The sequence below is a fragment of the Bacillus sp. AFS041924 genome (assembly GCF_002577195.1).
In the GTDB taxonomy this organism is placed as follows: Bacteria; Bacillota; Bacilli; order Bacillales; family Bacillaceae_G; genus Gottfriedia.
Map to the genome: position 1 here is coordinate 1 of NZ_NULG01000104.1, position 49,859 is coordinate 49,859.

Below are 49,859 nucleotides of genomic sequence, written 5' to 3' on the forward strand. Positions count from 1 at the left end.
ACTTTATAGGGAACAATTCACGTAATCCAACTGCTTTTTTATATTTTTACTTCTTTTTATATGAATGAGTTCCATTAACATTTTTTTGCGCATTGCTAGAGAAAATAATAATAAAGTTATACCTATTCTTTATCTAGGAAATTTTTTAATGGCTTTTGAAGTACGTCCACAATGGCTGTTATGATACTTGTTGCTAAAATACCTATCAGACTTATCGATATAGGACCTGCTGCATCATCTCCTGTTATTTTAGAAATCACCTTTAAGCTTATTATCATTAACACAATGAAGAAAATGGCAGTAAAAGCACATTTTTTTATAACCTTTAAAGATTTAAGAGATAACTCCGAGAAAGCGTTGTTCTTTTCGATATAGGTTAATAGTTTATATACTTGATACAACGTAAAAGAAAATGTAATACAGATACCATAAGCACATACTAAAAGGGGATATAGCGAGTAATCCCCTCCTGGATGTGCTTTTATATCTTTAATGGTTAATACAGGCATCCAATAAAAACACAAAGTAAACACTGCAATTCCAACCAGAAAAATAATGACCTTCAAGAAAGTGGCAGAACCTCGTTTAACATTCATTTAAAACACCTCTCTTATAATGATAATACGACTTTAACGAATTATTTATTGTTTTACAATAAATATATATCTTTTTTTATTATATTATTATTGTTATTGAATATCTTTTAATTTTAAACCAAAATAAAAAGCATTTCTTATTACAAGGAAATGCTTTTACTTGAAATCATACTATCATCCAATCAAATACCTGGTATCGGAAAAAAAATCGCGGCAACGATTATCTCTGAAATTGGTGAAATTGATCGGTTTGATAATCCTAATAAACTTGTGGCTTTTACTGGTGTTGACCCGAGTGTCTTTGAATCTGGTAAATTCACAGCCAGTAGAATCCGAATTACAAAACGTGGTTCGAGTCGATTGAGACATGCGCTATTCATGGCTGTTCGGTGTGCAATACGTGAAAATCGTAAAAGTAAGACAACCTGCGAAATCATCCCAAGAAATAAACGAATGCGACAATTTTACGATAAAAAGCGCGAAGAAGGAAAACCATTTAGAGTAACAGGTATTGCTTGTGTAGACAAACTATTACATTGGATTTATGCCCTGTTAAAAAGCAAAACCACTTTCCAAGTTCTAGCTTAAAATCTGAACCAACTTCGATTTATCATAATTTTCCAATTTTGAATAAGTGGAGGATTATTTGGCATGTCAAAAATAGTATAACATGAGTCACAAAATTTTTTATTAAAAATTATTAACAAACTATTAGCTGGTTGAATAAGGAAAGGACCATCTAAATTAGTCACAAAAAATTCACATATAATTGTGAAAAACTTCACAAATTAAGCTATTTTCGATATATAATCAATTTGTATTCGTTTACAAATACACCAAGATAAGAGTAAAAAACAGCATTACTCATACTAGGAGGAATAACGATGCTTACTATTATTTTTACTGAAATCAAAAAAATGTGGTTTTACCTTTCATGTACATATGAAAGGTTAGAGGAGATTGATCGCCTTGAATCCAAGCACACTCGAGTGCGTTTTGATAAAGAAATTTATGAAATCATCCGTGTCCAATAATACCGGGTGAAAATTTATATTAGGAGTGCAACTATGAATGATTTAAAAATATAACTATTCGTTTAGAAAGAAATATTCAAGAGCATTATGAAAATAACAAATCTAATTATATATAAACTTCAAAAGTCTAACCCAAACGGTTAGGCTTTTTTCTACTTGTTTAAATATCCTGCCACTTTATTGAATAAAAAATCGACTAAATAGCGGCCTTGTTGTTCAACTAAAGCACTGCTTTAGTTGATTAAGAAATTCATTTAATCCGAAAATTCTTTGATCAAAACTTCTAATTCTTGAGCATCAAAAAAGTTCCCATCACTTAAAAACTTTTCGATTTCTATCGTACCATCAATCATAAATTCTATTTCCCAACGTTGTCCAGGTACTACTACTTCTACCATAATACTTTCATCTCTTGTTTTATTTAGTTGATAATAAATGCTCTTTGATTCTAATTCATTTAGGAACTCTATGAGCTCTTTAATTGTTTTCAAACAGTTTTTCACTTCCTTTTATTATAGAAATGCATCATTTAGTTTATTTGATATAAGTCTCTTATTCTCAACCATGTTCCAAACCAAAATGTTTTGGATTTCAACGGTTTTTCTAATTTTATGTTTCCATCATTTTTTTGGATAAATACTGTTTCATCTTCGACTTTAATTTTATCTCTAAAACTAAATACAATGTCATAACATTCTTTTTTATATTGACCTTCTCTTTCATCTGACCATTCTGCTTTTTCAATAGAAAATCTTCTTTTAATACTTTTCAACCTCCTATAATGCTTGTTCAACTACCATGGGAGTACGATATAAACTTCCATTCACTGTTGTGAATCTGAGGATTCATGGATGGCTAACGCATGAGTTGTTTAGTGAGGTTTCATTTTTTTTGTTTTGCATTAACATATCTGAAAATTAAAGCTACCCCCAGTCCAAAAGTTACACTTATTAATGAGATATAATTATTGTTTATTTTTCCTTCAAGAAAAGTAGAGAGCATTGAACTAACAAGAGCAACTAATGCTATTAAAAAAATAACGGATTTTTTCATTTTTCCATCCTCCTCATTTAATATATTTCTCCAAATAATATTCGAATCCCTATGTTTTTTGCATAAAAAACGACAATTTAATTTAACATATCCTATCTAATTGCTAACTTCCCTAGTAATTACCTTAATTATCCCTGATATTTCAAATCCGTTCTTTCCAGAATTGGTTATTGCAATTGAAGAAGTTGTTAAGTTAAGAGGGTTTGGCCTAATACTAGTTAATTCGAATAATGAGGATCTAAAATACCCTAAGTTTTGGAGTTTCAAAGCAAATATATCGATGTTTTTGTGTTGGCGTCAATTGAATTTAATGAAGAAATTCTAAAAAGCTTACAGAATTTAAAAATCCCATTTGTTAGAGTAGGCCATGCTGTCGATACACAAACAGCTAATTCAGTAGACGTGTTACATTAAAGAATAAAAGATTGGTGATCGAATACTCTCTTTACACTAATTTAGGTACTAGGTCACGATAAAATCTAGTATCCAACTCACTTTTGAATTTTCAGATATTTATGTAATATTGAATAAAATTAAATAAAAAGGTGATAAATATATGTGCAAAAATAATAAACCAATCATAACGATGAATAAATATTATGTAAAACCAGGTGATGAAATCGAATTTATGGCAAAAGAGGACAAACTTAACGAAATCAAGCAAAGTTTAGTAAAAGGAATCGTAACAAAAGTTCTTTCAAACTCTGTGATTGTAGATATGAGAAAAGATCGAAACCATCGAAATTATTACGAACATGATCACACTGTAATTAGCCATAAAAAGTATAAAATCTTAGCAAATTTATCAAAAAGATAAGCAAAAATAATTTCCTAGAAAATAGCCTTAACCCAATTTATGAGGGATAAGGCTATTTTGATTTTAGGTATTTATGCACTTAATGAATTGTTATATTAGTTAAAATTAAATATGAAAAACTACCTAAGTAACTTATTATTTATTCTTTATTTTCTTTTTCATATTTTCTTTTTAAAACAGACCTCTTAATATTACATGAAAGTCCTTTATAGCTAGTTTTATAAATCTATTCTGCTTCTGAGCTTTTTAAATGATCATCATTTTGATATTAATAGATAAAAAGAATTTATAATGCCGAAAATGGTTACAAAACAACAGGGTATGTAATAATTTTCATATCTCTGTAACAATAACTGCCAATTTTTAACAAACTCAGACTTTAGACCGTTTTGCTCATTCATTTGTTTTGTTAAAATAGAATTAGAAATTTAGAAAATATTGGAAATAAGGAGGACGAAATGAAAAAGGCAATTGTACAAATTAAGAACTTATCAAAGGAAATTAAAGGTAAGAAGATTGTTTCTGATTTAAGCTTTGATATTTTTGAGGGCGAAGTTTTTGGATTTTTAGGTCCAAATGGAGCTGGTAAGACAACGACAATCAGGATGATGGTTGGTTTGATGGGGATTACTGAAGGTGACGTTGTAATTGATGGGCATAGTATTAAGTCCAACTTTGAGGGTGCAATTAAGAATGTAGGAGCAATTGTAGAGAATCCAGAATTGTATAAATTTCTAAGTGGTTATGATAATTTACTGCAATATGCTCGAATGGATAAAAACGTAACAAAAGAGAAGATTGATGAAATTGTTGAGCTTGTAGGATTAACTGGGGCTATACGCCAAAAGGTTAAAACGTATTCACTAGGTATGAGACAGCGTCTTGGTCTTGCTCAATGTTTATTGCATGATCCGAAAGTTTTAATTCTCGATGAACCAACTAATGGGCTTGATCCAGCGGGAATTCGTGAAATGAGAGATCACCTACAGCTACTTACGAAGAAAAAAGGAATGGCTATCATCGTTTCGAGTCACTTATTATCAGAAATGGAAATGATGTGTGATCGAATTGGGATCATTCAACAAGGTAAGCTAGTAGATGTACAAACTGTTACAGAGCTTACAAGTGAAGAGGTACAAACGTATTCAATTGAAGTGAATAATAATGAAGCGGCACTTAAAGTGTTATCTACACATAATGCTCAGTTAATTGATGAAGAAATACATATTGAATTAACAAGGGAAGATGTACCGAATGTCATTGAGCTATTAGTAGAAAATCGCATTCGCGTATATGGATTTAAGGCAAATGCAAAAACATTGGAAGATCGTTTCTTAGAAATTACGAATGTTTAACTAATCTTTAGAAGTCTCATAAGCTAGTTGATTTTGAGAAATTCAAAAAGAAAGGAACTTAAATCATGTTAAAATTGATTCAAAATGAATGGATAAAGATTATTAAAAGACCAGGTACAATCGTGATGGTTGCACTTATTATTTTACTCGTGGGAGCTACAGGTACATTTGTAAAATATAATGAAAATAAAAAAGAGCAAAATATAGATCAGAATTGGAAGCAATCACTTCAAGTAGAAACAGCGGAATATAAAAAGGAATTAAAAGGTTTAAAGGATAAAAATGATATACAAAGACCGTTTTTAGAACGTTCAATTGCAATTAATGAGTACAGAATTGAACATAATATCTCACCAAATGAAAAAACGAATGTCTGGACTTTTATGGATGTTTCATCTAGTTTAATTATATTAGTTGGACTATTTACGATTATCGTTTCTGCAAATATTGTTTCGAGTGAATTCAATTGGGGAACGATTAAGTTATTATTAATTCGTCCATTTTCTAGAAAAAAAATAATTATGTCAAAATACATAACTAGTATTCTATTTGGTTTCGCACTTTTATTTACATTATTCGTTTTTTCGAATCTACTAGGTCTAGCACTATTTGGTACAGGTAGTGGAAACACTTCATACTTAGCATATGTTGATGGCCATGTTGAAGAGCAAAGCAGACTTCTTTATTCTGCAAAGCTTTACGTTATGAGTTTCATCCAAACGTTTATGCTTGCTTCGATGGCATTTATGGTTTCAACAGTTTTTAGAAACAATACAATTGCGATTGGTGTTTCGATTCTACTATTAACAGTTGGAAGTACGGTAACAGCTATTTTGGCTAATTTCTTTGACTGGACAAAATTTATCTTATTTGCCAACACAGATTTAATGCAGTATGTAAATGGAACTCCTCTAGTTGAAGGAATGACGATGACATTTTCGATCATTGTTTTAATCGTTTATTTTGTGATTTTCCTTGGATTATCAGTGGTTGTGTTTTCGAAGCGTGACGTAGCAGCATAAGTTATGCAAAGTACGCTTTCATTCATAAACAGATCTCTAAAAAGCCTTATTCTCAATGCAGAATAAGGCTTTTTTTATAGTATATAAAAATAATTTTTTTGTTCGTTTCTTTAGAATGATCCGTAATAGTATTAGTTGGTAAAAATTGAGAATTAGTATAAACTATACTACTTATTTTATGCGAAAAAAAGTTAACAAAACAAATAAATATTATGTTAAGATAATAAAAAGAAATAGTTTAGGTTGCGAATTTTATAAACGTTTTCTTTTTCTTTCTTATATAAAATCATTTATTAATTTTAAAAAGAAAGTCTTCTAAATATACACAGATAAAGGTAGGTGGGAGATGCTTATAAAAAACATATTTATTACTTATATGATCATTATTAGTTTCTTCTATCTGACATCTTCCATCTTGTGGGGAAAAATCAGCAATAGAATTGCAGTTAACTTGAAATCACAAGAAATCATTATTGGGATTATATTAAGCATACTTACGGTCATTCTTCTATATTTTCCAATAGTCACTGATAGTGGAGCTAATGTTCAAATAAAAATTCTTACTACAGTAATTGCAGCTGTTTTTTTTAGTAGTACAACCTTAATTACGATTAGTTTATGTAACGTTGTATGGTTTTATTTTATTATTGGCTTTAATAGTACGTTCTTAGTAGATTTTGCCTCGATTTTGTTTATTTTAGCAATAGGTTTTTGGATGATTCAAAAAAAATTGAATGAAAAAAAACGAATAGTAATACTGATTCCTTTGGCCGTTATTTTTAAAATATATGGATATTATGTACTTGATAAATGGATTTATCCTTCACACGGCGGTTTAATTGAAACCGAAATATTAATTCATACGATTATGTATTGGATATTAATTTTTATTCCAGCTTTATTATTAAGTTTTCAAATCGCTAATCAGACTAGGAATATTCAATCAAAATTAAAGAAATTGGAAAATATAGCGAATATCGATGGACTAACTGGTTTATATAATAGAAGATATTTTGATAAATATTTAATGCAGATTTCCTCTGAATCAATTCGTAGTTCAAAATCAATGTCATTATTAATGATTGATGTAGATTATTTTAAAAACTACAATGATTTTTATGGACATCCTCAAGGCGATGAATGCTTAAAAAAAATATCAATTATTTTACAGTCAGAAGTAAATAGTTCAGGGGTCTGTGCACGTTATGGTGGAGAAGAGTTTACGATTCTGTTACCAAATTCTACTCTTTTAGATTCAATAAATTTAGCAAATCGAATCATTAACAGTGTAAGAAAACTTGGCATTGAACATGCTCATTCCGATAAAAAAATTGTCACACTTAGTATTGGTGTCGCAGCTCAGATTGCTTCAACCGACGAAGATTATTACACCTTAATCAAGGAAGCTGATTTGGCTTTATATAAATCTAAGCACAATGGAAGAGACCAAGTGAGCTATTAAAAAACCATCTAAATCCTAATCATTTAGATGGTTTTTATTGTGCATTAAAACATTAAATCCATAAATGCTTCTTCTTTTAGTTGGGTTAAAATTTCAGTCGCTTTATCAAACTCAGATTTTTCTACACAATCAACAAGTGAATTATATAATGACAATGTATGAGGAATTTTATTTTTTCTTATGTTAAATACATTAGAAGAAGTAGCTTCTTCAGTAAATCTATTCCACAGATGATCAAGCATTTCGATGATGAGATTGTTTTGTGTAGTTTGTAAAAATGTTTTATAGAAATCAGTCAAAGCTCGATGATAATTGTAGGCGTCGTCTTGCATGTACGCTTTTTCCATTGAAGAGTTCATTTCTCTAAGTTGTTTTACATTAAATGGAGTATGCTTTCTCATGGATTTCTCCACACAAAATACAGCAAAGCACCATTGAATTTCAATCATATTAATTACTTCGTGCAATGTAAAATGTGTATATGTAACCGTCGTACCATGGAAGTTATTATGTGATAAGAAACCCTCAGATACAAGTCTTCCAAGCGCTCTTCTTATCGGTGTTCTGCTCATTTGTAATTCAAATACAAGTGCAGTTTCCTTCAAATGCATACCGGTTTGATACTCACCAGATAGGATTAAACTTTTTAATTTTTCATATGCAATTTGTTCTAATGTCTTCTCTTTTGCCATTTTATTCTCCTGCAAATAATATAATAGCCTTTTTATCAAATGGGTCGACTAACAGAATTCATTTATTAGTATAGTTTAAAAGTTAAATTGTTAAGCTTCAAAAGAAAATATTTATATTAAGATTAAGGTGGATATGATCGATTAATCAACTTATGAGTTACTGTGAAGCATAAAAAATGCATTACGGTAACTTTTTTTCATCTGGATTGTTGGTGCTAATTTTTTCCATTAAATTGAATAATTTGCAACCTCCTATCTAATCCTAAAATAAAAGTTAAATAGGGGAATAGTATGCGAACTAATTATGAAAGTACGAAGCAACGATCCGCCAATATTAGTTGGGTGGAAGAATTATCGAAATCAAATGATTTCATTTCATTTAAAACTTCTAGTGATGTAGAGAATCAAAGTTTATATAGTATTTATTTTTTCCGAACATTAATTAGATCTGAAATTATGCATGATCAAGTACTTCCGTATTTGACAAAAAATCTAACACTAGAAGAATTAATGTCACAGCTTCCTGTACAACAACTTACGATTACTTCGGATCGTTCCAAAATTATTAGTCAACTACTACAAGGTTATACGGCCATTCAATATGGTGATAATAAAACGGATTGTTTACTTGTAAATATTGCTAATAATGTTTCAAGAACAATTGGTCCTCCGATTATGGAATCGACTACTTTAGGTCCACAAGTTGGATTTGTAGAAGATATGGATGTAAATATAAATTTAATACGAAAAAAATTGCCACTTACTGATCTTCATGTGAAGGAAATGGTAGTGGGGGAGTTATCAAAGACAAATATTGCTGTTATTTTTTTAAAAGGATTTGCTGATGAGGACAATGTAAATACCATAACTCAACGGATTAACGATATCCAGTATGATCATATTCCAGATAGCTCTTTTGTTTCGAATATGATTGCGGATAACACTCATTCAATCTTTCCACAAACGATTCCGACTGAACGAATCGATCGTACAGTTGCAGGTTTAGTGGAAGGCAAAATTGTGGTTGTAGTAGATGGTTCTCCAAATGTACTTCTTGCGCCTGCTTTAATTGACGAAACATTTATTGCAATGGAAGATTATTATGTCAATTGGGTACTTGCTACATTTTTTCGTTTTCTTAGAATGTTCGGTTTTGCGCTTTCAATTTTCATAACGCCATTTTATGTTGCAATTTTGAGCTATCACTATGAGCTGATTCCACCACGTTTACTTGAATCATTAGTAACATCTAGATCATCTGTACCATTTCCCCCAATTATTGAGGTTTTATTTCTAGAAATTACGATCGAATTAGTTAAGGAAGCAGGTCTTCGTCTTCCTTCCAAAATTGGTCAAACACTTGGTATTGTCGGCGGTATTGTAATTGGTCAAGCCGTTGTTGAGGCTAAACTAACGAGTAATATTCTGCTAATTCTTGTCGGATTAGGTACGCTTGCTTCCTACACATCTGCAATTTATAAGTTTAATAATACAATCCGATTTATAAAGTTTCCTGTTGTATTAATGGCTCAGTTTATTGGATTATTGGGTATTTTTATGGGGTTAATCTTTTTAATGACTCATTTACTTCGATTAACATCATTGGGAAGACCGTATATTGGCTCATACCCGTTTAGGAAAACGACAATTAATGATTTGTGGATCAGATTACCATTTGCAATGCAGAAAAAAAGACCGACAAATTTAAGGCCAGTTAAATTATTTCGGTCAACAGACGATATAAAACGTCCTGGTCCACCAAGTGATTTTGATGAATAAAAAAGGGGAGAGTTAAAAATGGCTACATATAGAAGACAACAAGTTTCTCCTTATCTCCTGTTTTTTATAATTACAAGTTCTCAAATAGGAGTAGGCGTTTTAGGCTTTCAACGAATTATCGCTAAAAATGCGGGCTATGATGCATGGATTAGTGTAATAATTGCAGGTATTTTTATACACTTAATTGTATGGTTTATGTACAAATTGTTAACGAATGCGCAAGGGGATATCATTGATGCCCATAAGCAATTATTTGGAAAAATCATAGGTGCAACCTTTAGTTTAATCATTCTTGTCTATTATTTAATTGCAGCTATTTCTGTATTAAGATTATATATTGAAATTGTTCAAGTTTGGATGTTTCCAACACTACAAACGTGGTTGTTAGCTATAATCATTTTATTGCTATGCTATTACATTATTTCCGGTGGGTTTAGAGTAGTAGTAGGGATTGCTTTTTTATCTGGGATTTCTACAGCACTTCTTTATACTTTGCTATTTCATTTGCCACATAAATATATTCATATGGATAATGTTTTACCTATTTTTGATCATTCTTTTAAAGATTTATTAATGTCTGCAAAACAGACAATCTATACGATGGCAGGATTTGAAATTTTACTAATGGTCTTCCCATTTATTCGAAATGGAAATTCTTCTCAAAAATTTGCACAATGGGGCGTTGCTTTTTCAACTTTAATTTTTACTTTATCAGCTTTTACAACATTTTTGCTTTTAAGCGAAAAACAAATTGAACATGTCATTTGGTCAAGAATCTATATTGCTAAGTTAATTCAATTTCCATTTCTAGAAAGATTTGAATATATTTTAATTTCTAGTTTCATCATAAAGGTTATCTCAATTTTAACTTTACTATTATGGAGTACTAGCAGAGGACTTAAATTAATTTTTAAATGGAAACAAAAATATACATTAATATTAATTAGTCTGATTAGTCTGTTCGTCTGTCAATTACTTAAAACTCGCTATGAAATAAATATCTTTGCAGACTATACAAGTAGAATTTCCCTTTACATTTTCTATATTTATATACCGCTATTGTCAATCATTTTTATGTTTAAAAAGTCAGGGAAAGCGACATGAAAAAAATACTGCTAATTTTGATGATTTGTTTAGCCACTTTAATAAATGGGTGCGCACTAGTTCCAGCTACTGATGTAAATGAACTAAATCTTATTGAAGGGGCTGGATTCGACTTAATAAAACAAAACCAGCTTAAAGGAACAGCTTTTTTTCCTAAGTTTCGATCAGCTGGTCCTACTCAGTTTCAAGCAGTATCTGCAAATGGAGAAACAATTAAAAAAGTAAGAGAACGAATAGATAGACAAGTTCGATATCGTTTAATATCAGGACAGCTTCGTTTTGTTGGTTTCAATTTAGATTTAGCCAAAAAAGGAATCTATCCGATTATTGATACATTCAATCGTGACCCAGCAGTAGGGAATTTAATACAAATCGCGGTAGTCGACGGTGAAACTGCTGATTTGTTTGCTTTAAAACAGTATAAAAATGAGAATTTGGCGCTATATCTCTACGATCTACTAATACATAATTCAGAGACGGGACCATTGCCTTTTACTGATTTTGCAACGTTTGTCTATCAGTATTTTGAAGAAGGAAAGGATCCGTATTTACCCGTTCTAAAAATAGTTAATGACGAGATTAAAATAACTGGTATAGCACTATTTAAAGCTGACAAACTCATCACAATTATTCCTTGGAAATATGTGTTCATGATGAAAAGTCTGATTGAAGGTTATAAACAAGGATTACATCAGTTCAAACTGGATGGACAATATGTAGCAATTGATAATATAAATTCCAAAAGTGAATTCGATATAAAAATCAAAAAAGGGATTCCCGAATTTACAGTTAGATTGAAGATGAACGCCAGGATTCAAGAATATACTGGCAATAATCCAATTATGTTTCCAAAACATATTAAAGATTTAAATACAAAAATATCAAAGGAACTTGAAAAAAATGGTCAAGAGCTCCTAGCGCTTCTTCAGAAAAATAATCTAGATCCAATTGGATTAGGTTCAAAGTTAGAAGCACATCAAAGAGGTTTTGATGCGAAAAAATGGGAAAAACAGTATCCGAAAGCAAAAATAAAATTAAAGGTTGATTTAGACATACTTCATACTGGTATTGTTGAGTAATCTGGAAAAGGGTAGTGTCTAAGAGAAGGAAATAATCATTAGTAAAAAAACTAGTAAACATTTTGTTTTGCTAGTTTTTTGTTTATATAAAAATTCTTTAATGATAAATAAGAAGTTAGAATAATAATGTTAAAATAGGAAACATATTACATATTTAGAGGAGAGAAGTTCATATGAAACAGCAAAGCTTTGATAACTACGTCCGATATCATCCGCTTTTTCACTTTTTCGGAGCACCATTAGCTTTAATCACAATTATTGGTTCAATCGTTAACCTATGTTTTGCGATTAAAAACAGCGATCACGTTTGGCTAGCAATCTTTATTTTAGTCACTTCACTGTTATTAGTTATTTCGTTTTTCCTAACACGATTTTATTCCAATAAAGTACAAGATAGAGTGATTCGCATGGAAGAAAATTTCCGTCACTTTACATTAACAGGAAAACCACTAAATCCTAATACAACAATGGGGCAGATCATCGCATTACGATTTGCAAGTGATGAGGAATTTGTAGAGTTAAGTGAAAGAGCGGTAAATGAAGGAATGTCTTCAAAAGAGATAAAACAGAATATTAAAAATTGGCGTGCGGATGAGTATCGCGTTTAAGTGAGTTTGAAGGACTAACTTATGATAGTCCCTTTTTTTAATTCCAAATATCCGTCCCAAAAATAAAATGTACCCTAAAGAGAAGACTCTTTAGGGTACGTTTTACTTATTTAAATCGTTTATAGCCTAAGAAATGTTGGTTCCAATATGAGTTGTTAATTTTAGAAATAGTTACTCCTGAACTGCTACTTGCATGGATAAACTCATTGCTATTAATAACGATCCCCATATGAGACGGCCCATAAGTATATGTATCTTTAAAAACGATTAAATCTCCAGGTTGAACATTATTTACGGTTTGTAAATTAGAGTTATTATACCAATAACCCGCAACGTTGGTTCGAGGAAGTGACACTCCAAATTTTTTGAATACATATGAAATATATCCACTACAGTCAAATCCAGATGGAGTTGCTCCACCCCAAACATAAGGTACATCTAAAAACTTTTTTGAATAGGTGATTAAATCTTGTACATCAAAAGTTTGAGTGTTATTTGATTGGGAGCTATTTGTTTGAGAGTTTTTTGAATCTGTATCTTTTGCAACATAAGAAGCACTAATATAACCCGTTAACCCATTATATTTTACTTTGTACCAGCCATTTGTGCTTGAGATTACATTTAGTTTTTGGTTTTTATTAATAACACCTAAAATATGATAAGAAGTTCCAGCTCCAGATCTTAAGTTGACGTTACCAGTAGTAATGTAGTTACCCGAAGTTACTTCTTGATTAGTATTATTACTACTATTACTATTTGATTCAGTTCCTTTTCCAACATAAGTTGCGCTAATATAACCTGTTACCCCATTAAATTTTATCTTATACCAACCATTGGCGCTTGAGATTACATTAAGTTTTTGGTTTTTATTAACACTTCCTAAAATCTGATAAGAAGTTCCAGCCCCAGATCGAATGCGAACACCATTACCAGTAGAAACATAATTACCCGAACTAACCACTTGAGTTGTATTACTATTCGATTCGGTTAATTTTCCAACATAAGATGCACTAATATACCCTGTAGCCCCATTAAATTTTACTTTATACCAACCATTGGCGCTTGAAATTACATCTAGTTTTTGATTTTTATTAACACTACCTAAAATCTTATAAGAAGTTCCGGCTCCAGATCGAATGCGGACACCGTTACCAATTGAAATATATGTATTTGAAATTTTGCTAGTTTGCAATGGTTTTTTAGTATCAATAGAAGTTGTAGCTTCAATCGTATTTGGAGCTTGAATAGCTACAAATGTTGATGCAAGTCCTACTAATGCCATTGAGTTTATTGTTCTCTTTTTTTTGCGTCCTCCTTTCGAATTTAACTTAATTAATGTGTACGTTGACTTCGACTTCATTACTAAACCTTCCCTCTTACCAATACCTGAAATATAACATAGAAAAAACCCCTTACCTCATTCGTTAAGTAAAGGCAAATCTTAGATATAAATGAATTGGGTAATTAAATTATAAAGAATGTGAAATCACATTAAGTTTAAATTCTAACATAATTACCTATGTGACTTCACTCATTAAGGGTGAAATTATCAAAATTAAATAAGTTCACAATTTTGTGAAAATAAGAGATTCAAATTGTAGGAAACAGATTATTGCTTAAAATTAGGTCTAAATTTATAGGAATTTATTGGAAGGAGAGCTTTGTTGTTAAAGAGGGGGAATCCCGGCGCAGTTATGCTTTTGTAGTTGAATTTAAGAATCATTTCTGGTGAAAAAATAGTAGATTGCTATTCATTTTTTAACAGATTTGATCAAAATAAAAGCAAGTTTGCTAAATTTCCATTTGAATGTCTCTACTTTTATCCAATTATTAAGCTATAATGCATTTACCGGTATGGGTATTTCTTTATCTTATTTGCGATTCTGTGGGTTTTAATTGCAGTTCCACTGGTTTTAATTGCGATTCTCTAATTTTAATTGCAGTTCCGTCAATTTTATTTGCGATTTCCGAATTTTATTTGCACTACACAATTTAATTGCAGCTACTCCGCATTTATTTGATGAGATAGCCTTCTTATTTGCGTTTCTCATACTTTTATTTGTACTACACAATATAATTACAGCTATTCTGCATTTATTTGCGACAACATTACACCTAAAAACAAAAAAAGCAGGAAATCATCAAAAATTCCCTGCTCTAACCACTATCTAAATTTTAATAAATAACCACCGGCTCATACGTGCTAAGGTTATCATATACAGTCTTCATTATACTAGGAGGTGTATTAACACAACCACCTGACCCAGCAGTTAAAAAGGCATTACTTGACCAGTTCGTTCGCCAACTAGCATCGTGAAAACCTTGACCACTATTTGTGAATGGTGCCCAATAATTTACTTCAATTTCATATGACCCACTACCTACGTGAGAGCCCCTTAGTATTGATGGTGTTCGTTTATAAAGGATATACCATACTCCTTTTGATGTATCTTCACCAGTGATATGTTTACCTGTAACGACATTCGTAGTGACAACCAATTTGCCATTTTTGTAAAGCCATATACGTTGTTCTGAAATCGATACTTCAGCATATGTATCGCCAATGCCATTGTTTGAAGTCGTAGTATAACCATAACCTTCATTATTCCAGCCATGACCGAGAATATGAGTAGCTGAAATAGATTTATCTCCTGATTCAAAAGCGACCAGAACTTGTTTAGATTCTTTCTCCACATCTAATGCCCAGCCGTATCCTTGTCCTTTAACTGAAATGACTGAACCTGAATGGGTTTTAAATTTAAAATTTTTATCTAATGTAGAATGAGTATTATTTATTTCAGCAATTTTGTTTTTCATATCAACTGGGTCTATTGTAACCTTTAAATCTTTTGATACAGAAGCATTTTTAATTAATTTGCTCGCCTTTAAAGAATAAACTTTATCTTGGACCTTATAATTAACTGTGCGCCCTAGGAGTGCTTGCAGTTTTTTCTCTTCATTTTTCACAATTTTATTGTCTTCTTTGATCGGTTGAATGAAAACAGGCTTTAGACGAATTACACTAGTATATTTATGTTGTGAGTACTCTTTTAATAGACTAGTAACATCATATTGCTCACCGGCAATGCTTTTAGAGACAACGATTTTACCTTGTTCCAAACGAACCGTCGCATCTTGTGGTGCTTTTAAACCTTTATTAAGTGTGAGAAGCTTATCTTCTATTTGTTTGTTCATTGTATGAATTTGGTTTTCATCTAGTTTACTAGGCGTTAAAATATAATTTTTTTCTTTTGAAGAAGGAAAGAATGTACGTTGGCTTTTTAATATTTTTTTAATAGCCGGTAGATCATTTTCCGTAAAGCCCAGTTTTGTATCTTTTCCATCAAAGATTTGCTGTTTACCTACATATACTATGTTTTTAAGTTCTTTTGTTTTTAATTTTTCAAGTGCATTTTCAGCACTCAGCCCACTTATTTTTATGCCATTAATTTTGATTCGAGCGTTAAAGTGGCTTGCCTGATAATAAAAGGTTGCAGCAAGAGTGATTGCTATAATAAGGATGATCCCGGTCGTAATGATATGCCAAGATGAAAAACCTTTTGATGATCTTCTCCGTTGAATTGTTTTTTTTCCAATATTTAAAGTAGTTTCCAAAAAAAATTCCTCCCGTACCCTTTGTTCCATTTATTAATGCTACTGAGATTAAATGATAGTTTGTACTCGTAGATTACAATTATATTACATTATTTACTTATTTATTACTATTCTACCTTTTTTTTAAGTCGATTTCTGTCACTATTTGTTTTGAGGTGGAAATATTATCTAATTGTTTTTTCGTACGAGAGTTAATTAGAAACATAAATTCTATTTGGTAATATTATTTAATAGATAAATAAAAAGGATATTTTTGTAATATTTTGAATATTAATATTTGTACTATAAACAAAAAGGGGAGAGGAATAATGAGAAAAGTAAAACGTATAGGTAGCAAATTGTTGTTAAGTTCTGTACTTGCTATGCAAGTTTTTACGCTACCGGCATATGCCACGTCTACGGAAAATTCAACAGTAGTCAGGACTATTCCACAAATTGATAGTCTAGTAGCACAATTATCAAAAAGTTCAAACACAGTCGGTATGCATGCTGGAATTGCGGTGTATAATACGAGAACTGGGGAGCTGTTGGATCAGTACGACGCAGATAAAGCATTTGTTCCTGCATCTAACTTAAAACTGTTTGTTACAGCAGCGGGGCTAGATAAACTAAAGCCTGATTACCGCTTTAAAACTGAAGTGTACACTACTGGTCAAATTAACAAAAAAGGTGTGCTGCAAGGAGACATAATTGTTAAAGGATATGGTGATCCATCATTGTCAGAAGAAGATATGCGAAATATGGCAAAAGAACTTTCCAACAAGGGCATTACATCTATGACCGGAGATATTTTGGTAGATGATAGTTATTATGACGACGATCGACTTGGAGCAGGGTGGATGTGGGACGATGAATCATATGGATATAATGCCCAAATTAGCTCATTAGCTGTGCATGAAAATATGATAAGTCTTTCGATTACTCCAGATGGTTCTATAGGAGAAACACCTTCATTAGGGATGAATCCTATGACTGATTATGTAACCATACATAACAATGTGAAAATTGTTGAAGGCAGGAATAATAACATTGTAATTGATAGACCTCGTGGGACGAATACAATTGTTATTAGTGGTACGATTGGTAAACAATCATCGGCCTATAAGGAAGATGTAGCAATAGATGACCCTGCTCTTTTTGCAGGAAATGTTTGGAAGAGAGCTTTGAATGCAGAAGGAATTGACATAACAAAGAAAAAAGTAAAAGTAGAAAAGACAAAAAATATAACAGGTACTCCGGTTCTTGTACATAACTCAAAGCCTCTTAGTGAATTAATTGTTCAGTTAAATAAACAAAGTGACAATTTCTATGCGGAAATGCTTTTGAAAGAATTAGGTGTAGTTGCTAAAAATGAAGGTAGCTTTAATGCAGGAGCAGACGTTATTGAAGAATTTCTCAAAAAAGCAGAAATCGATACAAACTATAGGCAGGTTGATGGATCAGGATTATCACGTATGGATTTAATTTCACCAAAGCAAATGGCACAATTATTGAAATATGTGTCCCAACAAGAGTATAAGGACGTATTTGAACAGTCACTACCAATTGCAGGTGTTGATGGAACACTTAAATCACGGATGATTGGAACGAGTGCTGAAAAAAATGTACATGCCAAAACCGGTTCTATGAGCGGAGTAAATAGTTTATCTGGTTATGTTACAGATCAAAATGGTGACAAGCTTGCATTTTCAATTTTATTAAACGGTGTTCGTACATCAACATCAGCTACGGCTTTTCAGGATGCAGTTGCTGTTCTGTTGAGTCAATATCCAAATCAAACAGGTGAGGGTGTACAAACAATTGCTGATACATTTTTACTTTCTACACTTATCGACCCAATCTTGGATCAAGAAAATTTAAAAGGTGTAACGACTGGAATAGTTGTTGGTTCACTTGACCGTAAGAGTGGAGAAGAAGTGCTGTACCAACGAGATGCTGATGATTTACTAACACCAGCTTCGAATATGAAGCTTTTGACGGGAGCTACTGCACTAAGAGAACTCGGTCCAGACTATTCATTCAAAACGGAACTTTATTTAACAGCACCTCCAAATAAACATGGCAAAGTAGACGGGGATGTCATTATTAAAGGATATGGCGATCCAACACTACAGTCAGATGACCCTTCTGGCCAACAAAACGGTACAAAGATTGCAAAACTAGTAGAAGATTTAAAGAAAAGGGGAATTACTCAAATCACTGGTAATATTATTATTGATGAAAGCCAGTATGATTCGCAGCGTCTAGGAACTGGATGGGCATGGGATGATGAAACATATGGATATAATGCTCAATTAAGCGCACTATCAATTAATAGGAGTTCAGTTCTAGTAAACTATCAAACTAGTGAAGTTGGGAAACCAGTAGCCTTTAATTTGCAGCCTAAAACTGAGTATGTACAAATTCTAAATGAATCTAAAACAGTATCTTCAGATTCAAATAATACATTTACGATTGAAAGGGAACGAGGTAAGAACATAATTCACTTAAAAGGAGACCTACCTATAGGTGTAAAACCTGATAGTGAACAGATAGCTGTAGAAGAGCCCTCTTTGTATGCAGGCACGATTATTAAAGAAGAAATAGAAAAAGCGGGTATTAAACTTAATAAGCGAGCTGAGATAAAGACTGGTGTTGTAACAGATGGAAACGAGAAAATATCACAATTAAGCTCTCCGCCACTACGTGATATTCTTGGCTATATGACTAAAGAGAGTGATAATTTCTATGCCGAAATGCTTCTTAAGCGACTTGGGGCGGAGAAGAAAAGGGAAGGAAGTTCTTCTGCAGGTGCGCAAGTTGTAAAAGATAGCTTACTAAAGTTCGGTATTGATCCGACATATAGAATGGTAGATGGATCTGGTTTAAGTAGATATGATATGCTTTCTGCACGTCAAATCGGAACTTTACTTGCAGGTATAAGTAAAGAATCTTATTTTAATGTATTTTATCAATCTCTCCCGATCGCTGGGGTTGATGGTACATTGAAAAACCGAATGCGACAAACTCTTGCTGAAAATAATGTACATGCTAAAACAGGAACGCTTACTGGTGTGAGTGGATTTTCAGGCTATGTGACAACGAAGGATGGCGAACATCTGTATTTTGCTATTCTAATGAACGGTTATACATCATCTTCAAGCATCCTTACAGATGCACAAAATAAAATAGGTGCGGCACTAGCTGGAGTTTCATTTAAATAGGAACAAATCTAATTTTATATAATAATCAACAAAGTCGTCTCTAGTAAAATAGAGACGGCTTTGTTTGTGCGCTAAAATATGAAGAAATACTAACTACTAGAATAAAGAAATAAATAATATAAAAGAATTTAGATTTCTTTTTAAGGAGCTCATCATGTTTATAATAATAATTTTCTATCTATAAATGAAAAATAATAAAAGTGAATGGTAGTAAAATCATTATAAAATATGAATTTTATAAAGTCTGAGTCTATTATTTAACTATTCACTTTAGTATATTGATATATAAAATTTTATCACATAGTTTTGTTCTATAGCCTTTAAAAAGCTTTTTTACCAACACTAAGTTGAAAATAATAGTTTACTAATGTATTATTAATAATAATCAGAATATTCATTAAAAAAGAGGAGGGTTTTCATATGAGTAAACAAATTCCTGAAAAATGGTGGAGTCAGCTTAGGCTGCCAGCTATTGCTGCACCGATGTTTTTAGTGTCTGGACCTGAGTTAGTCGAGTCAGCATGTTTAAACGGAGTAATTGGTTCATTTCCAGCACCGAATGCTCGTCCGATTGAGGTTCTTGATCAATGGATGGGTCAATTAAATGATAATCTTGCTTTGGCACGCGCAAATGAACCAGAACGTAAAATTGCTCCTTGGGCAATGAATATGGTCGTTCATAGCTCTTATAGCAGATTGCAGGAAGAGCTTGAACTTTTGAAGAAACATAAGCCTGAGCTTGTTATTACTTCATTAGGTTCTCCTAAGGTAGTAGTTGATATCGTACATAGTTATGGTGGTCTAGTATTTTCAGATGTTAGTGATATTAAGTTTGCTAAAAAAGCAGCCGAGGCTGGTGTTGATGGACTAATTTTAGTTGCCTCAGGTGCTGGTGGTCATGCTGGGAATTTAAATGGATTTGCGTTTGTTGATAGTGTTCGTACGTTCTGGGACGGCATTATTGTGCTTGCAGGTGCTATTTCGACTGGTAAGAGTATTTTAGCTGCTCAAGCTGCAGGTGCTGATTTAGCGTATATGGGAACGCGCTTCATCGTTGCGAAAGAAAGCTTAGCAAATGATGAATATCGTCAAATGTTAGTTGATGCAACTCAAGATGATCTTATACTGACTGATGCATTTTCTGGCGTAAAAGCGAATATGTTAATTCCTAGCATTGTGAAGGCTGGACTTGACCCTCAAGAATTGAAAAAGAAAAAACAGGTCGATTTTGATGGAATGAAAAATGAATCGAATGCGAAGGCTTGGAAAGAAATTTGGTCTGCTGGACACGGAGTTGGTGCAATTACAAAAATAAGTTCGATTGCCGACATTATAAGTGAACTAGAGGAAGAGTATGCTCAAGCAGTAGAAAAACTTAATCGAAATGCTGATAAGTTAAAATCAACGGTTAATAAATAAAGAAAATATTGTAAGCGTTTTACTTACATGCCGTGAATCTATTGTTTATTTATAATTTTAAGATTATAATGATTTCATAGCGATGGAATCATAGTATGGAGATGTTATGATTCTATTAACTTAGTAAACAAAAAATGGATTGGTATGTTAGTACGATTTGCTAATAAACTATTCCACCATGAAGACATAAAGCCTAATGATAGGTATGTGTTTTCGTGGTGGATTTTTTTATACGTTAAAACGTAAAAATTGGCAGCATGGTGGGTATTCAAGGACGTTGCCAATTTGGAGAATTAAGTAAAAGTGCAACTACGCCTGGTGTCTACGCCAAAATACGCGGCTTGTCAGTCGGCGAGTTTTCTTTATGGAAAAAGGGGAGGAAAACCGTGGAAAATAACATGGTTACAGTCACAATCAATGGAAAAGAAACAATTGCCGAGCAAGGTTCAACGATCTTACAAATCATCAATAAAAATGAAATTAGTCATCCGCAAATTTGTTATGTTCCTGAAGTCGATCCGATTCAAACGTGCGACACTTGTATTGTAGAGATTAATGGAGAGCTTAAACGTTCATGTTCAACTGTAGCAATGAGCGGGATGAATATTCAATTGTCTTCGCCTCGAGCAAAGGAAGCTCAAACAGAAGCAATGGATCGCTTACTAGAAAATCATTTACTATATTGTACCGTTTGTGACAATAACAATGGGAATTGTAAGCTGCATAATACGGTTGAAGAAATGGGGATTGAGCATCAGAAGTATCCTTATAAACCAAAGGCTGCTTCTTGTGAAGTAGATTTGACACATCCATTTTATCGATATGATCCAAACCAATGTATTGCTTGTGGTCAGTGCGTAGAAGTATGTCAAAATCTACAAGTAAATGAGACGCTGTCAATTGATTGGGAAGCTGAGCGTCCTCGTGTCATTTGGGATAAAGGTGTTTCGATTAATGATTCTTCATGTGTTAGTTGTGGGCAATGTGTAACGATTTGTCCTTGTAATGCATTAATGGAAAAATCAATGCTTGGTGAAGCTGGTTTTATGACTGGATTAAATGACGAATTACTTGATCCAATGATTGATTTAGTCAAAAAAGTAGAGCCTGGATATAGTGGTATTTTTGCCGTTTCAGAGGTAGAGGCAGCTATGCGAGAAACTCGTACGAAAAAGACAAAAACAGTTTGTACTTTCTGTGGAGTTGGATGTACCTTTGAGGTTTGGACGAAGGATCGTAAAATCTTAAAAGTTCAACCAAGCTCTGATGCACCAGTGAATGCAATTTCGACTTGTGTAAAAGGTAAGTTTGGTTGGGATTTCGTTAATTCAAAAGAACGAATTACAAAACCATTAATTCGAAAAAATGGCGTATTTGTTGAAGCGAGCTGGAATGAAGCACTTGATTTAGTTGCAAGTAAACTTGGTTCAATTAAACAAGAATATGGTAAAGGCTCTGTAGGATTTATTTCATCTTCAAAAATTACAAATGAAGAAAACTATTTAATTCAAAAGCTAGCACGACAAGTGTTTGAAACAAATAATGTTGATAATTGCTCTCGTTACTGTCAATCACCAGCAACAGATGGATTATTCCGTACGGTTGGTATGGGGGGAGATGCAGGAACGATTAAGGATATCGCAAAAGCTGGATTAGTTATTATCGTTGGGGCGAATCCGGCGGAAGGTCATCCTGTTCTTGCAACTAGAGTTAAGCGAGCTCATAAATTACACGGCCAAAAACTAATTGTTGCAGATTTACGTAAAAATGAAATGGCAGAGCGTTCTGACATATTTATTAGACCAAAGCAAGGTACAGACCAAGTATGGCTGATGGCTGTTACGAAATATATAATTGATCAAGGCTGGCATGACTTGAAATTTATCTATGAGAATGTTCATTTCTTTGAAGATTTTAAAGTTGTTCTTGAAAAATATACACTTGAATATGCAGAAAGCGTGACGGCCATTTCAAAGGAAACGCTAATTCAAATAGCTGAAATGATTCATGAAGCGGATGGAACTTGTATTTTATGGGGAATGGGTGTTACACAAAATACTGGTGGCTCAGATACTTCTGCTGCAATTTCGAACTTATTGCTTGCAACAGGTAACTATCGACGTCCAGGTGCTGGTGCTTATCCACTACGTGGTCACAATAATGTACAAGGTGCATGTGATATGGGGACACTTCCAGGTTGGCTTCCAGGTTATCAACATGTTACTGATGATGCGGCTCGTAAAAAGTTTGAAAAAGCATGGGGCGTTGAAATCGCTGGAAAACCTGGTCTAGATAATATTCAAATGCTTCATTCAATTGAAAAAGGCGAAATGAAAGCTATGTATCTTGTAGGTGAAGATATGGCGCTTGTTGATTGTAATGCAAACCATGTCGATGAAGTATTATCAGATTTGGATTTCTTTGTTGTACAAGATCTCTTCTTCTCGAAAACAGCGCAATATGCAGATGTCATTTTACCTGCTGCGCCATCGCTAGAAAAAGAAGGAACATTTACAAATACTGAACGCCGAGTACAAAGATTATATCAAGCACTACCTACTCTTGGTGAATCGAAGCCTGACTGGTGGATTGTTCAAGAAATTGCGAACCGATTAGGTGCAAACTGGAACTACGAGCATCCAAGTGATGTCTTTGCAGAAATGGCAAGTTTATCACCATTATTCTCACAAGCCAGCTATGAAGTAATGGAAGGCTGGAATAGTTTCCTTTGGGGAAGCTTAGACGGAGCAAGTACACCACTTCTTTATGAGGATGGTTTTAACTTCCCTGATAAAAAAGCAAGGTTTGCTTTAGCCGATTGGATGGAGCCTGTCTGGTTTCCGGAAGAATATGACCTATTAATTAATAATGGTCGTATGCTTGAGCATTTCCATGAAGGGAATATGACGAATAAATCATACGGTATTCAATTAAAGGTACCTGAGATTTTTGTAGAGGTATCACCAGAGCTTGCGAATGAGCGTGGAATTAAAGATGGATCGCTAGTTCGATTAGTCTCTCCGTATGGAGCGCTGAAATTGCCGGCACTAGTAACGGATAGAGTACAAAAAAATGAATTATTCTTACCGATGAATTCAACAAATAGGGAATCGGCGATTAATTTCTTAACAGGTCCAGCATCTGATCACCGTACAAACACACCGGCGTATAAACAAACGAGAGTACGAATGGAAGTTCTGCGTGTAGAAGGTGAAAGTCCAATGCCAAAATCGAACCCGCGTAATAAAAAGCGAAATCCTCAAAATGGAATTGAGGTACAGCGAAAATGGGAGAGAGAAGGATACGTCCACTTAACGACAAAATAAAGGGGTATAATCATGGCACAACCAATCACGACAATTCAAAAGTACGTACCGACGAAAGAAGAGCAAAACCAACAGAAACTAGAGGATTTGAAGATTTTATTAGCAGAAAATGAAGATTCGCTAAGTAAAATGATGAACTTAGTTTCTGACTTAAATGATACTGGTGTTCTAGAGGCTGCAAATTCAATGCTACAGTCAAAAGAGAAAATTGCTAAAATTGCTTTAGGACAAATGAACCGCGAGCCAGTAACGAATATTATAAATAACATCATGGGTGCTGCTGGAGTACTTTCAAGTGTTGACCCTGAGGTAACAACTAAGCTAATCAATTCTGTCACAAAAGGAATTGATGAAGGGAATAAACATCTAAAAAAGGATGAGAAGATAGGCATTCTAGATTTAGTAAAAGTATTAAAAGACCCTGATGTAAATCGAGCAGTTGGTTTTGGTATTAATTTCCTAAAGGGTATGGGAAAAGGTCTAAAAGAATAATCGAAAAACAATTGATGTATTTAATAGAAAAGAGTTTAATAATAAGAGATGAACCTATTAATGAAGAAATAAGTGAAAGGTTCATCTCTTAATGAATATTTTTGAAAAACTTACTATAAATTATAAAATACTTTAAAAGAAGGGAATCTTAAACGATGCTACCAAATGAAGTGAGAAGAGGCATTCTCCGCTTTGAAAATGGTGAAACAAAACAGATTGACGACAGCGTTGTAACAGAGTATCCCGTCACACTTAAAATCAATGGACAAGAATTTGCTACAATGGTCAGTACCCCGGAATATATTGAGGATATGGTCGTAGGATTTCTAGCATCTGAAGGAATCATCCGAAAATACGAGGATATCGAAAATATATGGTTCCAAGAAAAAGAAGGCTTCGTCCATGTAAAAACAAAGAATATTAATCCTTATTATAAAGAGATTCAAAGTAAAAGATATATTACATCATGCTGTGGAATGAGCAGACAAGGCTTTGTTTTTGTAAATGATGCGCTAACTGCAAAAAAAATGAACGAAATAAATGTTCAGCTATCATTTCAAGATTGTTTTCGCTTAATGAATGAGATCCAACAGTCTGCATTTTTGTTTCATAGTACAGGTGGAGTCCACAATGCTGCTTTATGTGATATAAATGGAATTATTTTGAATAGAATGGATATTGGGAGACATAATGCATTAGATAAAATCTATGGTTATTGTCTTAAAAATAATATTAGTATTTCAGATAAAATTATTGTGTTTAGTGGACGTTTATCTTCTGAAATTTTACTAAAAGTAGCGAAAATAGGCTGTGAGGTCATATTGACTAAATCAGCTCCAACTGAATTAGCTCTTCAATTAGCTGATGAATTAGGGATTACGACAGTTGGATTTATTCGAAATCAATCTCTAAATGTTTATACACATACAAATCGAATTGTAAATGATTCAATTACATTGAAATAAAAATAAGTGAGGCAATGGTTATGAAAAATGTTGCATTGGATAAACACCAACGACCTTTACAGGATTTACGTATATCTGTTACCGATCGCTGCAATTTTCGTTGCCGTTATTGTATGCCAGAAGAAATTTTTGGTCCAGACTATGCTTTTTTATCAAAAGATAAAATACTTTCCTTTGATGAAATTGAAAGATTAACGCGTATTTTTGTATCTTTAGGTGTTAGAAAAATAAGAATTACAGGTGGAGAACCTTTATTACGTAAGGATTTATCTAAACTAATCAAACGATTAAATCATATAGACGGTGTTGAAGATATTGCTTTAACGACAAATGGTACTTTACTTAAAAAGTTCGCAAAAGACTTATTTGAAGCGGGATTAAAAAGAATTACTGTCAGCATCGATTCACTAAATGAAGAACGATTCTCTTATATGAGTGGTAACCGCGGGAATGTAAAAGCTGTCCTAGAGGGGATTCAAGCTGCTGCAGATATTGGAATGAAGGTTAAAATCAATATGGTTGTTCAAAAAGGAAAGAATGAACAGGATATTATCCCGATGGCACAATATTTTAAAGAGAAAAAACACATTCTTCGTTTTATTGAATATATGGATGTTGGAAATTATAACGGCTGGAAGCTTGATGAAGTGGTATCAAAACAAACGATAATAGAGTTGATTAATGAAATCATGCCGTTAGAATTAACTGAAGCTAATTATGTAGGTGAAGTTGCTAATCGATATCGTTATAAAGATAGTGATGAAGAAATCGGCATTATTTCATCAGTTACTGATTCATTTTGTTCGACCTGTACAAGAGCACGTATATCTGCAGAAGGTAAATTATATACTTGCTTATTTGCTACTAAAGGATATGATTTAAGAGAATTAGTAAGATCAAATCAAGATGATGAACAAATAAAAGAAACAATTCTTTCTATATGGAGCAATCGAACTGATCGCTATTCGGATGAACGATTAAGTAATACAAAAAAACCATCACAAAAAATTGAAATGTCACATATAGGCGGTTAATCTAAAATAGTTAATACAAAACTATGAGGCTTGGAGTTTATGCAATTTTTTGATATTACTCTATCCAAAAATGAAAAAGTGATGATTGGTATCTCTGTTTGTAAAGCAGGGAAATTAAGCAGCATTCAGAACTCCTTATATGATGAGGACTTCTTAATGCTGCTTTTATTTAAAGGTAGGATACTAAGGGAAGGTAGTGAAAATCTTTTAAACTCTTTTCCTAGATCCTAGATTTTGAATGGAGGATATTTATGTCAGAACGTTATTCACGTCAGCAGCTTTTTACTCCAATTGGTGAAAAAGGACAAGAATTGATTAGAAAAAAACATGTTTTAATCATTGGAGCAGGTGCGTTAGGAAGTGCTAGCGCCGAAGCACTTGTTAGAGCGGGAATTGGAAAACTAACTTTAATTGATCGAGATTATGTTGAAATGAGTAATTTGCAAAGACAGCAGCTTTATAGCGAGGAAGATGCATTTGAGAAATTACCGAAAGTAATCGCGGCTAAACAACGTCTTCACAAAATTAATGCAGAAGTGAACATTAATGCACTAGTAATGGATGCTAGTGCAGATAATATGGACATCCTTTTAAAGGATGTTGATGTTATGATTGACGCGACAGATAATTTTGATATTCGATTTATCATAAATGACTTATCGCAGAAGTATGGAATTCCGTGGGTATATGGTTCATGTGTCGGTAGTTTTGGCATGTGTTGCACAATTCTACCTAGTAAAACTCCTTGTTTAAACTGTATATTAAAGAGTTTACCAGTGCCTGGTGTGACATGTGACACAGCAGGAATTATTAGTCCTACGGTACAATTAGTGACAGCATATCAGGTTGCTGAAGCATTAAAAATATTAGTTGAGGATTATTCAGCCATTAATCCAAAATTTCTTACATTTGATTTATGGAATAATGAGCACTTTTCCTTTAAAATTAGTAAACTTAAATCAGAAGAATGTCCTTCATGTGGAACGAATAAGACGTATCCTTATTTATCCTTTGAAAATCAAACGAAAACTAGTACATTATGTGGGAGAAATACAGTTCAAATTAGACCTTCAATGACAAAAAATTATGATTTTAATGAACTAGAAAATCAATTAAAACAACATGGGAAAGTAGAACGAAATCCTTATTTGATCTCTTGTCAGTTAGAAGATTATCGATTTGTCATTTTTCAAGATGGTAGGGTTTTCGTTCATGGCACAAATGATATACAAGAAGCTAAGAAACTATATTATCGTTTATTAGGTTAATAGAGAGAGGATGAAATCAATGGTCGAAAAACGAGTACCATTACCAATAGAAGAAGCGGTTCGTAAAGTCATGGATTTTGCCGTAAATGGATTAAAGGAAATGGTATCGATTGATTTAGCTTATGGTCGAGTACTAGCAGATGATGTAAAAGCTGATCAAGATATACCTGCATTCGACCGCTCTCCATATGATGGTTTTGCGATTAGAGCTGAAGATACGATTCTCACAAATAATGAAAATCCAACAATCTTTGAAGTAGTTGGAGAAATTGGTGCTGGTTCAGTTTTTCCAAATGAAGTAGAACCATTACAAGCCGTCCGTATTATGACTGGAGCGCAAATACCTCAAGGGTGTTCAGCGGTTGTTATGCTTGAATTAGCACAAGAGATGAAAATTGAAGGTAAAACATTTATTGAAATTAAACGATCCTATCAAAAGGGCCAAAATATTTCTTTCCAAGGAGAGGAAACGTCAAAAGGAGATGTTCTTGTCAAAAAAGGAACAGAAATCAACCCTGGCACGATCGCATTACTTGCTACATTTGGATATAGTGAGGTTCCGGTAGCGAAAAAGCCAGTAATCGGAGTAATTGCAACAGGTAGTGAGCTACTTGATGTAAAAGAACCACTTGAACCAGGTAAAATTCGCAATAGTAACTCACATATGGTTCTCGCTCAAATTCAAAAAGCAGGCGGAATTCCTAAATATTTAGGAAAGTTTAGCGATGACTTAGACACATGCTTTTCTGAAGTGAAAAATGCATTAGAACAAGTCGATATTCTGATTACTACTGGTGGTGTTTCAGTCGGAGATTTTGACTATTTACCAGAAATATACGCAAGATTAGGAGCCACAGTATTATTTAACAAAATTGCTATGCGTCCAGGAAGTGTAACGACTGTAGCACATTTTGAAAATAAATTATTGTTCGGTTTATCAGGAAATCCTTCCGCTTGTTTCGTTGGATTTGAATTATTTGTTAGACCGATTATCCAAACTTATTTATTTAGTGAAACACCACATTTAAAGAGGGTAAGTGCGATACTAGGAGAAAACTTCCCGAAACCGAATCCTTTTACTAGATTTGTGAGAGGGAAAATTGTTTATGATGAAGGTCGATTAACAGCAATCCCAGCAGGTTTTGATAAGTCTAGTGCAGTTTCTTCATTAGCTTATACGGATTCATTTATCGTTTTACCTGGTGGAACTAGAAAATACGAAAAAGGTATGTCGGTTGACTTATTGTTATTAGAAGACCCTCAAGGTAGTAAATGGCCTTGGTATGATTTCACTCCATCGTATAGATAAGCAGTACTTTAATATATTAAGAAAAGTGAAGTGATTTACATGGAACAATCATTATTTAATATTGTCAATACACCAATTGTAGTTGAAGAAGTATCAGATAAAGTAAAAAGTAGAAACGCTGGGGCAATTACTTTGTTTATTGGTACAGTTAGGGAGTTAACAAAAGGTAAAAAAACGCTGTCTTTAGAATATCAAGCATATGAACCAATGGCCGTAAAAAAGCTTGCTCAAATTGGTGATGAAATAAAGCAAAAATGGCCGGATGCAATTGTTGCGATTACGCATAGGGTTGGAAAATTAGAGATTAGTGATCTAGCAGTTGTCATTGCCGTTTCGTCACCACACCGTAAAGTTGCCTACGAGGCAAATGAATACGCAATCGAACGAATCAAACAAATTGTTCCGATTTGGAAAAAAGAGTTTTGGGAAGATGGCACGATGTGGATCGGTGACCAATTAGAAAATACATCATACGAAAACGGCAAACCAAATATGGAGGAATCCAAATGATTAAAGTATTATTATTTGCTCATTTACGAGAGAAAGCTGGAATCGAAGAATTAACGGTAAACGATCAAAATGGGATAAACGTAAAAGAGTTAAAAGAATTACTTATGAATAAATATGATTTACCGCAACTACATCAGATTATGACTGCAGTAAATGAAGAGTTTGTAACGGATGAAGAAATTGTAAAAGATGGAGACGTTGTAGCGTTCATACCACCAGTAAGTGGAGGATGATTACGACTGAATGGATGAAGGTGGGTGAAGTTTTATGCATAAACATAATAAATTAGCGGTCATTAACATAGCGGTTTTAACAGTTAGTGATACTAGAACGGTTGAAAATGATGAAAGCGGTAAACTAATTAAGGCTTTGTTGAAGGAGCAAAAACATATCGTTTTGGATTATAAAATTACAAAAGACGAAATCCCATTAATTGATTCAATTGTTAGATCATGGAGCGAAGATGATCAAGTTCAAGTTATGATTATTACTGGCGGTACTGGTTTTACGAAAAGAGATGTTACATATGAAGCAATTTCGAATTTGTTAGATAAAGAAATGCAAGGTTTTGGGGAACTGTTCCGTTCATTAAGCTATACAGAAATTGGTCCAAAGGCAATGTTTAGTCGAGCAATTGCAGGAAGTTTTAATGATAAAGCAATTTACGTAATTCCTGGCTCAAGGAACGCTGTAAACTTAGCAATGACAAAACTAATTTTACCAACATGCCAACATTTTGTTGAGGAATTAAATAGACAATGAAAATTGCTGGTGTCGTATTAGCAGGTGGCAAATCCTCTCGTTACGGAAAACCAAAAATGTTTGAAACATATAAAAACAAATTTTTATATGAATATAGTGTAGAAGCCTTAAAAGAAAATTCAATTTCACCTATTATTATTTCAACGAACGAAAAACTAGTTCCATATTTTAGTAAAAAAGATCTAGACTTTGTCATAGAAGGAGAAGCTGACGAATACCAAGGTCCGTTATATGCGATGTACAATGCATTTTCAAAAAGATCAAACACAGATTGGTATTTTGTCCTAGCCTGCGACACACCTTTCATTACAGCTGATTTTGTAAAAAAAATGATCGCAAAGGTGAAGCATACTAACGTTGATGCAATCGTACCGGTCCAATCAGATAAACTTCAACCGCTATTTGCACTCTACCATCGTAATTGTATCGGGAAGATGAAAGAGATTGTAGATAAAAACAATCGAAAGCTTCAGCTACTATTTGATGAGGTTAATTTATTTACAGTACCATTTTCAAAAGATGAACTAATCTTTAAGAATATCAATAGGCCTGAGGATTGGCAAAATGGGCAGGAGTAATACAAGAATAGGCTAGCAAATTCTATTGCCTAGATCCTGTCTGCAAAAGGAGGAACTATCATGAGTGAATTTTCCCATTGGAATGAAGAAGGAAGACCTAAAATGGTCGATATATCAGAAAAAGACATCACAACACGAGTAGCAATTGCACAAAGTACAATTTCGCTATCAAAGGAATTATATGACGCGATACAAAATGGACAAATTAAGAAAGGCGATCCGTTAAATGTAGCACAGATTGCTGGGATTATGGGAGCGAAAAAAACTTCAGACATTATTCCAATGTGTCACCCGATTGCACTTTCAGGCACTGACTTTACATTCGAGTATGTAGAAGCACCAAATGGGTATGATTTAATCATTCGTGCGACTGTTAAATGCAGTGGGAAAACTGGAGTTGAAATGGAGGCACTTACAGCTGTAAGTGTTGCTGGCCTTACATTTTACGATATGTGTAAAGCCGTTGATAAAAGTATGGTCATAAAAGAAACATTTTTAGTACAAAAAACTGGTGGTAAAAGCGGCGACTTCTTTCATAAATAAGATTGGAACATTAACTTAATTGATTAATAGGATCAACTATTTAATCAATTAAGTTTCCAATTTTTTATCGAAAACAAATACTGAAATCGCAATATCTTCTTCTACCTTCATATCAGAAAAAAGATTAATAAATTTAGCGCCAACGATGTCTTCCAATTTAACGGGAGGATTTTTTGCATAGACATCTTGAATCATCTTAGTTCTAGCATTATGAACGATATCACGCCCTTCTGAAGTTTGAGCGATAAATAGTTCTGTAGGAGTAAGATTTCCATACAAAGTTGAAACAGCCATATTTTCAACAAAAACAGTATGGATTCTTTCAGGACCTTTACCAAATAACTCTTTTCGCAGTTTTCGAATATAGTCATTAAATTCATGGATGACTTTAGACATACTAAATACCCCTTATTCTAGTTGTTTTGTTTTTCTAATAATAAATCAATGATAAATAAATTAAAAGAAAAATCGAACATCTCTTGAACATTTATGTGAAAATAGTAGATTATAGACAACTAATATCTTGGAACTCTGGATTAATAAAATGGTTTGTAATTTATTACATAAATTTCATGTTTTAAATAAGGCGATTAAATATATTAGCACATTATGATAATAAATTATTACGTAAAGGAGAAAAGAAAGAAGATATAAAAGTTTCTCTTAAAAAAGTTAATAGTTTTTTCGAAAAATGTAGGATCAATAACTGTAGAAGAAAGGAATTGAATGTTATTAAAAAGAATTGTTCAATTTTACAAATTGTTGGCTTTCAAAACAGTGGTAAAACAACACTCACTGAAAAACTGATTAAGAGAACTAAACAACATGGATTAGTTGTTGCGGCAATAAAACATCATGGTCATGGAGGAGTTCCTGAAATCGAAGTAAATAGTAAAGACAGTATTCGTCACCTAAATGCTGGAGCAATTATATCTAGTGTTGAAGGAGAAGGTGTCTTACAGTTGAGAACAAATATTAAAAATTGGGACCTAAAGAAAACGATTGAATTATATCGCTTTTTTTCAACAAATGTTATTTTAGTAGAAGGGTATAAGAGGGAAAGCTATCCAAAAGTGGTTTTAATAAGAGATGAAAGTGATCTCACTTTACTAGATACATTAACAAATATTAAATGTGTTATAAGTCATTTCGAACTGCAAAAAAATAGAGTGGTAGAATATCCTGTATTTCATTTAGAAGACGAGCAAAACTATATAGAATTCTTAATCAATGAAATCGTTAAACAGAAGTCAGGAGAGGATTAAATGGGTAAGTGTAATTTAAATCATTCAAAAAAAGATGTACAAGATAAGTTAGATTTTCAAAGGAACTATTTGCCAGATAGAATAACTGATGATTTAGATTTATTACTTCGAACTGAATGTTCACAAGAAATATTGAACGAAATATTCCATCTTATAAAAAAATATGACTTATCAACAAATGCCGAACAAGAACTTAGAAATAAACGATTAAGTGATTTGTTATCAATTTAATTAGTAGTTTTGGGTTAAAACGAAATGAGGAGAATACATGATTGAAGAATTTTTAATCCCCCTAAAGGTTTCTCTTAAGGTTGCTGTATTATCTGGTTTTATCGTGATTATTTTAGGTACAATGTTTGGGAGAATTTTATCGAAAAAATCATTTAAGGGTAAGTCACTTTTGGAAACGATAATTATGTTACCTTTAGTTCTTCCTCCTACAGTTGTAGGATTTTTACTCATTGTAATTTTTGGAAGACAAAGTATTCTTGGGAAAACTATAGAATGGTTATTTAAGCAACCAATCATTTTTACATGGTGGGCTGCTGTAATTGCTTCAATTATTGTAGCATTTCCACTAATGTATCAATCTGCAAAAACTGGATTCCTAGGAGTGGATAATGAGATAGAAGAAGCAGCCCGAGTTTGCGGAGCAAATGAATGGGAGATACTTTTCTTTATTTCAATCCCACTTTCATTTAATGCAATTATCTCGGGAGGAATCTTAAGTGTTGCAAGAGTACTTGGTGAATTCGGTGCTACTCTTATGTTCGCTGGTAATATTCCTGGAAAAACACAGACAGTCCCTACTGCCATTTACTTAGCTATTGATTCTGGGAATATGAAAATGGCATGGTTATGGGTACTTTCTATGGTGTTAATTTCATTTATCATGTTAATGATGGTCCAGAGAAAACAAAAATGATTGTTGTACAAAAAATGTGTCAAAGATAAAGAAAAAATTCATATAACCTCTCAAAACTAGCTAAAATGATAATCAAATTATTGATTTTAAAACATAAACTGCACATTTCATTGCTACTTTCCTTTTTCTGAGACAAAGAAGATGTAGCAGTGATCACCTTATTTATCAAAAATTATTTTATAGTACTGAAATCGCCAAATGTATGCCTTTTATGAGTAAGAAAAAACTAGAGAAGAGAGCTATAAGGGGAAAAGTATTAAATTATTATAAAATTCAATTGACTAAGTATTCTAAATTTTGTTACCATACAATTAACTTACCTATATACATGTATACATCTGGAAATATAGTGAGTAGAAAATAATTCAATTTAAAGAATATATATGCATACATGTATACATGTATGCGTGATGTTCAAATTAGATGTATACAGGTATACAGGAGTATGTAAACAAGAAATAAGAAAAGGAATGATTGATTATGAAACTATCTGGAGAAGTAAAGTTTACTAGGCCTGTTGAGGACATATGGGAGGCTCTACATGACACTGAAATTTTAAAAAATGCCATACCAGGGTGTCAGGGTCTTTTTCTTTTGGAAAATGGAGAGCATGAAGTGCAACTTAAACTTGGAGTTGCAGCTGTAAAAGGAGAATACGTTGGCAAAGTGAAATTGCTGGATATTGAAGCTCCATGTCATTATTTGTTAATAGCAGAAGGCAGTGGTAAACCTGGATTTGTTAATGCCAAGATGGAATGTAAAATAAATCCCTTAGATGAAGAATCATGTCAGTTGGTATGGGATTGTGAAGCCGAGATTGGGGGTAAGATTGCAGGTGTTGGTAACAAAGTCATTGGAGGAATCGCTAAATTCTTTGCTGGTAGCTTTTTCAAGCAAATAAATAAGCAATTACAGTTGAATTAAACGCCAACTAATTTAGGAGGTTAAAAGATGAAACCAGCAGCATTTAATTACCTTCGTCCTACTGACTTGGAAGAGGCTCTGGGTTATTTATCAGAGTATGGGGAGGACGCCAAAATCCTTTCTGGAGGACAAAGTTTAATTCCAGTATTAAATATGAGACTTTCTACACCAAACTATTTAATTGATGTTAGTAAAATATCAGACTTGAATTATATTAGACAAAATGATGGTTATATTGCAATTGGTGCTTTAACAAAACATATTGAAATTGAGGAATCAACACTCATTAAAGAGCACATTCCCTTGTTGGCTGAAGCCATCCGATATGTAGGCCACACTCAAATTCGCAATAGAGGAACGATCGGAGGAAGTATCGCCCATGGAGACCCTTCAGCGGAATTACCATGTGTATTGACTGCTCTTCGAGGGGAGATTGTCATTACTAGTCTTGAAGGTGAAGTAATACTAACTCCTGAAGAGTTTTTCCTAACCTTTTTATTAACTTCACTTCAGGCTGATCAATTAATTAAAGAAGTTCGCTTCCCAGTCATAAAAAAATCTAGTGGAACTTCTTTTGAGGAGGTTTCGAGACGGTATGGTGACTTTGCAATAGCTGAGGTTGCTACAGTAGTTGATGTTAATGAAGAAGGAAAATTCACCAATGCTCAGATTGCCGTGGGAGGAGTAAACCCTGTTCCAACAGTGTTAGGGGAGGTAGAAGAGTTTCTTATCGGAAAACAGCCATCAAATGATGTATTTGAGAAAGTTCATGAAATTACGATGGAAAGTGTTGAACCAGAATCGGATCTTCATGGCACTGCAGAATATCGGAGGGAGTTAGCTGGGACTTTAGTTGTTCGAGCATTAAAGAAAGCTTTTAATCGAGCACAAAAAGGAGAAATAGAATGGATCGAGTTCTGATTTCAATGATCATTAATGGCAAAGAAATTCAAAAAGAAATTGAGCCTCGTCTATTGTTGACAGATTTTATTCGAGAAGAGTTAAAACTTACTGGCACTCATATTGGCTGTGAACATGGAGTTTGTGGAGCATGTACAATTTTATTAAATAAAAAACCGGTTCGAGGTTGCCTTATGTTTACAGTCCAAGCTGATGGATGCGAAATTCAGACTGTAGAGTCTTTGGCTAAAGAAGACGGTGCCCTAAATGCCCTCCAACAAGCATTTACAGACTGCCATGCTTTACAATGTGGATTTTGTACACCAGGATTTCTTATGACATTAACAAGCTATCTTTCTGAAAATCCCAAACCAAACGAAGATGAAATTCGAGAAGCCATTTCTGGAAATCTTTGTAGATGCACCGGCTATTCAAATATCGTTAAAGCAGTAAAGTTGGTAACAAACCAACCGATTTCATAAGATTGGAGGTAGCAAATTCATGTCAAACTATGTTGGTAAAAGTATTAAGCGTAAAGAGGACTATCGTTTACTAACAGGGGCAGGTAAATTTGTGGCAGATATCCAATTGGCCGACTTGACAGAAGCCGTATTCGTTCGCAGCCCCCATGCACATGCAAAAATAATAAGTATTGATACATCAAAAGCAGAATCCATTGATGGTGTTTACGCAGTTCTAACAGGAGTTACAATTGATGAAAAATTGAAACCGCTAACACAATTTGAAGCGCACGCTGCTTTACCACCACATCTGAAAGAACAAATTAATGCAAAGATTAGATTTAATTTTGAGGACATTTTAGCAAAAAGTACTGTTATTTATGTTGGACAGCCTCTTGCTGTAGTGGTTGCAAAAAATCGATATATTGCAGAGGATGCAGCTGGATTAATCGAAGTGGTCTATGAGGCACTTCCTGCGAACGTCGATCCGTTTGAAGCATTAAAAAGTGATGCAATCAGTATACAAAAGCAGATTGGGCATAACTTACAGTCAGATTTTCATCTTGTCGTGGGGAACAGTGAAACAGCATCATCAATTGCGGATCACACATTGAAAGCCAGGATTAAAACGCCACGTCTTTCCTCAAACCCAATGGAAACGAGAGGAGTCGTTGCTTCATTTGACACTCGCACAAATCAATTACAAATTTGGTCCTCAACCCAGTTACCGTTTGAAGTTCGAGCTACTGTTGCACGTTGTTTAGACTTTGTAGAGCAAAACATAATTGTTATTGCTCCAGATGTAGGCGGTGGTTTCGGTCCAAAAGGCGGAGTATATCCTGAGGAAATAGTAGTTGCTTATCTTTCTGTTAAATTAAAAAAACCTGTTCGGTGGATAGAAGACCGGATTGAACATATGACTAGTTCTCGTCATTCACGAGATCAAATTCATGATATAGAAGTTTATTTTAACCAGGAAGGAACTATTCTTGGTATAAAAGATGAATTCATTATTGATAGTGGCGCAGTTAATTATTTTGGACTAACTTGCGCCTATAACAGTGCCTTTCATTTGCGTGGAGCCTACAAAATTCCAAACTATGATGTTAAATGTAAAATTGTTCTTACGAATAAAACGCCAAACGTACCTTTTAGGGGGGCTGGACGGCCTGAAGTGGTTTTTGTTATGGACCGAATCATTGACATGATTGCTAGAAAGCTAGATATAGATCCTGTTGAAGTGATGAAGAAAAATATTATATTACCTGAAGATATGCCGTATGACCAAGGTATTTTAGTAAAAGATGGCGCTAGGCTTATTTATGATAGCGGGGATTACATGGATGCTCTAAACAAAGCTTTAGAAATGGTAGACTATCAAAATTTCAGGGAAAACCAAAAGGAATTGAAAAAACAGGGAAAATGGATTGGAATAGGAATTTCATCCTATGTTGAAGGTACAGGGGCAGGGCCGTTTGAAGGTGCCCATTTAAGTGTGGATATCTCCGGTCATGTTATTGCACATTTAGGGAGTGCATCCCAAGGACAAGGGCATGAAACTGTGTTTGCTCAAATTGCTGCAGATGATCTTGGACTTAGCCCAGATAACATTACAGTAAGAGTTGGTGAAACCTCTGTTTTACCTTTAGGCGCAGGGACCTACGCCAGTCGTAGTGCCGTAAACGCCGGATCTGCCATTCATGGTGCATCATTAAAATTACGAGAAAAAGTACTGAAGGTTGCAGCGAGCTTATTAGATGCTCCTACTGATGATCTACAGATTAGGAATGGAAAAATATTTTCTAAGAATGTACCTGAAGAGTGTATTACTTATCGAGATATAGCTCATGCTGCAAGACCTGGTAAACTTGGTAAACTTCCACCAGACATAGAACCTGGTCTTGATGTTACCCATTATTTTGTCCCTCCCACTGTTACATTTTCATCCTCCGTTCATATTGCCAAAGTAGAGGTGGATAAAGGAACAGGATTTGTAAAAATCTTAGATTATTCTACAGTTCATGACTGTGGCAAGGTGATAAACCCAATGATTGTCGATGGTCAATTGCAGGGAGGAATTGCACAAGGAATCGGTTCAGCATTGTATGAAGAAGTTATATTTGATCAAACTGGTCAACTATTATCCGGAACGTATATGGATTATTTAATACCAACATCAATGGAAATACCTACGGTAAGAAAGTCTCATCAAGAATTCCTTTCTACTCGAAACCCACTTGGAATCAAGGGTGTAGGAGAAGGTGGAGCTATTTCTCCTCCAGCTGCAATTGCTAATGCAGTAGTAGACGCATTAATGCCATTAAACGTTTCAATTAATGAACTTCCAATTACTCCTAGTAAAGTTCGAAATTGGATTAAAGTAGCTGAAAAGATACAGAACAAAGTAAATATTTTTTAGAAAGGGGGGCTTAAATGACATAACAACCCTGATGCACAGAAAAATCTTAACATCTAGAAAAAAGCAGAAGTTTGGTAAAGTATGTTTACCTTTATAAACATGGTTTTATAGGTTGCTTATTAATACTTAATAGGAGTGAAAGAATTGGAAAATATTAATACTCAATTACAGGCTCCATACGAGAAAATGTCAAAAACTCGATGGTTTTACGTTGTTCTACCATTACTTCTGCTTTTTGTTGTTTCCACAATGGATAAAGCAAATATTAATATTTTGCTGGCTAACAAATCATTTTTAGAAGATTTATCGATTAATGGAAACTTAGTGAAAGGAACATTAAGTAGTATTTTCTTAGTCACTTATGCAATCGGACAATTTGGGTGGGGTTTTGCAATTGATCGAATCGGACCATTAAGGGCTGGTATTGCTGGAATTTTACTATGGACGCTAGCAATGTTCTTGGGCGGAATTTCAGAATCTATTAGTGGTATTTTTTGGTCAAGGGCCATATTAGGGATTGGTGAAGGGGTCTTGTATCCAATTGCCCTTAAATTAACATCAAGATGGTTTCCGGCGAACGAACAGGCGAAAGCACAAACGGCTTGGTTTAATGGAAATGCAATTGGACCAGTTGTGGGTCTGCCGCTTATTGCTATTATTACGGCTTCATATGGCTGGAGAGAGAGCTATTATGTACTTGCAGGATGTTCCTTAGTTACGCTAGTTATCTTTTGGGTAATGGTGAGAGATTATCCAAGTAAGCATTTTGCAACCAATACAAAAGAGTTAGATTACATCGAGAATAACAAGAAGGAAGAAGCAGCTGGAGCAAGCAAGAAAAGCATTATTTCCGTTTTAAAAAATCCCATGTTTTGGGTTTTAACTATAATTTATTCTTGTTTTTCAATTGGTTTCTTTGGTATGACAACTTTTCTACCAAGTTACTTAACGGAAACGAAGGGAATCGCATTTGTAAATTCTGCGATGATTAATTCTGGTGGGTTTGCTTTGGCCGTCCTAATTCAAATGATTTCGGGATATTTATCCGATAAATTAATGAAAAGGGCAGTATTTGTCGCAGTTACATCAGGAGTCATTATCCTTTTAATGGTTTTAACGATGATAACAACAAGTAGTACGTCTGCCGCGATCTTAACCATCCTCCTCATTAGTTGTTTATTAATGCCGGCAGCTATAACCATGACAATGCTACAACGTGTAGCATCATCAGAAGTAATGGGAAGTATTGGTGGTGTTTTCGGATGTGTATCTTATTTGATAGCGGCATTAGGACCAATCGTTGTGGGGACGTTTAGCCAGGTGACTGACTCATATAATGGAGGTTTTATCGCTATTATATTCTTCTTTATTTTATCACTGATTTTAAGTTTCGGTTTAATGCGAAAAGGGTATTAAGGATTCATTCTTTTAATATTATTTAGGAGATAGATGTTGTAGACTTCTATCTCCTATTCACTTTAGTATAGGAGGAAAAAAAGTATGTCACAATTAAATGAGTTTAGAGAAGTCTTAAAAAATATTAAACTAGCTTGGGAACGACAACAAAAGGCTGCTCTAGTGATGCTTATTAGTGTGAAGGGTTCTGCGTATAGACTTCCTGGGACAAAAATGATGATGTCATCTGATGGAAAAATGTACGGTACCATCAGCGGTGGTTGTTTGGAAAGTGATATATATGGATGGGCTGAAAAATCAATGGAAACGCAATCACCACATATACAAATATATGATTTAAGTGAAAATGAGATCTGGAGCTTAGGAATAGGGTGTAAAGGGAATCTCGAAGTGTTAATCTTGCCAATAAGTGAACAGGATGGATTTTGGCTGAAAGTAAATGAAGAAATTCAGAAGGACAATACTGTTTGCCTAGTTTTGGAGGTAACAACTGGAAAAAGATTGTTGATTAAAGAGAACAGTGAAATCTTAGGTGATTACGATTATTTTCCTTCTAAGGTAATAAAAAAAGGATTAACCTGTTTGAAGAACCGAACTCGGGCAGAGACTATTAATCTCGAAGGTAAGCGATATGTAATAGATTCAATGCAGCCAGCTGAAAGATTAATAATAGTAGGAGCAGGAAGAGATGCTAGGCCAGTTGCAGAACTAGCTTCAAAAGCAGGGTTTTCTGTTTCGATTTTGGACTCACGAGAGGATTTGAATAATGAAAGGTATTTCCCATCGGAAATCCATATAGTTAGTAAACCTGAAGACATTTATCCCAATAATGTTTCAGACTCTTGGTGGATTGTAATGAACCATCACCTAGAGAAGGATGAAGCTGCATTACTTTTAGCCTTAAACAGCAACCCGCGATATATAGGAGTTTTGGGTCCTCGATCTAGAACAGATGAAATGCTTACTAATATAGGTTACCAATTAACTGGCGGACCAATTCACTCTCCTATAGGTTTAGACTTAGGTGCTGAAACGATGGAGGAAGTTGCTATTAGTATCGTTTCAGAATTGATGTCATTACGATCAGGTAGGATCCCTGTTCCACTGCATGGAAGGACAAAGATACATGTGTAAAATCGGTGCAATTGTTTTAGCGGCAGGAATATCTAGACGAATGGGAAAACCAAAGTTATTGCTTCCGATTAATGGGAAACCTCTTTTTCGCTACTCTGTGGAAGTCGCATTACGCAATCATTTAAAGCCCATCGTAGTGATTGCTGGGAGAAATATAAATAAGATTCGAGAACATCTTCAAGATTTACAGGATGTAGAGATACTATACAATCCAAAATATGAGGAAGGCATGTCATCATCTTTGAAGCTTGGAATATTATCGGTATCTAATCGGGTAGATGCTGCGATGGTTTTTTTGGCAGACCAGCCTTTTGTATCGGATTTGGTGGTGCGGAATTTAGTTGATGAATTTAAAGTTTCAAGTAAAAATGAACTATCGATTTACCGTCCAAAATATCAAGATATGTTAGGTCATCCTATATTGTTCAAAGCCACATTATTCAGTGAATTTAACTCTATTTATGGTGATGAAGGTGGGAAATCAATCATCAAAAAATATCGACATCATTTAAAAATCATTTCATTTGACCATCTAGAATGGGGGATGGATATAGATACACCTGAAGACTATAAAAGTATTCTTAGAATAAGAAATAAAAGGTCAGGAAATTAGTGCACATCATCGTGACTTTTCCTGACCCTTTTTAATTACTAATCGTACGATTGAGATAGTTATTTAATACAGAAAGATGGTAATTATGATGTTCTTGAATATGTTTATTAATAATCTTTTTGGCTTTCTCTTTATTTCTTTCACTTATTGCTTCTACTAGATCTAAATGTTCTTGAAATCTTTCTTCAAACCATTGATGCTCAAAGGTCGCTTTATCATTTAATCTTAAAGATAAAAAGGTAATACGCATCGATAACCATAATACATCTGAAAGTTTCTGTAGATAATAATTTTCTGAAAATGAATACAATAATTGATGAAAATCAATGTTCGCATGACTAACAGAAATATAATCCTTAATTAATAATGCTTGTAAGATTTTTTCATTTGCCAAATTTAATTTTATCACTTGCTCTTCCGTAATTATATCGCAAACTTTTTGAATGGCATAGCTTTCGAGAAGTTGCCTGATTTCAAACTCTTGCTCAACAAGTTTAGGGTTAATCGACGATATTTCCATACCTATACCTGGTTTAACTTTTAACAAATTTTCTTGCTCTAATTTTCTTACTGCCTCTCTTACAGGAGTCCGACTACATTTAAATTTCTTTCCTAGATCCTCTTCAGTTATGTAATCTCCAGGAAATAATATACCTTCAATGATTGCATTTTTAACGATATGAAAAATTGCGTCTCGTAATGGTTTGGATGAGTAATGTTCTATTTGCTTTTCAAAAAATACAGATAAAGTATCCATAATATTCCTTTCGATTAACGTATATGTGATAAACTATTTTTTAAGTCTTAAACAAAATTATACATTAATACTGTTGCATTTGTCTCCTTTGATAGGAAGCATGTTTTCTTCCTTCTAATCCCTCAAGTATCCCTTTGCCAAATTATTTAGATAATCAATGGAGTAGACTATATAACAAGATAAACCAACCTTGAATAGAAATTGGCAATATAGAGATAAAGATATTAATAGAGGAATTCATGCACGATTCTTGAATTAGAGTAAGAATACATAAAAGACTCAACTTTACATTTCGTAAACATGAAGGAGATGGTGGAAGGTATGGCAAATAATATTGATTTAATAAATCTAGCTGTAGGATTACCAAGTAATATGAAGTACGGCGAAAATAAGGAAATGACAACAGGGATTTGTAAAGAAGAAGTTGAAGAAGTTTATTTATCGAAAGATGGCTTTAAAGGTGATGGAGTAGCCGATTTAAAACATCATGGTGGACCGGACCGAGCTGTATGTGTCTATCCATATGAACACTACGCGCTTTGGGAGAATGAGTTTAATCTAGAATTACCACCTGCAGCATTTGGAGAAAATATAACTGTAACAAATATGTCTGAAAAGGACGTATGCATTGGAGATGTATACCAAATTGGTGATGCGATCATACAAATTACTCAAAGTAGAATCCCGTGTGACACAATAACAAGAAGAACAAATGTAGCACTTAAGAGAATCGTAGAAACCGGGTTTACAGGCTACTTATGCCGCGTTATAAAAGAGGGAACAATCAGAAAAGATTCGAAAATAGAATTAATTGAAGCTCAAAAAAATAAAGTCTCTGTTTTGTATTGCAACGAGATTTATTTCCATGATCCTAAAAATGTTGAGGGAATTAAAGCAATACTTGAGGTTCCTGAGTTAGCTGAGGATTGGAGAATTCGGTTAAATAAGCGATTAGAGAATTTAGTTTAATCGTTTTGATGTGAGGGAAGTCGCTATTGAGCGGCTTTCTTTTTTTAGGCATTGTTAAATTGATTTGCTATCTATTTATTATCTGAGCAATGGAGTTCATCTCTGAGCCACATCGTTTACAATAGAAAATTGATTCCAACCATACACCAAAGTCCAAGAGAATAATGTTACTTGGATATTGGTGTATGTTGTGTTTACAAAACCTTATTCTTCTTTTTCACCTATCGGCAAAACGGTAGAAGATTTAATTTCTCTTAAGGCTAAACTTGTTTGAATTCGAATGATTCCAAGCTGATTTAACTTCCGAATAAAGTTCTCCAATTCCTTTCGTTCTCTGTTCGCAACTTTTAATAAATAGTCATACTCTCCTGTTAATAAGTGACACTCTAAAACTTCAGGCATGGATTTTAACTCTTTCTCTAACACTTCTAACTGATCGGCTTGATGGATATTTGTATTGATAAAAATGAAACAAAGTAAGTCAAAGCCTAGCTTTTCTTGATTTAAGATAGCAACTTGCCGATCGATATACCCCTCGTTTTCTAATCGTTTAACTCTCGCATGTGTAGCTGGTGGTGACAAATTCACATGTCGCGCTAGTTCTGTATTGCTTATTTGAGCTTCCTTTTGTAACTTATCTAAAATTTTAATATCTAATTCATCTAACACTTTATTTACTAGGTGTTCCACCTTTATCGACTCCCTTTCAATTATTCGGAAAATGGGTTGGAATGATTATATAAATCGAATTATATTTTTTTAAATATTAATTTTACTTACAATTATTTTGTATTTATTCCATTATACAAAATAATACACGGTAGAATAAATAGTTATGTTAAACTAATTAAAAATTAAAAGAAATCACTGCGCAATCTATTTTAGACCAGTGAAGGGAGCTTTAGATATGCCGATCTTTTATATACTGTTGTTATTATTAACAAGTTTGTTATGGGGAGGAAATTTTGTCGTTGGAAAATCACTTGTTGGTCATGCTTCTCCAATGACTTTAACGACTCTACGGTGGGGAATTGCAATTATCGTCCTTTTACCAATAGTATGGTGTAAAGAAAAGAAAATCTTACTTCCACGTAAAGCTATTCTTCCAATAATCATCATGGGAGTAACAGGTGTTGTACTTTTTAATCTTTTTCAATTTTTAGCATTAGAAAAGACATCCGCAACTAATGTTGGTTTAATTTCAACCCTAAATACAATCTCTATTGCTTTATTTTCTTCTTTATTTTTAAAAGAAAGAATGAATTTGTTACAAATATTTTCGATAATTCTTTCGTTCTTTGGGGTTATTCTTGTGCTTTCAAAAGGAGATATTAATCTACTATTTTCAATGAAATTTAATTTAGGTGATTTATGGATGGTCATTGCCGTATGTATATGGGGAATATACTCAGTTTGTAGTAGATGGGCAACAAGGCTGATATCACCTATGATGTCTACACTATACTCAGGGATATTTGGATTTATTGTAATCATCCCTTTTAATCTCTCAGATTTTACGTTACTAAATGTAAATGGGTCATTTATTTTCTCAATTTTATATACTGGGATTATTTCAACAGTCTTATGTATGCTCTTTTGGAATATTGGCGTTCAAAAAATTGGGGCAACGTCAGCAGGTATTTTCCTGAATTTTAATCCAATTTTTACAGCCATTTTAGCGTTTTTCTTATTAAATGAAAAAATGACGTGGATACAAGGACTTGGGAGCATGATTGTTATACTAGGTAGTTTCTTATTCACTTACTTTAAAACAAATGGGAGCCCAAACAATAAACAGGTTTTAGAGAAAGTAATGAAATCTCCAGCATAGGTCATATTAACGAACGATCCAACTTGAAACATAGATTGGTAGTTAAACTGTTTTGCTTTATTATGACGGGAAGAAATATTTTTGAGCCACCTAGGGATAGGTGGTTTTTGTGTTGTAGGAGAAAATTGAATGAGTACGTTAGATAAATTTTTTTTTGGATATGTTGAGGGGCTTATGCAACTAAATGGCAAGGCAGTTCAGTAGAATATGGAAAAAATAGGAAAATATACTTTGGTAATTTGAAAGATATTTTTGTTAAAATTGACTAAGATATTCATTAATTTTCCTTAAAAAATGGAAATGTTTTCATTTAGGAAGAAAAGCTTAAGTCAGTATAGTTCATGATAAAAGCTTACATAAAAAGTACGCAAAAATATAGTAATAGGATTCTAGGAGGAGTAATATGTTCGAAGGCGGAGATTTTATGTTTACGTTCGGTCCCATTTTCATTGGTATCATTTTTGTAATCGTTATATCCATTGTTGTATTCTCAATTATAAAGGGAGTTACACAATGGAATAAAAATAACAACTCACCAAAATTAAATGTAAGAGCCAAAGCTATAGCTAAAAGAACAGCCGTACAAGGTGGAGGGGAACATTCGGCATATAGTAGATATTTTGTAACGTTCGAAGTAGAAAGTGGAGATCGGATCGAATTTCAGGTAAAGGATACTGAATACGGAATGATTGTTGAAGGTGATGATGGAGAGCTTGCATTTCAAGGTTCAAGATTTCTTGGTTTTAGTAGAATCAGATAAACTCAAAGTCCAGATCATTAGCTAATTTTATTTATCGTTTAGTTGAGATTCAAGATTATTAAAATGAAGATTTTTCAAAAATATAGTTTATTTCAACAAAGCTGCTTCGGGAGCTTTTTTCTTATTCGTAAATGGAAGGTTAGTTGAAGAAGGATATTTTCTGTTTTATTCGAATTAGAATGTCAACAGAAGTTTAACGAATGAAATAACTGGAACATAGGAGGTAGGATATATGAAAATCAATAGAATAGATCATGTGAGTATTAATGTAAATAATCTTTCAGAGGCTAAAGCGTTTTTTCTTGATTTAGGACTAGAAGTGCAAGCGGAATGGGAATTGGATGGAGAACAGCTGGACAGAATAGTTGGGCTTAAGGATGTTAAAACGTCATGTGTAGGATTGGGGATGCCAGATGGTCAAGTCTGGATCGAGCTAGTCAAATTTTATACACCGTCAGATGAAAAAGGTATTCAGCAAACTTTTGCGAATACGCTAGGTATCCGACATATTTGCTTTGCTGTAGAAGATATTGAAGCTATTGTTGCTAAATTGAAAGAGAAGGGCACAGAAATCTTTAGTGAGATCCAGCAATATGAAGAGAGTTATAAGTTATGTTACGTTCGTGGTCCAGAGGGCATTATATTAGAGTTGGCGGAGAAAATCAGATAAATAGTGAATGGGACTTTAAATATAGTTACTATCTGATGCTTTATTATTAAATAATCAATAGCATTGTTCGTGTTTAACATTTCATTTATTTGGATATTATAACGTCTATCTGTTGTTTTATTGTATAATATTAATGAGGTGTTTTTATGAGTAAAGCTAAAGGTAAAGGCGGAACAGGTAGAGGAACAGATAAGAAGGGTTGGAATAGGTGGCAAGCTAAAGCTAGAAAAGCAAAAAGTGCCAAACCATATGTAAGTAAAGGTACTAAGAAAAAAGAAGGAACCAATGAAACAAGTAAATAAAAAAGTCATATCTGAATTTTTTTATTGAAGTAAAATTGTTTCATGACTTTCAATTAATTTTAAGAGAGTTACCTATTAATCAAATAAAAAATGTTATATCAATTATAATTATTTAGGCTAATTTGATTAGCTCGATTATTATTGTTAATATAGAACTATTACAATGTGTGTAAATCACACAAGGAGGAAACAATTATGGAACATGGTAAAGTAAAATGGTTTAATGCAGAAAAAGGATTTGGATTCATCGAGCGTGAAAATGGTGATGATGTATTCGTTCACTTTTCAGCAATTCAAACTGACGGATTTAAATCATTAGATGAAGGTCAAGCAGTTACATTTGAAGTAGAACAAGGGCAACGCGGACCACAAGCAACTAATGTTAAAAAAGCATAATTAACTCAGAAGAAGTTGGATTCTATTAAGTAGAATCTAACTTTTTTTTATGATTGGCTCTGTTATAAAAAATTGTTAATTTTCTTATACAACAAAATGGCATGCTTTAGTTGCATAAGGAATGTTATACTTATGCTGTAAAAAAAGATGATGATGGAGTAAATAAAATGGAAATTAATAAACTATATTCAAAATTTCTAACTAAAAATATACCAAATTATTTTTTAATAGATGAAGTTGACCGAATATACAAAGAAAAATATAAGGCTAATGAATTAGATAAACGAACTTTATAGATTTAAAAAAAATCCATATGTGGATTACGCTAACATCGTTAAGTGTTATGAAATTAAAGATGAGAAAATATTAGAAAATCTGTTTTGCAAGGAAGAAAAAAAACAACACCTGCATTTCACTAAAAAATATGCTTCAAGATATCCAGGAGAAGACCTTAGATTAAATGAGGGAATATTAATAAATGTCATTTTAGAAAGTAAAGATGGCAAACGAATAAGTGGTTATACCGTACAAGGTAGCTGTTCATTTATATCGAGTGAATTGGTTGTTTTTATCGGATCAAAGCAGGAAGAACAAAATTTAGACAATCGCAATTTTAGGTATTATTTAAATTGCCTTAAGAAATTGGGTATTTATAAACCATAATGTTGTTCAACTAACGCAATGCGATAGTTGAAGATCACAAGCTGCTTAATTGCAGTTTTTTTATTGAAGTAATGGCAGTTTAGTTGTGCGAAATGTTTCTGGCTTAAATTGAGATTGGTCACAATACTCAGGTAAAGGTCAGACAGTTCCTTTTCGGAGCTGAAGGATTATATCGAAGAATCAAATGACGGGGTAACGCCCTGAAGGGTTCTCTCTTAGTCGAATAGCACTGGATTTAGTAAGAATGATCGTGTTATAAGCTCGATGAAAAGGCGTGAGTTCGGCTGACGAAAGCCTACTCGATGGAGTGGTGTAATTCATGATGCTTGAGTTGAATGAATATGGTGAGAATGCGAATAAACCTACAATAAAAGGTTAAGCTGACGAACTTCTGAATGTACGGGTCTATAACTGCGATACATAGAAATGTGTATATCACCAAATTGTGAGGTTAGATGTGGGTGAGTAAGACTAACTAATATGAAAATCCATGATACGTTACAGGCGTATGAATGCTAACAGGCTTACAGGAAGCACCTAAGTTCATTCTANNGTAAGCTGATAACGTGGAGGGCTTACTCCCAATGAAGCGGTGGCAAGGAAAGCATTAATGACATTAGTTACTGCATAACTTGGCTTTATTTCAGTGAAAGTGGTGGCACAGTACCAATGAAAGGTCTAATCAGCCTAGAGGGATAGCCACTAGACTAATGAAGAATCATTTAATCATGCAAGGCAAATCTTTATCGGTTAATAAGGTTCTTGTGAGACTAATAGAGGTTCACCTCCTGGAGAGGCACCGACTTATTAAAACGGAAGAATTGAGACACGGAAGGAACTGCGATTTCTGAGGTGTTGGTGATTAAATCGAATTGGATTAGTTGGAACGCCGTATGAGGTGAAAGTCTCATGTACGGTGTGAACGGGGGGAAAAGGGAGCGATAACTTCAAACCCTTACCTATCTGTATGCATAAGAAAATGTTTATTATTAAAAAAATATTAGATGAATTATGATAAAATTCAAATAAAGACAAACTTCTAAGGAGTTACCTCATGCGATTTATCTTGAATAAAATAAGGCAACAATTATTAAAAAATGGATTAAAACCTTTTGTCATTATTGGTATTATATATGTCATTTTATTATTAAGTGGAAAAGACGCAAAATTAACAGACGCATTTTTTTATGTAGTTATTTATCTTATCGGAAAAATTGCTATTTACTACTTCGAATCAAAAAAAATAAATTGGAAACAAAGTTTGAAAGACATTTCAATATTTTTGTTTTTAGTATTTTTATATAAATTTTTATATCTAGTCTTAGACTCATTTGGTTTTAGACCATTTAAAATATTATCAAATGGAATAGGATTTATAATGATGATTTTAATAGGTTTAACATTAATCTACATTACTTTTATAATGCCTTTAGAAATTCTTAAGCAAAAAAAGAAGTAATTGATCTTTAGACTAAAAAATTCAGTCAAATAAAACCTTCTAAAGGAATTGGTAAAAATGAATGTCTTAGTTATTGGCCTGTTATTTTTAATTGCAGGAGTAACTTTTTTCTTATCAGTTTTATTCAAATATACAAAAGAAGAAAACCAAAAAACAGTTAAAAATTTGGAGTGGGTAAAAGAGGACACATATGCAAAGTTGGAAGAACAAGACGTAATTCTTTTTCAAAAAATTGCAAGTAAGTCTTCTATATTAGCAAAAATAATACTACTAATATTAGCAGTTATTCCAATTGTCATTGGCGTTTTTGCTTTAATAGTATTTTTCTTAGGTTGAATCATTACTTATTGAACTAACGCATGCTTATATA

The 49,859-nt window shown here is 33.4% G+C and carries 51 protein-coding genes and 1 pseudogene; 42 read left to right on the top strand and 10 right to left on the bottom strand.

The genetic code is table 11. The annotated features are described in order from the left end of the window. Positions 1-122 precede the first annotated feature (122 nt). On the bottom strand, positions 123-596 hold the full coding sequence (locus COC46_RS17880) for a DUF2975 domain-containing protein (protein ID WP_098811279.1): 474 nt from the start codon (positions 594-596) through the stop codon (positions 123-125). A gap of 165 nt (positions 597-761) precedes the next feature. On the opposite strand from COC46_RS17880, the pseudogene COC46_RS17885 reads away from it, so the two are divergent. Together COC46_RS17885 and COC46_RS22340 are read left to right on the top strand one after the other, a co-directional pair. After that, positions 762-1,184: pseudogene (locus tag COC46_RS17885) on the top strand (transposase); the annotation flags it as partial. A 296-nt stretch (positions 1,185-1,480) separates the two neighbouring features. After that, positions 1,481-1,630 carry a hypothetical protein gene (locus COC46_RS22340; RefSeq protein ID WP_176545209.1) on the top strand — a complete coding sequence of 50 codons (150 nt, stop codon included), beginning with the start codon at positions 1,481-1,483 and terminating at the stop codon, positions 1,628-1,630. 254 nt (positions 1,631-1,884) lie between these two features. Here the strand turns inward: COC46_RS22340 and COC46_RS17890 are convergent, their stop codons facing one another. The 3 genes from COC46_RS17890 to COC46_RS22345 form a co-directional block, all read right to left on the bottom strand. Then, a complete protein-coding gene (locus COC46_RS17890) occupies positions 1,885-2,121 on the bottom strand; it encodes a hypothetical protein (protein WP_218012472.1) in 237 nt (78 codons plus the stop codon). Between the two features lie 38 nt (positions 2,122-2,159). Next, complete coding sequence (locus tag COC46_RS17895; RefSeq protein ID WP_098811280.1) at positions 2,160-2,402, bottom strand: hypothetical protein; 243 nt, start codon at positions 2,400-2,402, stop codon at positions 2,160-2,162. Between the two features lie 110 nt (positions 2,403-2,512). Then, on the bottom strand, positions 2,513-2,683 hold the full coding sequence (locus COC46_RS22345) for a hypothetical protein (RefSeq protein ID WP_176545210.1): 171 nt from the start codon (positions 2,681-2,683) through the stop codon (positions 2,513-2,515). Between the two features lie 556 nt (positions 2,684-3,239). Here COC46_RS22345 and COC46_RS17900 point away from each other — a divergent pair. From COC46_RS17900 to COC46_RS17915, 4 genes are all read left to right on the top strand, one after another. Next, complete coding sequence (locus COC46_RS17900) at positions 3,240-3,500, top strand: DUF2187 family protein (protein ID WP_098811281.1); 261 nt, start codon at positions 3,240-3,242, stop codon at positions 3,498-3,500. A gap of 458 nt (positions 3,501-3,958) precedes the next feature. Next, a complete protein-coding gene (locus COC46_RS17905; protein WP_098811282.1) occupies positions 3,959-4,855 on the top strand; it encodes an ABC transporter ATP-binding protein in 897 nt (298 codons plus the stop codon). 65 nt (positions 4,856-4,920) lie between these two features. Then, positions 4,921-5,877, top strand: coding sequence for an ABC transporter permease (locus tag COC46_RS17910; protein WP_098811283.1), 957 nt, complete (start codon positions 4,921-4,923; stop codon positions 5,875-5,877). A 346-nt stretch (positions 5,878-6,223) separates the two neighbouring features. After that, positions 6,224-7,339, top strand: coding sequence for a GGDEF domain-containing protein (locus tag COC46_RS17915; RefSeq protein ID WP_098811284.1), 1,116 nt, complete (start codon positions 6,224-6,226; stop codon positions 7,337-7,339). A gap of 44 nt (positions 7,340-7,383) precedes the next feature. Here the strand turns inward: COC46_RS17915 and COC46_RS17920 are convergent, their stop codons facing one another. Next, the gene (locus COC46_RS17920; RefSeq protein ID WP_098811285.1) at positions 7,384-8,031 is read right to left on the bottom strand and encodes a GntR family transcriptional regulator; all 648 of its coding nucleotides are present in this window, start codon (positions 8,029-8,031) and stop codon (positions 7,384-7,386) included. A gap of 291 nt (positions 8,032-8,322) precedes the next feature. Here COC46_RS17920 and COC46_RS17925 point away from each other — a divergent pair, with 291 nt between their 5' ends. From COC46_RS17925 to COC46_RS17940, 4 genes are all read left to right on the top strand, one after another. Then, positions 8,323-9,810, top strand: coding sequence for a spore germination protein (locus COC46_RS17925; RefSeq protein WP_098811286.1), 1,488 nt, complete (start codon positions 8,323-8,325; stop codon positions 9,808-9,810). 18 nt (positions 9,811-9,828) lie between these two features. Then, positions 9,829-10,914, top strand: coding sequence for a GerAB/ArcD/ProY family transporter (locus COC46_RS17930; protein WP_098811287.1), 1,086 nt, complete (start codon positions 9,829-9,831; stop codon positions 10,912-10,914). Next, positions 10,911-11,993 carry a Ger(x)C family spore germination protein gene (locus tag COC46_RS17935; protein WP_098811288.1) on the top strand — a complete coding sequence of 361 codons (1,083 nt, stop codon included), beginning with the start codon at positions 10,911-10,913 and terminating at the stop codon, positions 11,991-11,993. The genes COC46_RS17930 and COC46_RS17935 overlap by 4 nt, the downstream gene beginning before the upstream one ends. Before the next feature lie 173 nt (positions 11,994-12,166). Further along, positions 12,167-12,601, top strand: coding sequence for a DUF6526 family protein (locus COC46_RS17940; protein ID WP_098811289.1), 435 nt, complete (start codon positions 12,167-12,169; stop codon positions 12,599-12,601). 106 nt (positions 12,602-12,707) lie between these two features. Here the strand turns inward: COC46_RS17940 and COC46_RS17945 are convergent, their stop codons facing one another. Beyond that, complete coding sequence (locus COC46_RS17945; protein ID WP_098811290.1) at positions 12,708-13,961, bottom strand: C40 family peptidase; 1,254 nt, start codon at positions 13,959-13,961, stop codon at positions 12,708-12,710. Between the two features lie 815 nt (positions 13,962-14,776). Then, the gene (locus COC46_RS17950; protein WP_098811291.1) at positions 14,777-16,246 is read right to left on the bottom strand and encodes a L,D-transpeptidase family protein; all 1,470 of its coding nucleotides are present in this window, start codon (positions 16,244-16,246) and stop codon (positions 14,777-14,779) included. Positions 16,247-16,524: 278 nt separating this feature from the next. Between COC46_RS17950 and dacB the strand changes: the two genes are divergently transcribed. The 13 genes from dacB to moaC all read left to right on the top strand — a co-directional run bounded on the left by dacB (position 16,525) and on the right by moaC (position 31,625). Then, positions 16,525-19,419 carry a D-alanyl-D-alanine carboxypeptidase/D-alanyl-D-alanine endopeptidase gene (gene dacB, locus COC46_RS17955; protein ID WP_098811292.1) on the top strand — a complete coding sequence of 965 codons (2,895 nt, stop codon included), beginning with the start codon at positions 16,525-16,527 and terminating at the stop codon, positions 19,417-19,419. A 420-nt stretch (positions 19,420-19,839) separates the two neighbouring features. Continuing rightward, positions 19,840-20,838 (top strand): NAD(P)H-dependent flavin oxidoreductase, encoded by a 999-nt coding sequence (locus COC46_RS17960; protein ID WP_098811293.1) that lies wholly within the window; start codon positions 19,840-19,842, stop codon positions 20,836-20,838. Positions 20,839-21,236: 398 nt separating this feature from the next. Beyond that, on the top strand, positions 21,237-24,164 hold the full coding sequence (fdhF, locus tag COC46_RS17965; RefSeq protein ID WP_141550934.1) for a formate dehydrogenase subunit alpha: 2,928 nt from the start codon (positions 21,237-21,239) through the stop codon (positions 24,162-24,164). A gap of 12 nt (positions 24,165-24,176) precedes the next feature. Further along, positions 24,177-24,656: a helical membrane plugin domain-containing protein gene (locus COC46_RS17970; protein ID WP_098811295.1), complete on the top strand. Its 480-nt coding sequence runs from the start codon at positions 24,177-24,179 to the stop codon at positions 24,654-24,656. A 155-nt stretch (positions 24,657-24,811) separates the two neighbouring features. Beyond that, the gene (gene fdhD, locus COC46_RS17975) at positions 24,812-25,621 is read left to right on the top strand and encodes a formate dehydrogenase accessory sulfurtransferase FdhD (protein WP_098811296.1); all 810 of its coding nucleotides are present in this window, start codon (positions 24,812-24,814) and stop codon (positions 25,619-25,621) included. Between the two features lie 20 nt (positions 25,622-25,641). Continuing rightward, entirely contained in the window at positions 25,642-26,655 is a 1,014-nt protein-coding gene (gene moaA / locus COC46_RS17980) for a GTP 3',8-cyclase MoaA (protein ID WP_098811297.1), read from the top strand. 251 nt (positions 26,656-26,906) lie between these two features. Further along, a complete protein-coding gene (locus COC46_RS17990) occupies positions 26,907-27,923 on the top strand; it encodes a molybdopterin-synthase adenylyltransferase MoeB (RefSeq protein WP_098811299.1) in 1,017 nt (338 codons plus the stop codon). Positions 27,924-27,942: 19 nt separating this feature from the next. Next, on the top strand, positions 27,943-29,232 hold the full coding sequence (locus tag COC46_RS17995) for a molybdopterin molybdotransferase MoeA (RefSeq protein ID WP_098811300.1): 1,290 nt from the start codon (positions 27,943-27,945) through the stop codon (positions 29,230-29,232). A gap of 39 nt (positions 29,233-29,271) precedes the next feature. Further along, positions 29,272-29,742, top strand: a complete 471-nt coding sequence (locus COC46_RS18000) for a molybdenum cofactor biosynthesis protein MoaE (protein WP_098811301.1) — start codon at positions 29,272-29,274, stop codon at positions 29,740-29,742. Then, positions 29,739-29,975 carry a molybdopterin converting factor subunit 1 gene (moaD, locus tag COC46_RS18005; protein WP_098811302.1) on the top strand — a complete coding sequence of 79 codons (237 nt, stop codon included), beginning with the start codon at positions 29,739-29,741 and terminating at the stop codon, positions 29,973-29,975. Before COC46_RS18000 ends, moaD begins: the two co-directional genes overlap by 4 nt. A gap of 34 nt (positions 29,976-30,009) precedes the next feature. After that, positions 30,010-30,504, top strand: coding sequence for a MogA/MoaB family molybdenum cofactor biosynthesis protein (locus tag COC46_RS18010; RefSeq protein ID WP_098811303.1), 495 nt, complete (start codon positions 30,010-30,012; stop codon positions 30,502-30,504). Continuing rightward, on the top strand, positions 30,501-31,082 hold the full coding sequence (locus COC46_RS18015; protein ID WP_098811304.1) for a molybdenum cofactor guanylyltransferase: 582 nt from the start codon (positions 30,501-30,503) through the stop codon (positions 31,080-31,082). The genes COC46_RS18010 and COC46_RS18015 overlap by 4 nt, the downstream gene beginning before the upstream one ends. A 60-nt stretch (positions 31,083-31,142) precedes the next feature. Continuing rightward, a complete protein-coding gene (moaC, locus tag COC46_RS18020; RefSeq protein WP_098811305.1) occupies positions 31,143-31,625 on the top strand; it encodes a cyclic pyranopterin monophosphate synthase MoaC in 483 nt (160 codons plus the stop codon). Positions 31,626-31,673: 48 nt separating this feature from the next. Here moaC and COC46_RS18025 read toward each other — a convergent pair whose 3' ends face one another. Then, the gene (locus tag COC46_RS18025; RefSeq protein ID WP_098811306.1) at positions 31,674-32,021 is read right to left on the bottom strand and encodes a Na-translocating system protein MpsC family protein; all 348 of its coding nucleotides are present in this window, start codon (positions 32,019-32,021) and stop codon (positions 31,674-31,676) included. Positions 32,022-32,356: 335 nt separating this feature from the next. On the opposite strand from COC46_RS18025, the gene mobB reads away from it, so the two are divergent. The 10 genes from mobB (at position 32,357) to COC46_RS18075 (ending at position 41,682) form a co-directional block, all read left to right on the top strand. Then, positions 32,357-32,890 carry a molybdopterin-guanine dinucleotide biosynthesis protein B gene (gene mobB, locus COC46_RS18030; RefSeq protein WP_098811327.1) on the top strand — a complete coding sequence of 178 codons (534 nt, stop codon included), beginning with the start codon at positions 32,357-32,359 and terminating at the stop codon, positions 32,888-32,890. Further along, entirely contained in the window at positions 32,891-33,121 is a 231-nt protein-coding gene (locus COC46_RS18035; protein WP_098811307.1) for a group-specific protein, read from the top strand. 37 nt (positions 33,122-33,158) lie between these two features. Beyond that, on the top strand, positions 33,159-33,815 hold the full coding sequence (gene modB, locus COC46_RS18040; protein ID WP_098811308.1) for a molybdate ABC transporter permease subunit: 657 nt from the start codon (positions 33,159-33,161) through the stop codon (positions 33,813-33,815). A gap of 480 nt (positions 33,816-34,295) precedes the next feature. After that, complete coding sequence (locus COC46_RS18045; protein ID WP_098811309.1) at positions 34,296-34,739, top strand: SRPBCC family protein; 444 nt, start codon at positions 34,296-34,298, stop codon at positions 34,737-34,739. 27 nt (positions 34,740-34,766) lie between these two features. Continuing rightward, positions 34,767-35,660, top strand: coding sequence for an FAD binding domain-containing protein (locus COC46_RS18050; RefSeq protein WP_098811310.1), 894 nt, complete (start codon positions 34,767-34,769; stop codon positions 35,658-35,660). Then, positions 35,645-36,121, top strand: a complete 477-nt coding sequence (locus COC46_RS18055) for a (2Fe-2S)-binding protein (RefSeq protein WP_098811311.1) — start codon at positions 35,645-35,647, stop codon at positions 36,119-36,121. Before COC46_RS18050 ends, COC46_RS18055 begins: the two co-directional genes overlap by 16 nt. A 19-nt stretch (positions 36,122-36,140) precedes the next feature. After that, positions 36,141-38,519 (top strand): xanthine dehydrogenase family protein molybdopterin-binding subunit, encoded by a 2,379-nt coding sequence (locus COC46_RS18060; RefSeq protein ID WP_098811312.1) that lies wholly within the window; start codon positions 36,141-36,143, stop codon positions 38,517-38,519. A gap of 144 nt (positions 38,520-38,663) precedes the next feature. After that, positions 38,664-39,935, top strand: coding sequence for an MFS transporter (locus tag COC46_RS18065; protein WP_098811313.1), 1,272 nt, complete (start codon positions 38,664-38,666; stop codon positions 39,933-39,935). Positions 39,936-40,019: 84 nt separating this feature from the next. Further along, positions 40,020-41,069: an XdhC family protein gene (locus COC46_RS18070; RefSeq protein ID WP_098811314.1), complete on the top strand. Its 1,050-nt coding sequence runs from the start codon at positions 40,020-40,022 to the stop codon at positions 41,067-41,069. Next, positions 41,062-41,682 carry a nucleotidyltransferase family protein gene (locus COC46_RS18075; RefSeq protein WP_176545211.1) on the top strand — a complete coding sequence of 207 codons (621 nt, stop codon included), beginning with the start codon at positions 41,062-41,064 and terminating at the stop codon, positions 41,680-41,682. Before COC46_RS18070 ends, COC46_RS18075 begins: the two co-directional genes overlap by 8 nt. A 31-nt stretch (positions 41,683-41,713) precedes the next feature. Here COC46_RS18075 and COC46_RS18080 read toward each other — a convergent pair whose 3' ends face one another. Beyond that, positions 41,714-42,439 (bottom strand): GntR family transcriptional regulator, encoded by a 726-nt coding sequence (locus tag COC46_RS18080; RefSeq protein WP_098811316.1) that lies wholly within the window; start codon positions 42,437-42,439, stop codon positions 41,714-41,716. Positions 42,440-42,760: 321 nt separating this feature from the next. On the opposite strand from COC46_RS18080, the gene COC46_RS18085 reads away from it, so the two are divergent. Further along, positions 42,761-43,408, top strand: coding sequence for an MOSC domain-containing protein (locus COC46_RS18085; RefSeq protein WP_098811317.1), 648 nt, complete (start codon positions 42,761-42,763; stop codon positions 43,406-43,408). 204 nt (positions 43,409-43,612) lie between these two features. Here the strand turns inward: COC46_RS18085 and COC46_RS18090 are convergent, their stop codons facing one another. After that, positions 43,613-44,098 (bottom strand): Lrp/AsnC family transcriptional regulator, encoded by a 486-nt coding sequence (locus tag COC46_RS18090; RefSeq protein WP_098811318.1) that lies wholly within the window; start codon positions 44,096-44,098, stop codon positions 43,613-43,615. Between the two features lie 217 nt (positions 44,099-44,315). On the opposite strand from COC46_RS18090, the gene COC46_RS18095 reads away from it, so the two are divergent. The 8 genes from COC46_RS18095 to COC46_RS18130 all read left to right on the top strand — a co-directional run bounded on the left by COC46_RS18095 (position 44,316) and on the right by COC46_RS18130 (position 49,825). Continuing rightward, positions 44,316-45,239 (top strand): DMT family transporter, encoded by a 924-nt coding sequence (locus COC46_RS18095; protein WP_098811319.1) that lies wholly within the window; start codon positions 44,316-44,318, stop codon positions 45,237-45,239. 403 nt (positions 45,240-45,642) lie between these two features. After that, positions 45,643-45,999 carry a DUF2500 domain-containing protein gene (locus COC46_RS18100; protein WP_098811320.1) on the top strand — a complete coding sequence of 119 codons (357 nt, stop codon included), beginning with the start codon at positions 45,643-45,645 and terminating at the stop codon, positions 45,997-45,999. A 232-nt stretch (positions 46,000-46,231) separates the two neighbouring features. Beyond that, positions 46,232-46,669 carry a VOC family protein gene (locus tag COC46_RS18105; protein ID WP_098811321.1) on the top strand — a complete coding sequence of 146 codons (438 nt, stop codon included), beginning with the start codon at positions 46,232-46,234 and terminating at the stop codon, positions 46,667-46,669. Between the two features lie 146 nt (positions 46,670-46,815). Further along, complete coding sequence (locus tag COC46_RS18110; protein WP_098811322.1) at positions 46,816-46,971, top strand: DUF3934 family protein; 156 nt, start codon at positions 46,816-46,818, stop codon at positions 46,969-46,971. A gap of 195 nt (positions 46,972-47,166) precedes the next feature. Then, entirely contained in the window at positions 47,167-47,367 is a 201-nt protein-coding gene (locus COC46_RS18115; RefSeq protein WP_069032402.1) for a cold-shock protein, read from the top strand. Between the two features lie 315 nt (positions 47,368-47,682). Continuing rightward, positions 47,683-48,030, top strand: a complete 348-nt coding sequence (locus tag COC46_RS18120) for a hypothetical protein (RefSeq protein WP_098811323.1) — start codon at positions 47,683-47,685, stop codon at positions 48,028-48,030. Positions 48,031-49,084: 1,054 nt separating this feature from the next. Next, positions 49,085-49,489: a hypothetical protein gene (locus COC46_RS18125; RefSeq protein WP_098811324.1), complete on the top strand. Its 405-nt coding sequence runs from the start codon at positions 49,085-49,087 to the stop codon at positions 49,487-49,489. A 57-nt stretch (positions 49,490-49,546) separates the two neighbouring features. Next, on the top strand, positions 49,547-49,825 hold the full coding sequence (locus COC46_RS18130; RefSeq protein ID WP_098811325.1) for a hypothetical protein: 279 nt from the start codon (positions 49,547-49,549) through the stop codon (positions 49,823-49,825). The last annotated feature ends 34 nt before the right edge of the window (positions 49,826-49,859 follow it).

Bases quoted from the DNA above. Each gene is read 5' to 3' on its own strand.
- COC46_RS17880 (WP_098811279.1), bottom strand. From the start codon at position 596: ATGAATGTTAAACGAGGTTCTGCCACTTTCTTGAAGGTCATTATTTTT.
- COC46_RS22340 (WP_176545209.1), top strand. From the start codon at position 1,481: ATGCTTACTATTATTTTTACTGAAATCAAAAAAATGTGGTTTTACCTT.
- COC46_RS22345 (WP_176545210.1), bottom strand. From the start codon at position 2,683: ATGAAAAAATCCGTTATTTTTTTAATAGCATTAGTTGCTCTTGTTAGT.
- COC46_RS17900 (WP_098811281.1), top strand. From the start codon at position 3,240: ATGTGCAAAAATAATAAACCAATCATAACGATGAATAAATATTATGTA.
- COC46_RS17905 (WP_098811282.1), top strand. From the start codon at position 3,959: ATGAAAAAGGCAATTGTACAAATTAAGAACTTATCAAAGGAAATTAAA.
- COC46_RS17910 (WP_098811283.1), top strand. From the start codon at position 4,921: ATGTTAAAATTGATTCAAAATGAATGGATAAAGATTATTAAAAGACCA.
- COC46_RS17915 (WP_098811284.1), top strand. From the start codon at position 6,224: ATGCTTATAAAAAACATATTTATTACTTATATGATCATTATTAGTTTC.
- COC46_RS17920 (WP_098811285.1), bottom strand. From the start codon at position 8,031: ATGGCAAAAGAGAAGACATTAGAACAAATTGCATATGAAAAATTAAAA.
- COC46_RS17925 (WP_098811286.1), top strand. From the start codon at position 8,323: ATGCGAACTAATTATGAAAGTACGAAGCAACGATCCGCCAATATTAGT.
- COC46_RS17930 (WP_098811287.1), top strand. From the start codon at position 9,829: ATGGCTACATATAGAAGACAACAAGTTTCTCCTTATCTCCTGTTTTTT.
- COC46_RS17935 (WP_098811288.1), top strand. From the start codon at position 10,911: ATGAAAAAAATACTGCTAATTTTGATGATTTGTTTAGCCACTTTAATA.
- COC46_RS17940 (WP_098811289.1), top strand. From the start codon at position 12,167: ATGAAACAGCAAAGCTTTGATAACTACGTCCGATATCATCCGCTTTTT.
- COC46_RS17945 (WP_098811290.1), bottom strand. From the start codon at position 13,961: ATGAAGTCGAAGTCAACGTACACATTAATTAAGTTAAATTCGAAAGGA.
- COC46_RS17950 (WP_098811291.1), bottom strand. From the start codon at position 16,246: ATGGAACAAAGGGTACGGGAGGAATTTTTTTTGGAAACTACTTTAAAT.
- dacB (WP_098811292.1), top strand. From the start codon at position 16,525: ATGAGAAAAGTAAAACGTATAGGTAGCAAATTGTTGTTAAGTTCTGTA.
- COC46_RS17960 (WP_098811293.1), top strand. From the start codon at position 19,840: ATGAGTAAACAAATTCCTGAAAAATGGTGGAGTCAGCTTAGGCTGCCA.
- fdhF (WP_141550934.1), top strand. From the start codon at position 21,237: ATGGTTACAGTCACAATCAATGGAAAAGAAACAATTGCCGAGCAAGGT.
- COC46_RS17970 (WP_098811295.1), top strand. From the start codon at position 24,177: ATGGCACAACCAATCACGACAATTCAAAAGTACGTACCGACGAAAGAA.
- fdhD (WP_098811296.1), top strand. From the start codon at position 24,812: ATGCTACCAAATGAAGTGAGAAGAGGCATTCTCCGCTTTGAAAATGGT.
- moaA (WP_098811297.1), top strand. From the start codon at position 25,642: ATGAAAAATGTTGCATTGGATAAACACCAACGACCTTTACAGGATTTA.
- COC46_RS17990 (WP_098811299.1), top strand. From the start codon at position 26,907: ATGTCAGAACGTTATTCACGTCAGCAGCTTTTTACTCCAATTGGTGAA.
- COC46_RS17995 (WP_098811300.1), top strand. From the start codon at position 27,943: ATGGTCGAAAAACGAGTACCATTACCAATAGAAGAAGCGGTTCGTAAA.
- COC46_RS18000 (WP_098811301.1), top strand. From the start codon at position 29,272: ATGGAACAATCATTATTTAATATTGTCAATACACCAATTGTAGTTGAA.
- moaD (WP_098811302.1), top strand. From the start codon at position 29,739: ATGATTAAAGTATTATTATTTGCTCATTTACGAGAGAAAGCTGGAATC.
- COC46_RS18010 (WP_098811303.1), top strand. From the start codon at position 30,010: ATGCATAAACATAATAAATTAGCGGTCATTAACATAGCGGTTTTAACA.
- COC46_RS18015 (WP_098811304.1), top strand. From the start codon at position 30,501: ATGAAAATTGCTGGTGTCGTATTAGCAGGTGGCAAATCCTCTCGTTAC.
- moaC (WP_098811305.1), top strand. From the start codon at position 31,143: ATGAGTGAATTTTCCCATTGGAATGAAGAAGGAAGACCTAAAATGGTC.
- COC46_RS18025 (WP_098811306.1), bottom strand. From the start codon at position 32,021: ATGTCTAAAGTCATCCATGAATTTAATGACTATATTCGAAAACTGCGA.
- COC46_RS18035 (WP_098811307.1), top strand. From the start codon at position 32,891: ATGGGTAAGTGTAATTTAAATCATTCAAAAAAAGATGTACAAGATAAG.
- modB (WP_098811308.1), top strand. From the start codon at position 33,159: ATGATTGAAGAATTTTTAATCCCCCTAAAGGTTTCTCTTAAGGTTGCT.
- COC46_RS18045 (WP_098811309.1), top strand. From the start codon at position 34,296: ATGAAACTATCTGGAGAAGTAAAGTTTACTAGGCCTGTTGAGGACATA.
- COC46_RS18050 (WP_098811310.1), top strand. From the start codon at position 34,767: ATGAAACCAGCAGCATTTAATTACCTTCGTCCTACTGACTTGGAAGAG.
- COC46_RS18055 (WP_098811311.1), top strand. From the start codon at position 35,645: ATGGATCGAGTTCTGATTTCAATGATCATTAATGGCAAAGAAATTCAA.
- COC46_RS18060 (WP_098811312.1), top strand. From the start codon at position 36,141: ATGTCAAACTATGTTGGTAAAAGTATTAAGCGTAAAGAGGACTATCGT.
- COC46_RS18070 (WP_098811314.1), top strand. From the start codon at position 40,020: ATGTCACAATTAAATGAGTTTAGAGAAGTCTTAAAAAATATTAAACTA.
- COC46_RS18075 (WP_176545211.1), top strand. From the start codon at position 41,062: ATGTGTAAAATCGGTGCAATTGTTTTAGCGGCAGGAATATCTAGACGA.
- COC46_RS18080 (WP_098811316.1), bottom strand. From the start codon at position 42,439: ATGGATACTTTATCTGTATTTTTTGAAAAGCAAATAGAACATTACTCA.
- COC46_RS18085 (WP_098811317.1), top strand. From the start codon at position 42,761: ATGGCAAATAATATTGATTTAATAAATCTAGCTGTAGGATTACCAAGT.
- COC46_RS18095 (WP_098811319.1), top strand. From the start codon at position 44,316: ATGCCGATCTTTTATATACTGTTGTTATTATTAACAAGTTTGTTATGG.
- COC46_RS18100 (WP_098811320.1), top strand. From the start codon at position 45,643: ATGTTCGAAGGCGGAGATTTTATGTTTACGTTCGGTCCCATTTTCATT.
- COC46_RS18105 (WP_098811321.1), top strand. From the start codon at position 46,232: ATGAAAATCAATAGAATAGATCATGTGAGTATTAATGTAAATAATCTT.
- COC46_RS18110 (WP_098811322.1), top strand. From the start codon at position 46,816: ATGAGTAAAGCTAAAGGTAAAGGCGGAACAGGTAGAGGAACAGATAAG.
- COC46_RS18115 (WP_069032402.1), top strand. From the start codon at position 47,167: ATGGAACATGGTAAAGTAAAATGGTTTAATGCAGAAAAAGGATTTGGA.
- COC46_RS18125 (WP_098811324.1), top strand. From the start codon at position 49,085: ATGCGATTTATCTTGAATAAAATAAGGCAACAATTATTAAAAAATGGA.
- COC46_RS18130 (WP_098811325.1), top strand. From the start codon at position 49,547: ATGAATGTCTTAGTTATTGGCCTGTTATTTTTAATTGCAGGAGTAACT.